Source organism: Cobetia crustatorum (assembly GCF_000591415.1).
In the GTDB taxonomy this organism is placed as follows: Bacteria; Pseudomonadota; Gammaproteobacteria; order Pseudomonadales; family Halomonadaceae; genus Cobetia; species Cobetia crustatorum.
Window position 1 is genome coordinate 115344 of the sequence record NZ_JEMF01000019.1, and the last position, 54181, is coordinate 169524.

General features: G+C 58.0%; 37 protein-coding genes, 2 tRNA genes and 8 pseudogenes (1 of these 47 running past the window's edge). 28 read left to right on the plus strand and 19 right to left on the minus strand.

All coding sequences use genetic code 11. From position 1 onward, the window contains the following. The 3 genes from BF12_RS0105360 to BF12_RS0105370 all read right to left on the minus strand — a co-directional run. Positions 1-3, minus strand: a tRNA-Asn gene (locus BF12_RS0105360) (it extends 73 nt beyond the left edge of the window). Between the two features lie 174 nt (positions 4-177). Beyond that, positions 178-254, minus strand: a tRNA-Met gene (locus BF12_RS0105365). A 122-nt stretch (positions 255-376) separates the two neighbouring features. Next, positions 377-1330: a choline ABC transporter substrate-binding protein gene (locus BF12_RS0105370; protein ID WP_024951382.1), complete on the minus strand. Its 954-nt coding sequence runs from the start codon at positions 1328-1330 to the stop codon at positions 377-379. Between the two features lie 498 nt (positions 1331-1828). Here BF12_RS0105370 and betI point away from each other — a divergent pair. From betI to BF12_RS0105390, 4 genes and pseudogenes are all read left to right on the plus strand, one after another. Then, a pseudogene (gene betI / locus BF12_RS18795) lies at positions 1829-2430 on the plus strand (transcriptional regulator BetI). A gap of 81 nt (positions 2431-2511) precedes the next feature. Next, positions 2512-3993 (plus strand): betaine-aldehyde dehydrogenase, encoded by a 1482-nt coding sequence (gene betB, locus BF12_RS0105380; protein ID WP_024951383.1) that lies wholly within the window; start codon positions 2512-2514, stop codon positions 3991-3993. Between the two features lie 478 nt (positions 3994-4471). Further along, complete coding sequence (gene betA / locus BF12_RS0105385) at positions 4472-6187, plus strand: choline dehydrogenase (RefSeq protein ID WP_024951384.1); 1716 nt, start codon at positions 4472-4474, stop codon at positions 6185-6187. Positions 6188-6431: 244 nt separating this feature from the next. Beyond that, positions 6432-8900, plus strand: a complete 2469-nt coding sequence (locus BF12_RS0105390) for an acyl-CoA dehydrogenase (RefSeq protein WP_024951385.1) — start codon at positions 6432-6434, stop codon at positions 8898-8900. A gap of 143 nt (positions 8901-9043) precedes the next feature. Here the strand turns inward: BF12_RS0105390 and BF12_RS0105395 are convergent, their stop codons facing one another. Then, positions 9044-9631: a hypothetical protein gene (locus BF12_RS0105395; RefSeq protein WP_024951386.1), complete on the minus strand. Its 588-nt coding sequence runs from the start codon at positions 9629-9631 to the stop codon at positions 9044-9046. Between the two features lie 353 nt (positions 9632-9984). Between BF12_RS0105395 and ugpB the strand changes: the two are divergent. The 7 genes and pseudogenes from ugpB (at position 9985) to BF12_RS0105430 (ending at position 17238) form a co-directional block, all read left to right on the plus strand. Beyond that, positions 9985-11348 (plus strand): annotated as a pseudogene (gene ugpB, locus BF12_RS18800) (sn-glycerol-3-phosphate ABC transporter substrate-binding protein UgpB). A 242-nt stretch (positions 11349-11590) separates the two neighbouring features. After that, on the plus strand, positions 11591-12466 hold the full coding sequence (gene ugpA, locus BF12_RS0105405; RefSeq protein ID WP_024951387.1) for a sn-glycerol-3-phosphate ABC transporter permease UgpA: 876 nt from the start codon (positions 11591-11593) through the stop codon (positions 12464-12466). Beyond that, positions 12466-13311, plus strand: coding sequence for a sn-glycerol-3-phosphate ABC transporter permease UgpE (gene ugpE / locus BF12_RS0105410; RefSeq protein ID WP_024951388.1), 846 nt, complete (start codon positions 12466-12468; stop codon positions 13309-13311). The genes ugpA and ugpE overlap by 1 nt, the downstream gene beginning before the upstream one ends. Before the next feature lie 138 nt (positions 13312-13449). Next, positions 13450-14580, plus strand: a complete 1131-nt coding sequence (locus tag BF12_RS0105415; protein ID WP_024951389.1) for a sn-glycerol-3-phosphate import ATP-binding protein UgpC — start codon at positions 13450-13452, stop codon at positions 14578-14580. 150 nt (positions 14581-14730) lie between these two features. Further along, positions 14731-15525, plus strand: a complete 795-nt coding sequence (locus tag BF12_RS0105420) for a glycerophosphodiester phosphodiesterase family protein (protein ID WP_024951390.1) — start codon at positions 14731-14733, stop codon at positions 15523-15525. Positions 15526-15532: 7 nt separating this feature from the next. Continuing rightward, positions 15533-16369 (plus strand): DeoR/GlpR family DNA-binding transcription regulator, encoded by an 837-nt coding sequence (locus BF12_RS0105425; RefSeq protein ID WP_051510750.1) that lies wholly within the window; start codon positions 15533-15535, stop codon positions 16367-16369. Between the two features lie 71 nt (positions 16370-16440). Further along, the gene (locus BF12_RS0105430; RefSeq protein ID WP_024951392.1) at positions 16441-17238 is read left to right on the plus strand and encodes an HAD-IIB family hydrolase; all 798 of its coding nucleotides are present in this window, start codon (positions 16441-16443) and stop codon (positions 17236-17238) included. Positions 17239-17354: 116 nt separating this feature from the next. Here BF12_RS0105430 and trpC read toward each other — a convergent pair whose 3' ends face one another. From trpC to BF12_RS0105455, 5 genes are all read right to left on the minus strand, one after another. Beyond that, positions 17355-18182 carry an indole-3-glycerol phosphate synthase TrpC gene (trpC, locus tag BF12_RS0105435; RefSeq protein ID WP_035159148.1) on the minus strand — a complete coding sequence of 276 codons (828 nt, stop codon included), beginning with the start codon at positions 18180-18182 and terminating at the stop codon, positions 17355-17357. Further along, entirely contained in the window at positions 18182-19228 is a 1047-nt protein-coding gene (gene trpD / locus BF12_RS0105440) for an anthranilate phosphoribosyltransferase (RefSeq protein WP_024951394.1), read from the minus strand. Before trpD ends, trpC begins: the two co-directional genes overlap by 1 nt. An 87-nt stretch (positions 19229-19315) precedes the next feature. Next, complete coding sequence (locus BF12_RS0105445) at positions 19316-19951, minus strand: anthranilate synthase component II (protein ID WP_051510752.1); 636 nt, start codon at positions 19949-19951, stop codon at positions 19316-19318. Between the two features lie 312 nt (positions 19952-20263). Next, positions 20264-21751: an anthranilate synthase component I gene (gene trpE / locus BF12_RS0105450; RefSeq protein ID WP_024951396.1), complete on the minus strand. Its 1488-nt coding sequence runs from the start codon at positions 21749-21751 to the stop codon at positions 20264-20266. 126 nt (positions 21752-21877) lie between these two features. Then, positions 21878-22609 carry a phosphoglycolate phosphatase gene (locus tag BF12_RS0105455; protein ID WP_024951397.1) on the minus strand — a complete coding sequence of 244 codons (732 nt, stop codon included), beginning with the start codon at positions 22607-22609 and terminating at the stop codon, positions 21878-21880. A gap of 281 nt (positions 22610-22890) precedes the next feature. Between BF12_RS0105455 and BF12_RS18805 the strand changes: the two are divergent. After that, positions 22891-24191: pseudogene (locus tag BF12_RS18805) on the plus strand (NAD(P)/FAD-dependent oxidoreductase). A gap of 295 nt (positions 24192-24486) precedes the next feature. Here BF12_RS18805 and BF12_RS23345 read toward each other — a convergent pair. Together BF12_RS23345 and rpe are read right to left on the minus strand one after the other, a co-directional pair. After that, positions 24487-24639, minus strand: a complete 153-nt coding sequence (locus BF12_RS23345; RefSeq protein WP_345917365.1) for a GIY-YIG nuclease family protein — start codon at positions 24637-24639, stop codon at positions 24487-24489. 7 nt (positions 24640-24646) lie between these two features. Further along, positions 24647-25354 carry a ribulose-phosphate 3-epimerase gene (gene rpe, locus BF12_RS0105470; RefSeq protein ID WP_024951398.1) on the minus strand — a complete coding sequence of 236 codons (708 nt, stop codon included), beginning with the start codon at positions 25352-25354 and terminating at the stop codon, positions 24647-24649. A 366-nt stretch (positions 25355-25720) separates the two neighbouring features. Here rpe and ggt point away from each other — a divergent pair. From ggt to BF12_RS0105485, 3 genes and pseudogenes are all read left to right on the plus strand, one after another. Beyond that, positions 25721-27480: pseudogene (gene ggt, locus BF12_RS18815) on the plus strand (gamma-glutamyltransferase). Positions 27481-27647: 167 nt separating this feature from the next. Further along, positions 27648-28961, plus strand: coding sequence for an MFS transporter (locus BF12_RS0105480; RefSeq protein ID WP_246116625.1), 1314 nt, complete (start codon positions 27648-27650; stop codon positions 28959-28961). Between the two features lie 149 nt (positions 28962-29110). Beyond that, positions 29111-29713, plus strand: coding sequence for a YajG family lipoprotein (locus tag BF12_RS0105485; protein WP_024951400.1), 603 nt, complete (start codon positions 29111-29113; stop codon positions 29711-29713). A 98-nt stretch (positions 29714-29811) separates the two neighbouring features. Here BF12_RS0105485 and tmpT read toward each other — a convergent pair whose 3' ends face one another. After that, positions 29812-30474, minus strand: a complete 663-nt coding sequence (gene tmpT, locus BF12_RS0105490) for a thiopurine S-methyltransferase (RefSeq protein ID WP_024951401.1) — start codon at positions 30472-30474, stop codon at positions 29812-29814. A gap of 48 nt (positions 30475-30522) precedes the next feature. Beyond that, entirely contained in the window at positions 30523-31152 is a 630-nt protein-coding gene (locus BF12_RS0105495) for a TIGR04211 family SH3 domain-containing protein (RefSeq protein ID WP_024951402.1), read from the minus strand. A gap of 827 nt (positions 31153-31979) precedes the next feature. On the opposite strand from BF12_RS0105495, the gene miaB reads away from it, so the two are divergent. The 7 genes and pseudogenes from miaB (at position 31980) to BF12_RS0105525 (ending at position 38891) form a co-directional block, all read left to right on the plus strand. Beyond that, positions 31980-33329, plus strand: a complete 1350-nt coding sequence (miaB, locus tag BF12_RS0105500; protein WP_024951403.1) for a tRNA (N6-isopentenyl adenosine(37)-C2)-methylthiotransferase MiaB — start codon at positions 31980-31982, stop codon at positions 33327-33329. A 198-nt stretch (positions 33330-33527) separates the two neighbouring features. Further along, positions 33528-34661 carry a PhoH family protein gene (locus BF12_RS0105505; RefSeq protein WP_422615155.1) on the plus strand — a complete coding sequence of 378 codons (1134 nt, stop codon included), beginning with the start codon at positions 33528-33530 and terminating at the stop codon, positions 34659-34661. After that, positions 34658-34918, plus strand: a pseudogene (locus BF12_RS23680) (rRNA maturation RNAse YbeY); the annotation flags it as partial. The gene BF12_RS0105505 and the pseudogene BF12_RS23680, both read left to right, overlap by 4 nt. Before the next feature lie 141 nt (positions 34919-35059). Beyond that, a pseudogene (ybeY, locus tag BF12_RS23685) lies at positions 35060-35386 on the plus strand (rRNA maturation RNase YbeY); the annotation flags it as partial. Between the two features lie 128 nt (positions 35387-35514). Beyond that, positions 35515-36423: a CorC family transporter gene (locus BF12_RS0105515; RefSeq protein WP_024951406.1), complete on the plus strand. Its 909-nt coding sequence runs from the start codon at positions 35515-35517 to the stop codon at positions 36421-36423. A 147-nt stretch (positions 36424-36570) separates the two neighbouring features. After that, a complete protein-coding gene (gene lnt, locus BF12_RS0105520; RefSeq protein ID WP_024951407.1) occupies positions 36571-38088 on the plus strand; it encodes an apolipoprotein N-acyltransferase in 1518 nt (505 codons plus the stop codon). Between the two features lie 50 nt (positions 38089-38138). Beyond that, positions 38139-38891 carry a YdcF family protein gene (locus BF12_RS0105525; RefSeq protein ID WP_024951408.1) on the plus strand — a complete coding sequence of 251 codons (753 nt, stop codon included), beginning with the start codon at positions 38139-38141 and terminating at the stop codon, positions 38889-38891. 99 nt (positions 38892-38990) lie between these two features. Here the strand turns inward: BF12_RS0105525 and BF12_RS0105530 are convergent, their stop codons facing one another. Next, the gene (locus BF12_RS0105530) at positions 38991-40181 is read right to left on the minus strand and encodes a tetratricopeptide repeat protein (RefSeq protein WP_024951409.1); all 1191 of its coding nucleotides are present in this window, start codon (positions 40179-40181) and stop codon (positions 38991-38993) included. 23 nt (positions 40182-40204) lie between these two features. Beyond that, complete coding sequence (locus BF12_RS23355) at positions 40205-41005, minus strand: zinc ribbon-containing protein (protein WP_024951410.1); 801 nt, start codon at positions 41003-41005, stop codon at positions 40205-40207. 312 nt (positions 41006-41317) lie between these two features. On the opposite strand from BF12_RS23355, the pseudogene leuS reads away from it, so the two are divergent. The 3 genes and pseudogenes from leuS to holA all read left to right on the plus strand — a co-directional run bounded on the left by leuS (position 41318) and on the right by holA (position 45864). Then, a pseudogene (leuS, locus tag BF12_RS18835) lies at positions 41318-43917 on the plus strand (leucine--tRNA ligase). A 192-nt stretch (positions 43918-44109) separates the two neighbouring features. Beyond that, the gene (locus BF12_RS0105545) at positions 44110-44652 is read left to right on the plus strand and encodes an LPS-assembly lipoprotein LptE (RefSeq protein ID WP_024951411.1); all 543 of its coding nucleotides are present in this window, start codon (positions 44110-44112) and stop codon (positions 44650-44652) included. Between the two features lie 153 nt (positions 44653-44805). Continuing rightward, positions 44806-45864, plus strand: a complete 1059-nt coding sequence (gene holA, locus BF12_RS0105550; RefSeq protein ID WP_024951412.1) for a DNA polymerase III subunit delta — start codon at positions 44806-44808, stop codon at positions 45862-45864. Here the strand turns inward: holA and BF12_RS18840 are convergent. The 3 genes from BF12_RS18840 to fadB form a co-directional block, all read right to left on the minus strand. Beyond that, a complete protein-coding gene (locus tag BF12_RS18840; RefSeq protein ID WP_024951413.1) occupies positions 45849-46907 on the minus strand; it encodes an amidohydrolase family protein in 1059 nt (352 codons plus the stop codon). The two genes, holA and BF12_RS18840, sit on opposite strands and share 16 nt — an antisense overlap. A 200-nt stretch (positions 46908-47107) precedes the next feature. Continuing rightward, positions 47108-48286 carry an acetyl-CoA C-acyltransferase FadA gene (gene fadA, locus BF12_RS0105560; RefSeq protein WP_024951414.1) on the minus strand — a complete coding sequence of 393 codons (1179 nt, stop codon included), beginning with the start codon at positions 48284-48286 and terminating at the stop codon, positions 47108-47110. A 126-nt stretch (positions 48287-48412) separates the two neighbouring features. Further along, a complete protein-coding gene (gene fadB, locus BF12_RS0105565) occupies positions 48413-50563 on the minus strand; it encodes a fatty acid oxidation complex subunit alpha FadB (RefSeq protein WP_024951415.1) in 2151 nt (716 codons plus the stop codon). Positions 50564-50977: 414 nt separating this feature from the next. Between fadB and BF12_RS0105570 the strand changes: the two genes are divergently transcribed. Then, positions 50978-52090, plus strand: coding sequence for a DUF5924 family protein (locus BF12_RS0105570; protein WP_024951416.1), 1113 nt, complete (start codon positions 50978-50980; stop codon positions 52088-52090). A gap of 189 nt (positions 52091-52279) precedes the next feature. Next, positions 52280-52725, plus strand: a pseudogene (gene slyA, locus BF12_RS18845) (transcriptional regulator SlyA). Positions 52726-52902: 177 nt separating this feature from the next. Here slyA and BF12_RS0105580 read toward each other — a convergent pair. Then, positions 52903-53451: a hypothetical protein gene (locus BF12_RS0105580; protein WP_024951417.1), complete on the minus strand. Its 549-nt coding sequence runs from the start codon at positions 53449-53451 to the stop codon at positions 52903-52905. 213 nt (positions 53452-53664) lie between these two features. On the opposite strand from BF12_RS0105580, the gene BF12_RS0105585 reads away from it, so the two are divergent. Beyond that, entirely contained in the window at positions 53665-54117 is a 453-nt protein-coding gene (locus BF12_RS0105585) for a universal stress protein (RefSeq protein WP_024951418.1), read from the plus strand. Positions 54118-54181: the final 64 nt, after the last annotated feature.

Sequence of the window (54181 nt, forward strand, 5' to 3'; positions counted from 1 at the left end):
GGAACAACCTTAAGCACGCGACGAATTATACGGAAATACTCAATGGCGTCAACCACCTTCAGCCATTCAGACGACCGTAAAACCCGCTTGATCCCTCCTTTCGGATTCACTTCTGAAAGCATACAAAGCGACTTTCGGATGTGACAAGGCCCGCACGGATGCAGGCCTTGGAATCACTGGTGGCTACACCCTGATTCGAACAGGGGACCCCATCATTATGAGTGATGTGCTCTAACCAGCTGAGCTATGTAGCCACACGACGGAGCGTATATTGCAGGTCAGGCTGCTGAATTGCAAGCAGTTTTTATAAAAGACCTGACATACATTCCCGCCGCTGCTCTTCTCTCCTGACACGCTCGCCGCGCGTCAGGATGACTCAAAGCCCCAGAGAAGATTTTACTGCAGCAAGGCCCTGCTCGCCATCAACAGTCTTCACGCCTTTCAGCCAAGCATCCAATACCTGCGAATGATCCTTGAGCCAGCTTACGGCAGCCTCATCAGGATCAGCACCCTCATCCATGATGTCGCTCATGACCTGGTTTTCCATCTCAAGCGTGAACTCCAGATTGGCCAACAGGGTGCCTACGTTACCGCATTCGGCACTGTAGCCCGCACGGGTATTGGTATAGACAGTCGCCCCACCAAAGTTCGGACCGAAGTAGTCATCGGCGCCTTTCAGATAGCCCATGTCAAAACGCGTATTCATGGGGTGCGGTTCCCAGCCTAGGAAGACGATCCATTCCTTGGCAGAAATCTTTGATTTCACTTCAGCCAGCATGCCGGCCTCGGAAGAATCAATCATCTCGAATTCTCCCAAGCCGAAGGCATCATCATCAATCATGTCGGAAATGATCATGTTGCCATCATTGCCAGCTTCGATGCCGTAGATACGTCCATCGAACTTGTCGATGTTCTTGGCAAGGTCAGCCACTGACGTGACGCCTGCATCGAGCACATACTGCGGCACGGCCAAGGTATATTTGGCACCTTCGAGATTGGCACGCGGGCGTTCGACCTGCCCCTTGTCGATGTACGGATCACTGATCGATGCCATCGACGGCATCCAGTTACCCAGGAAGACATCGAAGTCGTTATTCTTCATCCCGGCATAGGCAATCGGCACGGAGATGGTGTCAGAAGTGGTCTTGTAGCCCAGCCCATCAAGCACACTGCGTGTTAATGCCGTGGTCGCCGTGATATCTGACCAGCCAACCTCAGCGAAACGCACCGTGCGGCACTCCTTCGATACCTCTGCTTGTGCCTGCGGCACCAATAGTAGTCCCATCGCCAGACCTACCGGCAACACTGCAATACCCAATAATGGTTTCATGCCTACCCCTTGTCTTGTTGTTCGATTTTCATTCGGCATCCATACACCGTAATACGCAATGTTCTTGCATAAGTCACCGCCTTGCACAGAGCACCATGGCGCATATATCAAGATACCCTGACAGTGTTACCCAGTGTTCTACCTGACATCCTGCGTTTTACCAAGCCCCACTTTCAATAAGTATCTATTATGCAACTTGACGCACATCCCGGTAGCCACTACAATTTTTGTTAATTGAACGTTCAATAAAATATTTTGGGTGATGCACTTCCTCATGCTTCCCTGTGTCATGAAGGGTCAGCCGATCAAGGGCATCATACCTGCCCCAACAATAACGGGGCGCCGGAGCAGAATACATGTGGCTTTCAGCAAAACGGTAACAAACACGTACCCTAGCATCATTACGTGATTCCCCCGATATGCCACTCGACAAGGAGCAAGCTGATGCCGAAAGTGGGAATGGAGCCCATCCGTCGCCGCCAATTGATCCTGGCCACCATGCAGGCTATCGATGAGGCAGGTTTGGCCGATGCGACTGTGGCGCGCATTGCACGCCACGCAGGCGTTTCCGCCGGCATCATCAGCCATTACTTCGGCGGCAAGGATGGCTTGATGGAAGCCACCATGCGTCAGATCTTGACTGATCTACGCAGTGCTGTCAGTGAACGCCGTGCCAACCTGGCCAACGATGATGTGCGCAGTCATCTTCATGCCGTGATCGACGGTAATTTCGATCGTAGCCAAGTCAGTCAGACCGTCTCCAAGACATGGCTGGCGTTCTGGGCCTCCAGCATGCACCGCATACCGCTTGAACGCCTGCAGAGGGTCAACGATCGCCGGCTGGTGTCCAATCTGTCAGCACGGTTCCGACGCGCCATGCCACGTGACGAGGCGCGCGATGCTGCAACAGGCTCGCCGCATTGATTGATGGTCTTTGGCTGCGTGGCGCATTGGCACCGGATGGCCTTGATATTGAGCGGGCACGTCGTTTGGCCTATGAGTATGTCGAGTATCAGCTAGCGCTTCACGCAAGCACCTCGATGATCGCCGAACCGGAAAGCACGCCTGACCTTTGCGCCTGCTGCCAGGCTGAAAACTAACGTTTTATCAGTGACGGCAGCCTTTAACGTTCCGTCATGAACACCCATCCCCATTTCCCTGAATCCTTTAGGAGCGCAAGCATGGCTAACGACAATACTAGCTTTCCGATCCAGACCCTTTATATCGGTGGCCGTCGAGTGGAAGCCACTTCCGGCGAAACCTTCGAGACCGTCAACCCTGCGACAGGCGAAGTCATCGCCGAGATTCAGCAGGCCAACGGCGCTGATGTCGATGCCGCTGTCGAAAGCGCTCTGAAGGGGCAGAAAGTGTGGGCTGCGATGACCGGCATGGAGCGTTCGCGCATCCTGCGTCGTACCGTCGACCTGCTACGTGAGCGCAACGATGAGCTGGCACTAATCGAGACTCTCGACACCGGAAAGCCGCTGTCCGAAACCGAAGTGGCCGACGTCGTGACCGGCGCCGATGCTCTCGAATATTACGCAGGCCTCGCGCCGGCTATCGAAGGCACCCAAGTCCCGCTGCGCCAGGAAGCCTTCGTCTACACCCGCAAGGAACCGCTAGGTGTCATTGGCGCCATTGGTGCCTGGAACTACCCGATACAGATCGCTTGCTGGAAGTCTGCCCCGGCACTCGCTGCTGGCAACTCCATGGTCTTCAAGCCCAGCGAAGTCACTCCGCTGACTGCACTGAAGCTGGCCGAGATATTCACCGAAGCCGGCCTACCAGACGGTGTGTTCAACGTCGTACAGGGTGACGCTCGCGTCGGTGTGATGCTGACCGAACATCCGGACATCGCCAAGATTTCCTTCACTGGAGAAGCCGGTACCGGCAAGAAGGTCATGTCCGCGTCCGCTTCCTCGAGCCTGAAAGAAGTCACCATGGAGCTGGGCGGCAAGTCCCCGCTGCTGGTGTTCGCGGACTCCAATCTCGATCGTGCTGCCGACGGTGCCATGATGGCCAACTTCTACAGCTCCGGTCAGGTCTGCACCAACGGTACTCGCGTGTTCGTCGAGTCCAGCGTCAAGGATGCCTTCGAAGCCAAGATTCTCGAGCGTGTCGCTCGTATCAAGGCAGGCGATCCGCAGGATCACTCCACCACCTTTGGCCCGATGGTCAGCTTTGAGCACCTCGACAAGGTCATCTCCTACCTGGAGATCGGCCGTCAGGATGGAGCGCGTCTGATTGCCGGTGGCGAGCGCATGACCGAAGGCGAATTCGCCAAGGGCGCCTGGGTAGCACCGACCGTCTTCACCGATTGCAGCGATGACATGCGCATCGTCAAGGAAGAGATCTTCGGTCCGGTGATGGCCATTCTGTCTTTCGATAGCGAAGAAGAAGTTATCCGTCGCGCCAACGACACTACCTACGGCCTGGCTGCTGGCCTGTTCACCGAGAGTCTGAACCGCGCGCATCGCGTGATTCATCAGCTCGAAGCCGGTATCTGCTGGGTCAACACCTGGGGTGAATCTCCGTCTGAAATGCCGGTCGGTGGCTACAAGCAGTCCGGTATCGGCCGTGAGAACGGCGTAGAAACGCTGGCGCATTACACCCAGACCAAGTCTATTCTGATCGAGATGGGGCCGTTCGAGTCCGCTTTCTAAGGCCTCAGAACACAAAGCTCGCAAGTCCTTGGCCAGCAGCGACCTGAGCGCGCTGGCCTGCTTGAAGGGTTTATCCGGCGGGTGCCGGACAGCAAAGCACCCGATGTCCTACCTGCCGGCATGGCGATCACTCGTCATGCCGGACTGCACTGAGCGTCCGCTTTCATCTCAATGGGTTCACCATCGGATGACAGCCATGCGGTGCGGTCAGTGCCCTGATTCCCATGTCTCGTCGTACCCTCCGTTGACTGCTCTTCACGTCACGCAAGGCACTGACGATGCCATGTCATCGATGCATATCAATCAATGATAGCTCGATGATAGTTATGACCCTGACCATTTGACGCTTCTGCCCTGCGGGGCCAGCTCGATCACTCGGGTCTTGCCACGAGACCAGATGATTCCGACAAGACCCACGAGTCAATCGCCAGCCCTGTGATGTCTCATGACAGAGACGCAGAATGCCTGAGGAGAATGCATGAGCCATTTCGATCGTGAATACGACTACGTCATCATCGGTGCGGGTAGCGCCGGTAACGTGCTGGCCACCCGCCTGAGCGAAGATGCTGATATCAGCGTGCTGCTGCTGGAAGCCGGTGGTCCCGATTATCGCTTCGATTTCCGCACCCAGATGCCGGCGGCACTGGCCTTCCCGCTTCAGGGCCAGCGCTACAACTGGGATTTCCGTACCGATCCCGAGCCGCACATGAATGACCGCCGTATGGAATGTGGTCGTGGCAAGGGCCTGGGTGGCTCTTCACTGATCAATGGCATGTGCTACATCCGTGGCAATGCGCTGGATTACGATAACTGGGCCAAGGATCCGATCCTCGCCGACTGGAACTACCGTCAGTGCCTGCCCTACTTCCGCAAGTGCGAAACACGTGACATCGGCGCGAACGACTATCACGGTGGCGATGGTCCGGTCTCCGTGACCACGCCAAAGGAAGGTAACAACGAGCTGTACCACGCCTTCATCGCCGCAGGTATCGAGGCTGGCTACCCGGCCACCGAAGACGTCAATGGCTACCAGCAGGAAGGTTTCGGCCCGATGGACCGCTTCGTGACCAAGAATGGGCGTCGCGCCTCCACCGCCCGCGGGTACCTGGATACTGCAAAGAAGCGCCCTAACGTCACCATCGAGACGCGCGCCACTACTGATGTCATCCTCTTCGAAGGCAAGACAGCCGTTGGCGTGAAATACGAGCGTAAAGGGCAGGATCATCGCGTTCGCGCACGCAAGGAAGTGCTGCTGTGTGGAGGTGCCATCGCTTCACCGCAGATTCTGCAGCGCTCTGGTGTCGGCAACCGTGAAAACCTCGAGCCGCTGGGCGTGACGATGGTGCATCACCTGCCGGGCGTGGGTGAAAACCTGCAGGATCACCTGGAACTCTACATCCAGTATGAGTGCACCAAGCCGATCTCACTGTACCCGTCACTCAAGTGGTACAACCAGCCGCCGATCGGGCTGGAATGGATGCTCAAGGGCACCGGTATTGGCGCCAGCAATCAATTCGAAGCTGCCGGCTTCATTCGCAGCGATACCAACGAAGAATGGCCGAACCTGCAGTACCATTTCCTGCCGATCGCGATCAGTTACAACGGCAAGAGCGCCGTACAAGGTCATGGTTTCCAGGCACACGTCGGTTCCATGCGCTCCCAAAGCAAGGGTCGCGTTCGCCTGACCTCGCTGGATCCCAAGGCGGCACCGTCGATCTTCTTCAACTACATGGCTGAAGAACGTGATTGGCAGGAATTCCGTGCCGCCATTCGCCTGACGCGCGAAATCATCGCGCAGCCGGCAATGGACGACTATCGCGGACAGGAATTGGCACCAGGCGCGCAAGCACAGACCGACGCAGAGCTCGACGAGTACGTACGTAACCACGCCGAGACCGCCTACCACCCATGTGGCAGCTGCCGAATGGGCAGTGATGCGACCTCTGTCGTCGACGGCGCAGGTCGCGTACATGGGCTCGAGAACCTGCGTGTCGTGGATGCATCGCTATTCCCGATCATCCCGACGGGCAATCTCAATGCGCCGACGATCATGCTGGCCGAAAAAATGGCCGACAAGATTCGTGGCCGCGAGGCACTACCTGCCTCCAAGGCTGACTACTTCGTGGTCGAGCCTGGCACTCCGGCCAAGCAGCCATCCAAGCGTCAGATCGATTCAGTCCCGATCAACGACTGATATAGGGAAGCCCTCAGTGCTTCCCGCCAGCGAAAGGCTCCGCATCGCGGGGCCTTTTTTGTGTCTATCGCTCACACAGCGGACCTGATACTGGAAGGCATTCGACCTTGGGTGAACTGGCAGAGAGTGAGAACATGGGATACTCTGAACATAATTCAAACAACTGTTCTAAACGCATGGCTGCTATGCTGGTGAAGAAGGCCATTCTCTAGAGCTCATCCCCTCGCTACCCGGAGGTCCTGCCATGACGCAGATCATCCTTATCCTTGTCGCCCTTGCCGGTCTATTGACCGTCATGGCGCGTGAAGCCGGCGCACTCGCCGCCATTGGTGTGCTGGCCGTCACCGGCTTGATCGGCCTTGGTGTTGATGCGCCAATACTGGGCAGCCTGTTGCTGATCGCAGCAGCATTGGTAGCCATCTGCGGCCTACCGGCACTGCGCACCAAGTGGCTTAGCCCGCGTCTGTTCGACATGTTCAAGAAGGTCTCACCGAAGGTTTCCGCGACCGAAAAAGTCGCCCTGGAAGCCGGTACCGTGTTCTGGGACGCCGAACTGTTCTCTGGCAAGCCGCAGTGGGACACTCTCACCGCACAGCGAAATGACGGCATTTCCAGCGAAGAACAGGCCTTCATTGACCAGCAATGTTCCATCGCCTGTGGCATGACCAACAGCTGGGAGATCGCCCGCGAGCGCGCGGATCTTCCCGCTGAGTTGTGGGAATTTCTCAAGCGCGAGAAGTTCTTCGGCATGATCATTCCCAAGCAGTACGGCGGCCTCGGCTTCTCGGCCAAGGCACAGTCACTGGTGCTGCAGAAGCTTGCGGTCAACGAGACGCTGATGGTCACCGTCGGTGTGCCCAACTCCCTCGGCCCGGGTGAGCTGCTGCTCAAGTATGGATCTGAAGAACAGAAAGACTTCTATCTGCCGCGCCTGGCGGATGGCCGCGAGATCCCCTGCTTCGGTCTGACCGGGCCGCGTGCCGGTAGTGACGCGACCTCAATCCCTGACACCGGTATCGTGTGTCGTGACATGCATGAAGGCGAAGAAGTCGTCGGTATTCGCCTCAACTTCGAGAAGCGTTGGATCACACTGGCACCAGTCGCCACCGTAGTGGGTCTGGCATTCCGCATGTTTGACCCGGAGCACCTGCTGGGCGATGTGGAAGATATCGGCATCAGTTGTGCTCTGATTCCACGAGACACCGATGGCATGGATATCGGCCGTCGTCACCACCCGATCGGCGCCCCCTTCATGAATGGCCCCATCTTCGGCAAGGATGTCTTCATTCCGCTCAGCTACCTGATCGGTGGCCAGGAGATGGCAGGTCAAGGCTGGAAGATGTTGGTCGAATGTCTGTCCGTGGGTCGCTGCATCACGCTACCGTCAGGCTCTGCCGGTATCTCGCGCTATGCACTGGGCTGGAGCGCTGGCTTTGCGCGTGTCCGTCGTCAGTTCAACCTGCCTGTCGCCGAGATGGAAGGCGTACAGGAGCCGTTGGCTCGCATGGCCGCGATGAACTACATCAGCCAGGCCGCGGTGCTGCATACCGCCAACATGATCGACAATGGCCACAAGCCGGCCGTGCCCTCCGCCATCCTCAAGAGCCAGCTGACCGAAATGGCCCGCTCGCTGCTGGCGGACGGCATGGACATCCACGGCGGCCGTGGCGTGACACTGGGCCCGCGCAACTATATCGGCGTGGCTTATGCGGGCACCCCTGTCTCCATCACGGTGGAAGGCGCCAACATCATGACTCGCAACCTGATGATCTTCGGTCAGGGGGCAATTCGCTGCCACCCATATGTACTCGATGAACTGGCAGCCAAGGATGCTGATGACCTCAACGCTTTCGATAGCGCCTTCTTCAGCCACGCAGGCCTGATCTTCGGCAACGCGGCCCGCGCTTTCACCCAAAGCTTCGGCATCGGTGGCAAGGCTAGTGGCTTCGATGCGATCGCTACCCCTTACGCACGCCACATCAATCGCGTCAGCGCCGCCTTCTCGCTGTCTGCCGATGCGGCCATGGCGAGCCTTGGGGCCAGCCTCAAGGCACGCGAGATGCTCTCTGCGCGTCTGGGTGATGTGCTATCCAATCTGTATCTGGCATCACTGACGCTAAAGCAGTGGCACGAGACAGAGGCTACCGAGCACGAAGAGGCGCTGTTCCACTACAGCATGCAGTGGTTGCTGCATCGTGCAGAGACGGCATTGGATGAGCTATTCGCCAATCTGCCCAACCGAGCACTCGGTACCATCCTGCGTGTCATTGCCCTACCGCGTGGCCGTCAGTTCGCGATGCCGAAGGATACGCTGACGCGTGAAATCGCCCGCGCCGTCTCCACCGACAGTGCCTTACGCACCAAGCTGACCGCCAATACCTGGGATGTGCAGGACGAAGGCCAGCAGGACAATGCCCTCGCGCGCTACAACGCGCTGCTCAAGGACTATCCGCGCGCAGAGCCTATCTACAAGACGTTGGCCAAGGCATATCACAAGGGCGAGATTCCCGCTGACGCCCTGTCCCCGGAAGAGCGCATCGAAGCAGCAGTCGAGGCAGGTATTCTGTCCGGCGAAGATGGCGACTTCATGCGCACCTTTGAAGCCGAGGTCCTCGACATGCTGACCGTCGATCACTTCGAGTTCGATGCTTTCGTGCGCCAGACAATGAGTACCGAAGGTACCTCCTCCAACGATCAGCAGAATGCTGCCTGATAGCAGCGCATCACTCTGCTGTTGCTGGTAGAAAGTGAATGGTAGTCAGCTGAAAACGTAAAAGCCCCGCTCTATGAGCGGGGCTTTTTTCGTCAATAGTGCACAATTTTCGTATCGAGAAAAGGCCGATGGAATGACGAGTATCAGACGTGGCGGGAGAAGTGTTCGAGATCACGCACGAAGGCGTTCTTATAGGTCTCGAAGTCCTTCGGACGTGCCTTGAAGGTACGTTTGATTCGCTCACGATCCAGACGCAGCGGCTCATCGAGCGCCGCCAAGGAGCCAACGCGCGCCGCTGGATTCATGCCAACCAGTTCACGCGGACGATCGCCTTCCGCCTCTGCCTCCAGCCAGTCATTGATACCGGTGCGGCGTAGCACACTGACCAGTGCACTATCGGTGAGGCGAACCTGCAGTCGGCCGTGTTCCGACAACTGAGACACCAGCGCGATGCCGTGGTCGTGACCGCGATGTACCGGCGGCGTTGCCCACAGCGCCAGATTGAGGCCACGGGCATTCTCGTCGAGCACCAACAGCGCGACCGAGTGGATACGTTCACCGCTATCCACCAACGCGAACAGCCGCGCGCTCTCGTTCTCGAACCAGACACCGCGAACACCGGCATAACTCACCAGCGCATCCAGACCACCTTCACGGCCATGCACTTCAGCACACAGCATCGCGAGACACGCATCACGCCGAGCACCGGCACTCACTTCAACCACTTTCATCGGATTCTCCGCCACAGGCATTTTCAGCGCGCAAGCCTAGCACACTCGTCTAGCGATGGCTTACAAGGCCACTTATCGACTGATTATCCGTTACACATCGGTGACCGGAAACCATCTCGATGAACACAGGAAAACCCTTGCATCAGATACACACTTCAACAACGACACATCCTCGAATGAACATCAACCTGTCACAAAGTTGTAAGGATAGCGCTTTAAAGTCGTCTACGCTTTTCGGACGATCATGAAAAGAACAAAAAAATGTTCACTTGATCGCTCTCGCCATTGATCGTCAGCGGCCAGCACCCGTTCCATTGCGAACACTGGCCAGGGAACCTTTCAGGAGTTCGACCATGCGCCGCCCGACTCATCAAGCAACCCTTAGTACTCGCGCCACTCGTCGCCTCATCAGCCTGGCCATAGCGGCCGGATTTGCTGCTGCATCGACCAGCGCACTCGCCGCCACCGAAGTGGAATGGTGGCATGCCATGGGTGGTGGACTAGGCAAGAAAGTTGACGAGATCGCTGCCGATTTCAACAAGAGCCAAGATGAATTCATCGTCAAGCCGGTCTTCAAGGGCAATTACTCCGAGACCATGACGTCTGCCATCGCCGCCTTCCGTGCGGGCAAGGGCCCGGATATCGTACAGATCTTCGAAGTCGGCACCGCCACCATGATGAGCGCAAAGGGCGCGATCATGCCGGTCTACCAGCTGATGGACAAGTATGCTCCTGAAGAAGGTGCAGCTTTCGATCCGAAAGCTTATCTATCCGCCGTGACCGGCTACTACACCGATACTGATGGCCAGATGTTGTCAATGCCGTTCAACTCCTCCACGCCGGTCACCTATTACAACAAGGATATGCTGGCCAAGGCTGGCGTCGAGTCCGTGCCCGACACATGGCAAGAGCTTGGCGAAGCACTGAAGAAGGTGGTTGATTCCGGCGCAGGCAGCTGTGGTCTGACCACGACCTGGCCGTCTTGGGTGATGCTGGAAAACTTCTCCGCGCGCAATAACGTGCCCTTCGCCAGCCAGGCCAATGGCTTTGCCGGCAGCGACGCACGTCTGGAATTCAACAAGACTGCAGTCGTTGATCAGATTCAGCGTCTTGATGACTGGCAAGCCGACAAGCGCTTCGTGTTCGGCGGTCGCTTCGATGATGCCGCGCCCAAGTTCTACTCTGGCGAATGCGCCATGCTGATGGCCTCCTCCGCCAGCTACGCCGGCGTCAAGGAAAGTACCAAAGACTTCGAGTTCGGCGTTGCGCCACTGCCTTACGACAGCGACGTGATCGATAGCCCGCAGAACTCCATCATCGGCGGCGCCTCCCTGTGGGTGCTGTCCGGTCACAGCGATGAGGAATACAAGGCGTCGCCAAGTTCTTCCAGTACCTCTCCAAGCCGGAAGTCCAGGCAGATTGGCACCAATTCACTGGCTACCTGCCGATCACCACCGCTGCTGCTGAGCTGACTCGCGAGCAAGGCTTCTACGACAAGAATCCGGGCACGGATGTCGCCATCACCCAGATGACCAGCGCCACGCCGACAGAACACTCCAAAGGCCTGCGTCTGGGCAACATGGTGCAGATCCGCGACATCATCAATGAAGAACTCGAAAAGATCTTCGCAGGCAAAGAAGGCGTGCAGGACGGCCTCGATAATGCTGTCGAGCGCGGCAACAAGCTGCTCGAGAAATTCGAGCGTGCCAACGGCTGATCATTCACGCGCATGAACCATGGGCGGACTGCCTCGCAGCCCGCCCATGATCTATCTGACATGCGACACCTCACGCACAGTGACAGAGAACGGAAAGTGCATACGAGAAACAGGTGCACTTTCCCGTCTCTTTCTTCCTTTCTAGAGTGAACGCCGGGTGGTGGCATTGCCCAGGGGCTCGCTGAATGTTCCAAGCGCAACGGCTTCCGTCAGTGCCTCACCTCTTGCGAGATACCTCCTGCATGGCCCACTTCAACCGACATCCCATCACGCCGTGGTTACTGATGGCGCCCCAGCTGATCATCGTTGGCGTGTTCTTCTTCTGGCCGGCTTTTCAAGCCATCGAGCAGGCCTTCTATATTGAGGATGCCTTCGGGTTGTCGCGTGAATTCACGGGCCTCACCAACTTCATCAGCGTACTGAGCGAGCCGGAATACCTCGAGACACTCTGGACGACGATGGTCTTTTCTTTCTCGGTCGCGCTGGGTGCGATGGCACTGGCGCTGGGAATGGCCGTGCTCGCTGATCGTGTGATTCGCGGCGCCAACACCTACAAGACCTTCCTGATCTGGCCCTATGCGGTCGCGCCTGCCGTGGCCGGTGTGCTGTGGCTGTTCCTGTTCGACCCAACGCTGGGCATCCTGCCGGAGCTGCTGTCTGCCATCGGCATCGACTGGAATCACAACCTCAATGGCAACCAAGCGCTGTTGCTGGTGGTACTGGCCTCCATCTGGAAGCAGATGAGCTACAACTTCGTCTTCTTCCTCGCTGGCCTACAGGCAATCCCCAAGAGTCTGCTGGAGGCTGCCGCAATGGACCGCGCCGGCCCGTGGCGTCGCTTCTGGACCATCACCTTCCCGCTACTCTCGCCGACCAGCTTCTTCCTGCTGGTAATGAACGTCGTCTACGCCTTCTTCGAGACCTTCGGCACCATCGATGCCACCACGTCCGGTGGCCCGGGCGGCTCGACGCGCACCCTGGTCTACAAGGTCTATGAGGATGGTTTCGTCGGGCAGGACCTGGGCTCAAGTGCCGCCCAGTCGGTGTTGTTGATGGTCATCGTCGGCGTGCTGACGCTGATCCAGTTCAAGTATGTCGAGAAGAAGGTGCAGTACTGATGCGCTACAACCGCCCCGGGCTTGATATCGCAAGCCACCTCCTACTGATTGTCGGCTGCGCCCTGTTCTTCCTGCCGGTGTGGATCGCCTTCAGCGCCAGTACCCACGAAATGGGCGATCTTTACTCCAACGTCGCCCCCGTATGGATAGGCGAGGCAGGACTCGACAACTACCGCCATCTGCTCGAAGACCCCGTCAGCAGTCTGGGCGCCGATGTCATGACACTGCTGTTCAACTCGATGATCATGGCGCTGGGCATCGCACTCGGCAAGATCATCATCTCGGTGCTTGCCGCCTATGCCATCGTGTTTTTCGAGTTCCGCTTCCGCAAGCTGTGTTTCTGGCTGATTTTCATCACGCTGATGCTGCCGGTGGAGGTACGCATCCTGCCGACCTTCAAGGTGGTGGCTGACCTCAACATGCTGGATAGCTACGCGGGGCTGATTCTGCCACTGATCGCCAGTGCTACCGCGACCTTCCTGCTGCGTCAGTTCTACATGACCATTCCTGCCGAGCTGGTCGAGGCGGCGCGTATCGACGGCGCTGGCCCGTGGCGCTTCCTGAAGGATATTTTACTGCCACTGTCGAAGACCAACATCGCTGCCCTGTTCGTCATCATGTTCATCTACGGCTGGAACCAGTATCTGTGGCCGCTGCTGATCACCACCGATGCCGATTATCTGACCATCGTCGTCAGCCTCAAGCGCATGCTGACTACCGGCGATGGCCTGGTGCCCTGGCAGGACGTCACCGCTACCACCTTGTTGGCCATGGGTCCGCCGGTACTGGTGATCCTGTTCATGCAGCGCTACTTCATCAAGGGGCTGGTGGACAGCGAGAAGTGACCTCCTCTCGCCCCGGCACCTCGTGATTCGCGCTCCTTTTATCTTTTACCTGATGCCTTGCGCCCGGCCACCTGATTCCGTTCCGCCGTGATGGGCCGCTCTCATGCCTGTCACGGCACCGCTTTGGATATTCATCTCATGGCAACACTGACACTCAAGCAGCTCAAGAAGCAGTATCCCAATGGCTACAAGGCCCTGCACGGCATCGACTTGGATTTCGGTGAGGGCGAGCTAATCGTCATCGTCGGCCCGTCCGGATGCGGCAAGTCCACTCTTTTGCGTACGCTGGCCGGTCTCGAGGATATCTCCGAGGGCGATCTCGAGATCAACGGCAAGCGCGTCAATGACCTCGAACCCGCCGAGCGCGACATCGCGATGGTGTTTCAGAATTACGCGCTCTATCCGCACATGAGCGTGTTCGACAACATGGCGTATGGCCTACGCAATCGCCGCACGCCCAAGGACGAGATACAGCAACGCGTCAGTGAGGCCGCCGAGCTGCTGGGACTGACCGAGCTGCTCGATCGTCGCCCAAAGCAACTCTCCGGCGGCCAGCGCCAGCGCGTTGCCATGGGCCGCGCCATCGTTCGAAAGCCGCAGGTCTTCCTGTTCGATGAGCCGCTCTCGAATCTCGATGCCAAGCTGCGCGTGCAGATGCGCCTGGAAATTCGCCGCCTGCAGAAGCGCCTCAAGGTCACTTCGGTCTATGTAACGCACGACCAGACTGAAGCCATGACCCTGGCGGACAGGCTCGTAGTGATGAATGAGGGGCATGTCGAGCAGTTCGGGACGCCGATGGCGCTATATGACAAGCCAGCCAGCAAGTTTGTCGCTGGCTTCATCGGCTCTCCAGCCATGAACTTTCTTGATGCCACGCTCGAAGATGCTTCAGAAGGCAGCGGCCAGGATGCCACGCTTGCCCTTCCCTGCGGAGCACGTCTAGCGCTGAGACCGGAAACTACTGTCATCGATACTGTCATCAACAACACATTGACCCTCGGTATCCGCCCTGAGCATCTCGATGTATTGGAAACCGATAGCCCGTTGCCAAAAGGCGCTGCTGAACTGAACGTGCAAGTAGAGTTGGTCGAGCCGCTAGGTGCTGACACCCTCGCTTACTGCCGCCTGGCCGGCCAGACCGAACCATTGGTGGTACGCCTGGATGGCGAGCATGTCGTGGCGGAAGATCAGCAGCTTCGGCTGGCGATAACCCCCGCCCGTGCACATCTGTTTGGCGCTGATGGCCGGCGACTGACGACATGTAGCTGAATAGGCTGGCATGAGCAGCCCCAACATTTAACATCTCATCATTTGTCATCGAAATCGATTGCTCCCATAGCGTCATCATTAGATGGTAATGCTGCAGAAGGGTTCGTGTAGTCGACGCGAGCCCACGCCACGAATACGCGAGGATCACAGATGTCATCATCGTCATTGCCTTCTTCTGACGCGCTCTCTTTACCGCTGGCGATCGCTCATCGCGGCCTGTCCGCCTATGCACCTGAAAATACTCTCGCGGCAGTCCGTGCAGCGCATGAGGCCGGCTTGAGCTGGGTCGAGCTGGATGTCCAGCTACTTGGTGATGGCACCCCGGTCATCTGGCACGATGCCAGCGTCAATCGCTGCTCAGATGGCCGTGGTCGCCTCAAGAATCTTGATCTAGCCACTGCACAGGCACTGGATACCGGTAGCTGGTTCAATGCCTGCTTCGCCAATGAGCGCATGGCCACACTCGAAGACATGCTCACACTGCTGTCCAGTCTCGGCATGGGTCTCAATCTGGAACTCAAGCTCAGCCCCGGCCATGACGTGCAAGCGCTGATTGATGCCGTCATCCCCATGGCTGTTACTCATCTCCCCGCAGAATGCTTGATCATCTCCTCCTTCGACCCGCAAGCATTGCGTCTGACGCGCCAACAGAATGCCGTCGTCAATATCGGTTTGCTCTACGACGACATCCCAAAGGATTGGCTGGTACTGGCCGATGAGCTTTCCGCCGTCTCAGTGCATGCCGACTGGCGCGCACTCACCCGCGTTGCCGCCAGCGATGTCGCAGCTAGCGGTCGTAAGCTGCTCTGCTATACACCCAACGATGCAGCCGCCTTTGCACCACGTTGGGCTTGGGGAGTTGATGCTGTGATCAGTGATGATCCGAGTATCTTCAGTGAGGAGAGTCCGTCAGTAATCAGCACTACCGAGCAGTCCTCATGTTGAGGTCGTCATGAACAAGAATGTTGAAATCGATAGCCAAAGCGTCGAGAACAAGGGGGCAGGAAGCCAAAGGCCTGATGTCCTGACCACACGCCAGCAGCAAATTCTCGAACGGCTGGCGCGCGAAGGCCAGTTGGCGGTTGAACCGCTGGCGGCGCATTTTTCTGTCACACCACAGACCATCAGGCGTGATCTCGGCGCGTTATGTGAACGCGGATTGGCACGCCGGCGCCATGGTGGCATCGAGCGTCCACCTGGCGGTCACAATCTCGTCCACTCTCAGCGCAGCGTCATGGCACGCTCTGCCAAGCAGAAGATGGCGGCTAGAGTGGTCGATGAAATCCCCGATGGTGCCTCACTTGCACTCGGCATTGGCACCAGTGTGGTCGCGGTCGCAGAAGCGCTGATCGCTCGGCGCGGCCTCCGTGTCATCACCAACAATCTGCAAGTCGCGCAAGTGTTATCCAACCACCCCGATATCGGCGTACAGCTGGCCGAAGGACGACTACGACCGCAGGACCTTGACGTAGTCGGCAGTGCCACTGTGGCGTTCTTTACACGTCATCAAGTGGATATTGCCGTGCTGGGCTGTGGAGGTTTGGATGCCAAGGGGTTGCTGGATTTCGACCCTGAAGAAGCAGCGGTCAGCCGCGCTCTGCTCGATCATGCGCAACGACGAATCCTGGTCGTGGATGCCAGCAAATGGGGGCGTGCCGCCATGTGCCGTATTGGCACGCTCAACGCTGTCGACTTGCTGGTCACCGACGAACCGCCGCATCGCGCAGACTATCGCACAGCACTGAATGCAGCAGGCAAGCACTCACTACAGGTCAGATTTACCACCTGAGTCGTAATTGAACAGATATTACTCGCAGCGTATTTCGCGCCTCGTCGCCCATAAGGATGGTCGGATTCACCATGCAAGCCTTTGCCCATTGTCCCACCAGCACGCTGTCAGGCATTCGCTATCTGCTGACTGATATTGACGACACTCTCACGCGAGAAGGCCGTCTGAATGCCTCGACGCTAGCAGCACTGGAGCGTCTGGCCGCAGCTGGCATCCAGGTCATTCCAGTCACTGGGGGCTGTGCTGGCTGGTGTGATCACATTGCGCGCACCTGGCCCGTCGCCGCTGTGATTGGCGAGAACGGCGCCTTTGCTTTTCGCTTGCAAGGCCAACGATTACTGACCACCTGGTGGGAAGATGAGGCGCGTCTACGGGCACGTCAGCGGCATGTGATGACAGTCACGCGTCAGCTGCTGCTCAATCATCCGCAAGCGGCACTCGCACAAGATCAACCCTTCCGCTTCGCCGATGTCGCGGTAGACCACTGCCAAGCCGTGACTCCCCTATCCCAACAGGAGATCCAAGCCATCATTACCGGGTTCACCGCGGCCGGTATTCAGGCGCGCGCCAGCTCCATTCACATCAATGCCTGGCAGGGTGAATTCGACAAGGCACGCATGGCTGTACGTCTGCTGACCGAAACCTTTGGGCTCGACCGCATGCAGCTGGAAAACGAGGTGATGTATGTCGGTGATGCCCCGAATGATGCGCCGATGTTTGCCACCTTCCGGCACACCGTTGGCGTAGCCAATATTATCAAGCATCGTGCCTCACTCGGCTGGGAGCCCACTTGGCTAACCCGCCATAGCCACGGTGCAGGGGTTGAGGAAATTGCTGATGCGCTGATCGTAGCGCGCAAAATCTCTTGAGGATCAACGCCATTAAAAGCTAATACAGGCACATAAAAAAGCCCGCAACAGACTAACGATGCGGGCTTTTATTATCTCAAGGATAATTAATCAGTATTTTATCATGCCATTAATAATCAAAAGAACAGCCCTTTCAGGCCTACCCCTGGGTCAGCAAAGCGCATGAAGGCTTCACCGACCAGGAATCCATGTACGCCGCCATCACGCATTTTCGCCACATCGTCACGAGTGTGAATACCAGACTCAGTCACGACACGCACACCCTCTGGCATGTTTGCCAACAGGTCGAGCGTGGTCTCCAGCGATGTCTCAAACGTACGCAGGTCACGATTGTTGATACCAACCAACTCGATGCCCAACGCCAATGCACGCTTGAGCTCTTCCGCGTCATGCACCTCAACCAGCACGTCCATGCCCAGTTCGCGCGCTTGTGCATATAGCGCACTCAACTGGACATCATCCAGTGCCGCGACGATCAGCAGGATGCAATCAGCGCCAATGGCACGTGCTTCCAACACCTGGTACGGATGAATGATGAAGTCCTTGCGGATCACCGGGATCGAGACGGCGTCGCGCGCCTCGATCATGAAGTCTTCATGCCCCTGAAAGAAATCGGCATCGGTCAGCACGGACAGACAGGCGGCACCCGCCTGCTCATAGGCCACGGCAATTTCGGTTGGCACGAAGTCTTCACGAATCACACCCTTTGACGGCGAGGCCTTCTTGACCTCGGCAATGATCGCGGGCTCACCGCGGTCAATCCGTGACGTCAATGCTGCAATGAAGCCACGCGGTGCGCTCTGCTTTTCGATAAGGGCATGCAGGTCAGCCTCACTCACCGCAGCACTACGCTCGGAAATCTCTTCTTCCTTACGCGCCAGAATCTTGGCCAGAATGGTCGGCAGTACCTTGTCACTGGCACCGCTCAGGCTATCAGTATTCATCAGCGAGACGCTCCTTCGCTATTGACCTGGGCAAACACGCGTGTGAAGTCCGCTAGCTCTTTCATCTTTTCAAACGGCAGCTTGCTGGCCTGCACATCTTCGGCAATGTTGACGCCTTCCTTGAGACTATCGGCAATACCCGCGACGTAAAGTGCAGCACCAGCATTCAGCGCGACGATATCACCAGCGGGCCCCTCTTCCCCTTTCAAGGCGCATTGCACCAGCTTGAGGCTGTCGTCAGAGGTTTCTACCGCCAGTGAATCGAGCGACTGACGCGCGATCCCGAAGTCTTCCGGCGCGATACGATACTCGAGAATCTCACCATCCTTCAGCTCATTGACCAGCGTCGGTGCCGCCAGTGAAATCTCATCCAATCCATCATCGCTATGTACGACTAGCGCATGTTCAGCCCCGAGTCGCTTGAGCGCTTCGGCCATCAATGGCACTAGTGCGGCGTCATAAACGCCTAGCACCTGGCGAGTAGCACCAGCAGGATTGGTCAACGGACCAAGAATATTGAATACCGTGCGCACACCCAACTCACGGCGCGGACCAATGACGTGGCGCATCGCAGCATGGTGGTTCGGCGCGAACATGAAGCCGACTCCGATATCATCGATACAACGCCCCACCTGCACAGCATTCAGCGCAAGATTGATACCGGCGGCTTCGAGCAGGTCCGCACTGCCAGAGGAGGAAGAAACACTGCGATTGCCATGCTTGGCGACATGACCACCCGCTGCCGCCACCACAAAGCTGGCTGCAGTGGAGACATTGAATAGATTAGCGCCGTCACCGCCGGTACCGACGATATCAACCGCATCCGTGGCACGCACACTGACGCGCGTCATCAACTCACGCATGACTTGAGCAGCAGCGGCCACTTCATCAACCGTCTCGCCCTTCATGGATAGCGCCATCAACAGTGCGCCTATCTGCGCCTGGGTCGCTTCGCCCGTCATGATCGCCATCATCACTGCATGGGTATCGTCGTAGCTCAGGTGCTGGCGGCGCATCACTGCGCCGATCGCCTCTCGCATCTGCATGTTCAATCTCTCCGTGAGCGCTAAACAGTCATCACTGGCGCATGACAATAAAAAGGAGCAGGGAAATTCTGCAACAACATCAACCAATCAAGTGCTCTTGGAAACCGCACTTCTTTTTAGATAATTAGCTAAAAGCTCATGACCCTGCAAAGTAAGGATTGACTCAGGGTGGAATTGAACACCCTCTACATCAAGCTCTCGATGACGCAGACCCATGATCAGCTGCGGAGTCACATCGTCATCACCTGTCCAGCTGGTCACTTCAAGCGTTGCTGGCAAGCTATCACGATCCACGACTAGCGAATGGTAGCGGGTCACCTCCAATGGCTCAGCCAGTCCAGCGAAAACACCACTATTGTTGTGACGCACGGCTGATGTCTTGCCGTGCATCACCTGCGATGCACGCACCACCTTGCCACCGTACACCTGACCGATGGCCTGGTGGCCAAGGCAGACGCCCAGAATCGGTAGCTTACCGGCAAAGTGACGAATGACATCCATCGTGATGCCCGCTTCATTAGGCGTACACGGGCCTGGCCCCAACACCAGATGTGACGGCGCAAGCGTCTCGATATCGTCAAGCGTCAAGGCGTCATTGCGTATCGTGATCACCTCAGCCCCCAGCTCACTCAGGTACTGGACGATGTTGTAGGTAAAGCTATCGAAGTTATCGATCATCAGCACGCGAGGAGTGCTGGCATCCCGGGAAGTAAATGCTTGCATGGTTCGTGTCCATTATCGGGAGCGGGTCATGAGGCAAATGAATGCGTCGCTGCCTGCTCTCCTGTGATTCCGCGCCTGCCATCCAGTAACGAAAATGCCGCCCTGGTCGGCGGCATTTTCGTGGTCGTACGTCCTCAAACTTCAGACATGCGAAAGCCGCCCCCTTGTCAGGAGCGCCACCACTGCAGGCTGAATTCGTACTGGGAGCGTATTGTCATGTCATCAATAGTGCGTTGAGCTGACGAGGGTGTCAATCGCAGGAACGGCTTAACGGTACACCCGTTCCTGTGATCACTTCGCCGCGCGCGCAACTCAGTCCAGATTATCCAGGCCGCGTTCGGCCATCGCGACGGCGCGGAACAGCGCCCGCCCCTTGTTGAGCGTTTCATCCCACTCAGACTGCGGCACAGAATCGGCAACGATACCGGCACCGGCCTGTACGTGCAGCACCTTGTCCTTGAGCACTGCGGTACGAATCGCGATCGCGGTGTCCATATTGCCGTGCCAGGAGAGATAGCCCACCGCGCCCGAGTAGATACCGCGCTTGACCGGCTCCAGCTCGTCGATGATTTCCATCGCGCGAATCTTCGGTGCGCCGGACAGCGTACCTGCCGGGAAGGTCGCACGCAGCACATCCATCGGGCCAAGGCCTTCTTTCAGCTTGCCAGTGACATTGGACACGATGTGCATGACATGAGAATAACGCTCAACCGCCATCTGATCGGTCACCTTGACGGTACCTGTCTGGCTGATACGACCTGCATCGTTACGCCCCAGATCGATCAACATCAGATGCTCGGCGATTTCCTTCGGGTCAGACAGCAGGTCTTTCTCGAGCGCGAGATCTTCTTCTTCCGTCGCGCCACGCACACGCGTTCCCGCGATGGGGCGAACAGAGACTTCACCATCTTCAAGGCGCGAGAGAATCTCCGGCGACGAGCCGATGACGTGGTGATCATCCAAATTGAAGAAGAACATGTACGGTGACGGATTCAAGCTACGCAGCGCACGATAAAGGTCCAACGGTGCGGCGCGATAAGGAATCGACATCCGTTGAGACGGCACGCATTGCATCACGTCACCGGCCAGCACGTATTCCTTGATCTTCTCGACGGCACCCTTGAAACCTTCCTCGGTGAAGCCGGAAGTGAAATCGGTCTCCTTGACCGGATCTCCCCCCGTACCGGGGCTTACAGTATTCAGCGTGGCACTGCGCAGCTGAATCTCGAGTCGCTCAAGGCGTTCACAGGCAGCGGTGTAGGCATTGTCGTTGGCAGGGTCAGCATGCGTCAGCAGCGTCAGACGGCCCGACAGATTATCGAAGATGACCAACTCATCGGCGACCATCAATAGAATGTCCGGCACACCCAGCGGGTCCGGCTTCACGACGCCACGCAGCTTCGGTTCGATATAACGCACGGTGTCATACCCGAAGTAACCCACCAGACCACCATTGAATCGCGGTGCACCTTCTATTACCGGCACGCGGAAGCGAGTCTGAAATGTCTCGATCCAGTCCAGCGGGTCTTCCACCTCAGCCACCCCCGTCTGTTCGCCATTGACCAGATGCGAGACAACCTGTCCACGCACTTCTATACGCTCTCGGCACGGCAGACCAATGATGGAGTAACGCCCCCATTTCTCGCCGCCTTGCACGGACTCCAACAGGAAGGTCCACGGCATGTCGGCGAGCTTGAGATACGTCGATAGCGGTGTATCGAGGTCTGCCAGCACGTCACGGGTAACAGGAATGCGGTTATAGCCGGCATCGGCCAATTCAGCGAAGCGTTGTGGGGTCATCATGACCTGCTGTTCCTTGCACGGGGGATGCTCTGCCAGCACGTGGCCGACGTGTATTGCAGAGTCTATCACTGCCGACGAGTGGCAGCAGTGCTCTCGACAGGCAAGATCACGCCGTATGGCATATCAATAAGTGGCCACCAGCGCAGCGAGTGATTCCACTAGATAATCCGGCTGACTGGCAGAGATCGGGTCACCATGGTTATAACCGTAAGGCACGGCTAACGTACGGAAGCCTGCCGCCTTGCCGGCCGCGATGTCATGACGAGAATCACCGACCATCAACGCCTGGTTCGGCGTCACGCCCAAACGCTCAGCAACGAACAGTAACGGTGCAGGGTCTGGCTTGCGTGTCGGTAGAGTGTCACCACCTAGCGCCAGCACGAAATGCTCCGCCAGTGAGAAATGTTCCAGCAGTGGCGCAATGAAGTCTTCTGGCTTATTGGTAATCAACGCCAGCGACAGACCTGCTCGATGCAAACCATCCAGGCACTCACGCGCGCCAGAGTACAATCGCGTACGACTACTGGGATCTGCCGCATAATGCGTCATGAATGCATGGTGCGCGCGCTCGACCATATCGATGTCATCGATTTGCCGTCCATGTGCCTGTAATGCACGCTCGACCAGCACACGCGAGCCATTGCCAACGAAATCACGCACACGTGTCTCGCCCAATGCCGACAGCCCTTCATCCTCAAGCATCAGATCAACGGCGTGAGCCAGGTCCGGCACGGAGTCGATCAAGGTACCGTCGAGATCAAAGGCGACCAACGCAATGCCCTGCAGTGCCGGGTGGCTGAGTTCAGAGGCTCTCTGAGAAGTCGCTGCGAGGCCATCTACAATGGTATCGGGCATAAAATTTCCTGTCATGTCATCAGCCTGAAAACACTCGTTGCGAGTGAGTCTATTCATGCAACTCGACGTTTCTCAACTTTCGTTGGAAAATATCGTATAAAAACTACATTACTTGCCTCAACCACTATTAGCATGCCATCCAGAGCGTTACCATAGCGCCATTCAGTCGACCGTCCCTCCGGGTGTGGCGCCAGTGACATCGAGAAACCGCGCAGCCCGACGCTCCGGCGACAGCCAGATTTGTCTGTCCTTTTCGATCTTGTCACTTTCAGGAGCTACACATGGCTATTCCTCGCATCGTTGTTGTCGGCGGTGGCGCTGGCGGGCTAGAACTTGTCACCAAGCTTGGCCACAAGCTGGGTCGCAAGAAGAAAGCCGAAATCATCCTCATTGATCGCAATTCCACGCACATCTGGAAGCCACTGTTGCATGAAGTGGCCACTGGCGTGCTGGATTCCGGCCTCGATGAAGTGTCCTATCAGGGTCACTCCAAGACCCACGGCTACAAGTTTCAGCGCGGTACGCTTGAAAGCCTCAAGCGCGAAGAGAAGCAGCTGACACTGGCAGCCATTCACGATACCAAGGGCACCGTACTGCTGCCTGCTCGTCAGCTCAGCTATGATTATCTGGTGCTGTCACTGGGCAGTGTCTCCAATGACTTCGGTACCGAAGGCGTGGCCGAGTATTGCCACTTCCTAGATAGCCCGCAGCAGGCCGAGAAATTCCGTCGCGACATGCTCGATACCTTCCTGCGTTTCAGCGCCAATGGTGATAAATGTGAGCGCCAGCAGCTCAACGTTGCCATCATTGCGCGGGTGCCACGGGCGTGGAGCTATCCGCAGAGCTGTTTGATGCCTCCAAGATGCTGCACAGCTATGGCTTCTCCTCTCTGGAAGACCGCCAGGTAAAGGTACACCTGATCGAAGCCGCGCCACGTATCCTGCCCGCCCTGCCAGAACGTATCGGCAAACCAGTCGCCAAGGAACTGAGCAAGCTGGGCGTCGATATTCATGTCGATACTCGCGTGACCTGCGCTGACTCACGTGGCATCACTACCGCCGATGGCACGCTGATCGAGGCTGATCTGAGCGTGTGGGCCGCCGGCATTCGTGCGCCTTCGTTCCTCTCGGAACTGGGCCTGTCCACCGAACGCAATCATCAGGTCAAGGTTCATCAGACCATGCAGAGCATTGATGATGAGTTCATCTTCGCGCTGGGCGATTGTGCCAGTTGCCCGCAACCGGACGACAAGCGCGTTCCGCCCCGTGCCCAGGCCGCTCACCAGCAAGCCAGCTTGATGGTCAAGAATCTGCGCGCTGCGTTGGCCGGCAAGCCACTGAAAGAGTTCCTCTTCAAGGACTACGGTTCATTGATCTCGCTGGCACACTTCGACGCGGTCGGCTCACTGATGCGTGGCGCCTCCGCTCGCTCACTGTTCATCGAGGGTCGCCTGGCCAAGTTCTTCTATGCCTCGCTGTATCGCATGCACCAGATGGCGATACACGGTGTGGTCAAGACGGGAATGACAGTTATCGTCGACGGACTCAATCGCTATCTGCGCCCGAAGATGAAGCTGCATTGATCAATCGCTGAACCCTGCTCTCCTGCTACATCACGATGCATAACGTAAAACGCCCCCAGCGAACTCCGCTGGGGCGTTTTACGTTCAAGGTCTCGCCATGGCTACTGATGGCGCTCAATCCTGATAACAATCAACCTTGATGCTTACTCGAGCAAGCTATCCAACTTCAACTCGCCGGCAATCAACTGCCGCTTGGCGGCTACGCTGAGCTGCTTGACGCGATACTCAAGCTTGAGTGCACGCGAACGATCACCCACCGCCTGTTGATAACACAGTGTCAGCGGCCCCTTCCCTCTTAGGCACGTGCACCGCGCTTGCCACACTCATGCTCGCCTAACCGTCGCATCACGTCCGTGCTGATGCCGGTATATAGACGCCCCTGCGCGGTCAACAGCAGATATAGAAACCACTCACTGCCTGACGGCTTGGCAGCTTCTGGCTCGTCCATGTCCCTGTCAGCCACGCACACTGGCCAGCTCAGCACGTAGCTTGGCCAGCACGCTGTCATAACGATTGGCATCGCTATCGCGACGGGCATTGAAGATGGCAGAGCCCGCAACAAAGGTATCCGCACCAGCACGTGCGATCTCGGCGATATTATCCACCTTCACGCCACCGTCGATCTCAAGGCGGATGTTGTAGCCGGAGGCATCGATACGACGACGTGCTTCACGCAGCTTGTCGAGCGTACCCGGGATGAAGGACTGGCCGCCGAAGCCCGGGTTGACACTCATCAGCAAGATCATGTCGACCTTATCCATCACGTAATCAAGGTAAGACAGCGGTGTGGCCGGATTGAAGACCAGGCCCGACTTGCAGCCTGCGCCACGAATCAACTGCAAGGAGCGATCAACGTGGCCAGAGGCTTCTGGGTGGAAGGTGATGTAGCTGGCGCCCGCCTCGGCGAAATCCCCGATCATGCGGTCCACCGGCGTCACCATCAGATGCGCATCAATTTCGGCCGTAATGCCGTAATCACGCAGCGCCTTGCACACCATCGGCCCAATGGTGAGGTTGGGCACATAGTGGTTATCCATCACGTCGAAGTGAACGATGTCAGCACCAGAGGCGAGTACATCATCGACTTCTTGCCCTAGACGGGCGAAGTCAGCTGACAAGATCGACGGAGCAATCTTGAAGTCGTTCGGCAATAGATCAGACATGTCATCAAGGGCCATCAGGAAGTGGAGATACCATTTTACGTCACCCTCTCACAAAAAACAGGCGACGTGTGAAGGCAATACAAGCATAAAGATGGGCAGTGTATACAGCGCTTAACTGCCAATAAAAAAAGGCCAACATGGCGGCGTGCGCATCCGAGAATACAGATCGGTGTTGAAATTCATGTATTAGCATCTGATAGTTAACAGATCCGTCGTGTGCAAAGGGACAAAGCATATGGGCCTCCGGGGTCATATCAACACAACTGCCACACCGGCTGACGGATGCTTGTGCCGTCACGCGCATGGCTCTCGCATCATCTGCTGACCATGCAGCACTCCAATAATGATAAATGGAACATACCACTCATGCTTGATACCTCTCTTGCAGGCCGCAAGCGCCTGAAAATACTGGCCGCATCTGTACTGTTACCGCTGGCAGGTCTCGTTCCGATCACAGCACCGGTCGCCTTCGCTGATAGCTCCGCCATTTTGGAAGGCGAGCGTTTCCATCCGGTGGAAGGCCACAAGGGCATGGTCGCTACCAGCCATTATCTGGCTTCTCAGGTCGCACGTGATGTGCTGGCCGAAGGCGGTAATGCAGTGGATGCCGCAGTGGTCGCTGGCTTCGCGCTCGCCGTGACCCAACCACGTTCGGGCAATATTGGTGGCGGTGGCTTCATGCTGGTCTCCGACGAGAAAACCGGCAAGGTGGTCGCCATCGATTATCGCGAGAAGGCACCGGCCGCCGCCAGCGAGACCATGTTCCAGGACGAGAATGGAGAGGCAGTCTCTGAGTGGTCGCGCTATACGCACCGCGCCGCTGGCGTGCCCGGTACCGTGGCAGGGCTTGCCAAGGCGCTGGAAGATTACGGCACACTGACGCTTGAGCAGGCACTCGCTCCGGCGATCAAGCTGGCGGAAGATGGCTTTGTCATTCCTTCTCGCTTCGCCAAGGGTCTGAGCGATGCCAAGGACCGTCTCGCAAAATGGGACAGCACCGCCAAGGTGTTCTACAAGCCGGATGGCAGCAACTATGCGGCAGGCGAGCTGTTCAAACAGCCCGAACTGGCTGCCACGCTGAAACGGATCGCCACAGAAGGGCCGCGCGAATTCTATGAAGGCGAAACCGCCAAGCTGATCGTCGCCGAGATGGACCGCCACGATGGCATCATGACACTGGATGACCTCAAGGCGTACGAGCCGGAAGTCCGTGAGCCAGTTCACGGCACCTACCGCGGTTATGACATCTTCTCGATGAGTCCGCCCTCTTCTGGTGGCGCGCACATCGTCGAGATTCTCAACATGCTGGAAGGCGATGATATCAAGGCGATGGGCTTCAACTCCGCCGCTACCATTCATGTGATGGCCGAGGCCATGCGCCGCGCCTATGCGGATCGTTCCGAATATCTGGGCGATACCGACTTCGTCGATGTGCCGCTGACCGGCATCATCTCCAAGGACTACGCCAAGGAGCTGCGCGCCCAGTTCGACATGAACAAGGCCACGCCGTCCAGCGAGATCAAGCCCGGTAAACCACAGCCCTATGAGTCCAACCAGACCACCCACTTCTCGATCGCCGATGGAAACGGTCTGGCGGTCTCCAACACCTATACCATCAACTTCAGCTACGGCTCCGGCATCGTCGTGGATGGCGCAGGCTTCCTGCTCAACAATGAGATGGATGACTTCTCCGCCAAGCCGGGCGTGCCGAATGCCTATGGGTTGATCGGCGGCGTCGCCAACAAGATCGAGCCAGGCAAGCGCATGCTGTCCTCAATGAGCCCGACCATCGTGATGAAGGACGGCAAAAACTTCCTCGTCACCGGTAGCCCCGGCGGTTCACGCATCATCACCACCACACTGCAGGTGATCATGAACGTGATCGATCACGGCATGAACATCCAGTCGGCCGTCAGCGCGCCGCGCATTCACCATCAGTGGCTACCGGACGAGATCCGCATCGAGGCGGGCATCAGTCAGGACACCATCCGCCTGCTCGAGGCGATGGGCCACAAGGTCGTCACCAAGGACGCCATGGGGGCCATCCAGTCCGTGATGATCCAGGACGGCACCTTCTATGGCGGTGCGACCCGCGCCGCTCAACCTCCTCGGCCATGGGGCTGTAAGCGAGCCACATGACGTGATGGTGAATATTGATCGGCCATGACTGGTCAGGTCATCTCTCTCGGGCGACACTTCATGTGTCGCCCGTTTTCGTTTCATGACCTCGTCACTCTGCTTGTCTGATCCGAGACTACATTCATCTGCACCACGTATTTTACAAGGTGGTTTCTTGTCCTCTTCCCTCCGGCCTCTCATGTCTTACGGCTGCTGTTGGCGGCGAATAGCCAATCGTTATCCCGTCGCATTGATTGCACTAGCCCAGCTATTTGGCACCAGTCTATGGTTCACGCCCAACGCGGTATTGATGCCAATGCTGAGCGACTGGCAAATCACAGGGACTGGTGCTGCTGCGCTCAGCCAACTGACAGCCGCCGTACAGGGTGGTTTTATACTGGGCACGCTGGTATTGGGGCTGGCAGGGCTGGCGGACCGCTTTGCAGCGCGCCGCCTATTCATGGCTTCTTGCCTGCTGGGTGCGCTCACCAATCTGGCGCTGCTCGTCGCACCGGGGCTAGTCAGTGCGACCGGATTACGTGTACTGACGGGCTTGGCACTGGCAGGTATCTATCCCATCGGACTCAAGCTGATGGTACAGATCGCTCCACAGCGGGCAGGTGCGGCACTGGGATGGCTGGTCGGCATGTTGGTACTGGGCACTTCGCTACCTCATGGACTGGCGGCACTACAGAATTCCGGTGATCTTGAGCTACCTTGGGGCACGGCTGTCGGTGCGGCATCACTGCTGGCGGTGATCGGGGCCGGATTGGTGGCGACATTGAAGACTCCGGCACCGGCTTCAATCTCGCCGCCCATGGCGACTCATGCTGCAACATCCGCTTCGTCATATTCCTCATCGCCATTGCCCGCCCCGCCCCCCAGTATCATCTCGCGTGCCACACGTGGGCTGGCAGCGTGGCAGCATCCGGGCTTTGTACGTGGTGCGCTGGGCTATTTCGGCCACATGTGGGAGCTCTACACGCTATGGGCACTAGTGCCACTGTTGCTTGCGCAAATGGCGAGCCTGACCGGCGAGACGTTATCGTCGGTACAGCTGGCGCTGCATAGCTTTGTGGTCATTGCGGTGGGAGCACCCGGCTGTGTCATGGGGGGCTGGTTATCACGTAGCTGGGGGAGCCTGTGGGTCGCACGTCTTGGCCTTGCGGGATCCGTCGTCCTGACTCTGATTTTCGTGGCCGCCATGGAGATGGAAGCCAGCTACGCCATATTGCTGGGCCTATTGGCGCTATGGAGCTTGCTGGCAGTGATCGACTCACCGCAGTTCTCTGCCTTGGCCGCCAGCGGTACGCCGATTGAACTGCAAGCCAGCGCGCTAGCCATGATGAACGCATTCGGTTTCAGTCTCTCGCTGGTCTCGATTGCACTCCTGGCACCGTGGGTCGCCAGCCATGGCAGTCTTGTTCTACTCGCACTGCTGCCTGGCCCGTTACTTGGCCTGCTGGCACTGGCACGCACGGTAAAATGATGGAGAATAACAGGAGGTGTAGCTGAAAAGGGACAACGCTGAGCGTAAATTTCCACTACGCTCGATAACCTGACTGCCCCTATACTCGCGCCATTCAGCACATCACTTACCTCTCATGACGAGCGGTCCTTGCTTTGGAGCCCCCCATAATGATGCGTACATTGCGCAAAACCTGCATAACCGTGGCAATGATTGCCATTACCTCTCTACTGAGCGCCTGCGGCACCAGCCCTCAGCGACTTTACGTCAATCCTCAAGTCGGTGAGATGGGCGTGGTCGGTCACGGTCAGCAAATCGTGGTTGAGGTGATCGACAAGCGCCCCTCCGAGCGGATCGGCTCACGCGATGGCGCGACCAACGCCTCAAGCTACCTTGTCGTGCCGACTGGCGATCTGACACCGAAGCTTGAAGCACAGACCATCAGCGCGCTACGCCGCATGGGCTTCGTGCCAGTCTCGGCCGAGCAGGCAAATCCAGGTGCCTCCCAGCTGACCATCTCACTGACCGAGCTGGCCTATGGCGTGAAGCGTGGCGGACTGATCACCGATACCGCAGCGCTCAATGGCGTCATTCAAGCCGTAGCAGTGTCCGGCCAGCAGCGCTATACCGGCAGCTATACTGCAACGCGTGACCAGGGCTATGCCCTCAAGCCGAGCCAAAAAAAGAATACTGAGCTGGTCTCCAAGGTGATTGGCGATGCGCTGACGCGCGCTTTCCAGGACACCACACTGATCCGCCAGCTGGACCAGTAGCACTCAGACACTGCTTCAGATATGAAAACGCCCCCGCTGCCAATGGCCAGCGGGCGTTTTACATTCTTCATGAGGCAGATTCGATATCGCAGGATGTGTCAGGTGCGCGGTCCTTTACGTACCAGCCCCCATACGGTTTCGCGCAACCCACGTTCATCGGCCGCACGACGCTCCAATACCTCAAGCGTGAAGTTGGAGCTCAGCAGTTGACGCACCTCGTCCTCCGCCACGTGAAACGGTGGCCCCTGCTGCACATCCTGCTCACGCTCTAGGCTGATCAACAACCCTCGCGCGCCCGGCGGCAACAGCTGGGCCAGATGGAAGGCATAGCGCTGACGCGTGGCAGGCGGCAGTGCAATCAGTGCAGCACGATCATAGAAAGCATCAAGATGGTCTACGTGATCAATATGGAAGTGGAAGAAATCACCACACCATAACTCCACCGGTCCCTGACGGAAGCAATCGAAATACTCGAGACGATAGCGCGAAACATCCCCTACCCCTTCAGCCACAAACTGCTCACACGCCTGACGCGCCAGCTCGATACCCAACACTGGATGACCTTGAGCTGCCAACCAGCGCATGTCCAGGCTCTTGCCGCACAGCGGCACCAGCACCTTGGCGCTGGCAGCCACCTCCAGATGTGGCCACCAACGCTCGAGAGCCGCATGTGTCGCCGGGAGATGGAATCCAATCCGTCCTTCCTGCCAGCGAGACAACCAGGGGTCACTGGCGGATCTATCAGAGGCACCTGCTGACATCGTCACTCCCGTTTGTCACATACGATCTGGCTCGACATTGTCAAAGCCTTACAGGAAGCCGTGACGCTTCTTCTTGCGCCTCGGAAGATGCGGCACAATCAGGCCGACCAACAAGCCAGCGCCAGCGACACCGCCGCCATACATGAAGTAACGCACCAGCAAGTCTTGCTTCTGGGTATCCAGCAATGCCTGCATTCTGCCCATCTTGTCGCGCGCCTCTGCAAGCTCGGATGACTGGCTGTTACTGGCCTGCTCCAGCTCCTCGATGCGCGCCTGACGGGTTTCAAGCCCTACCTTCATGTCCGCGACACGGGTTTCCCACTCTTGATCGATACCGTCGAGTCGCGACGTCAGGCTCTTGACCTTGGCACTCAGCGTCGGCACTCGAGCATTGACGCTTTGCGTCTTCTGCAGCTCAGAGGAAGGCAACCACACCACATCACCACTATCCGTGCGAATCTTGCTGTAGTCGTTTTGCACCTCGAGCAACTCAACGGGCTGGCCGGCCTCAACCGTGCCCACGATACGATAGCCATCGGTCGGCCCGCTGCGCACGAAAGTGGTCAAGGCATCCGAGACCCAGTGATCTTCAGCGGCACTGGCAGTCGGGGCAGACACACCCAGCATCAGGCTGCCGGTAATGCCAAGTCCCATCAGTACACGGCGTAATGAACGCAACGTTGCCTCACGGAGTGAACGAGATGAAAAGTTATCAAGAGATGAAAAGCTGCTGAAAGAGAGTAATCGCATCATGTCACGTTCTTCATGGCTGTCTGAGGGCGATGGCCGTCATGCTCATAAGGCTATAGTGATAAGCCCATGGGACTCACTTGCTGAACATGATCAACCGCGAATCGGTGCGCCGAAGCACGCCTTGTCTGCCCATGCGTTGTCTACCAGGTTGTGTAATGCAAGGCTTCCTGCCTGGCATCACTATAGTGCTTGGACGTACCACACATTTCAGTGTCTTCAGACATCCACACTTTCTGTGGATAAGTCTTGGGACAACGTTGGAAGGGAGGACGCGCACGCGGCGAAATGCCTGCCCCGCCAACACATTGTTCATTTTTTAACCAGCTCAGACATGCACGCTATCGGCATGAAAACCTTAACAAATCAAGCCATTGACAGTTCCATGTTCTCGTTACTGCCTATGTCTCGCGGGGACAAAACCGGAAAGAAACATGCAGCCTCAGCCAAGCTGCTCGTGAGGATACCACAGCCATCGGCAAGCGGGAGCGCTCGCCATACCCCACCTTTTGAGGAGCTACGCCGACAAGACTGGCCGCATGGACAGCAGCCTCCTATACTGTGCCGTCCTGATTTAGGCCTCGGCAACATGCCGCGCCCCAGACTCCCGATTAGCGTCAACGTCTCGGGACTCATTCATTACAAAGTCGCGCCCCTTCTCCTGACCGCTTCATTCGTCGCCCGTCACCTTGATGTGTCACGGACCGTAGGCGTACGAAGGTTCGGCGCGCAGCTCAGAGCGTTCACACAAGGCAATGGCGAAGAAACTCTTCATCAAGACCCACGGCTGCCAGATGAACGAGTACGACTCCGCTCGCATGGCGGATCTGCTCGGTGAATCCCATCAGATGGAAGTCACGAATGACGAATCCGAAGCGGACGTCATCCTTCTCAACACCTGCTCCATCCGCGAGAAGGCGCAGGAGAAGGTCTTCCATCAGCTGGGACGTTGGAAGAAGCTCAAGGAGAAGAATCCGGCGCTAGTGATCGGTGTTGGCGGCTGCGTGGCCAGCCAGGAAGGCGACAATCTCCGCAAGCGCGCCCCTCACGTCGACATGATCTTCGGCCCTCAGACACTGCACCGCGTGCCAAAGATGCTCGACACTCGTCGTGACAGCCTGAAGCAGATCTCGGTAGTAGATGTGACCTTCCCCGAGATCGAGAAGTTCGACAATCTTCCCGCCCCCACCAGTGATGGCGCCAGTGCCTTCGTTTCGGTGATGGAAGGCTGCTCCAAGTACTGCACCTTCTGCGTGGTGCCGTACACGCGAGGCGAAGAAGTCTCGCGCCCATTCGAGAAGGTGATGGACGAAGTGATTCACCTCGCCGACCAAGGCGTGCGCGAGATAAATCTGCTCGGCCAGAACGTCAACGCCTACGCAGGACTCAATCTACTGGGTGAGGAAATAGATCTCGCCGAGCTGATCAGTTGCGTGGCGCAGGTCGAGGGCATCGATCGCATTCGCTTCACTACCTCACATCCGGTGGAGTTCAAGGACTCGCTGATCGAGGCCTTTGGCGAAATCCCGGAACTGGTCAGCCACCTGCATTTACCAGTGCAGTCAGGCTCCAACCGTATTTTGGCAGCGATGAAGCGTGGCCATGAGCGTGACATGTACATCGACAAGCTCGAGCGTATCCGCACCTTGCGTCCGGACATGAGCTTCTCTTCCGACTTCATCATCGGCTTCCCCGGTGAAACAGATCAGGATTTTGCGGACACCATGGACCTGATCGGCCAGATTGGCTTCGATCACTCGTTCAGCTTCATCTACTCGTCACGCCCCGGCACACCGGCGGCAAATCTCGAGGACGATACTCCCGAGGACGTGAAGAAAGAGCGTCTATTGATCCTGCAAGAGCGCATCAATCAGCAATCAATGCAGATCGGTCGCAAGATGGTGGGCACTACTCAGCGTATCTTGGTATCAGGCTTCTCGCCGCGCGACCCGGGCATGCTGTCCGGACGTACCGAGAACAATCGCGTGGTCAACTTCCGCGCCGCCAACCCGACCGAGCTGATCGGCTACCTGGTGGATGTCGAAATTACCGAGGCCTATCCCAACTCGCTGCGCGGTGAGCTCAGCTCTCCTTATCGTTATTGAGCCAAACCCTCACGAGCCAATAACGCTCAACCCCATCATTATCAAGCAGATAGCCATGGTGGCCGTACAGGACAATTGCCCTCTACGGCCATCGCGCATTAAGCTCGTTGCATCTACGTGTCGCATGCTCATTCCTCGATGGCGAAACGCATGCCCACGCCGACTTCCGCATTCATCTTCACCAGGATATTCGACGCCTTGAGCCACCAGCCCCAGCAAGCCAATCGCATTCTCAACATGACGCTTGAGCCGGCAGACCCGCAACGTCTTGCCAGCCTGACCGGTCAGCGCGACGAGCATCTCAAGCTGATTGAATCCCGACTCGGCGTCACCCTGCGCAACCGTGGTAACGACTTCCAGATTGCCGGCCCCTCAAGTGCCGTCAAGGCCGCCGGCAATGTGCTGGAGCATCTGTACCGCGAGACAGGTGCCGGTGAGGTTGAAGCCGAAACCGTACACCTCTTCTTGCAGGAATCCGGTGTTGAGGCACTGGTAGAAGCTGCTGAAGATAAAGCCATCAGCTACGGTGATGTGGTGGTTCGTACGCCCAAGGTACTGGTTCGCCCGCGCGGTTTTAACCAGCAGGGCTATGTCACCGAGATGCGTAACCACGACATCAATTTTGGCATTGGTCCGGCGGGCACAGGGAAAACCTATCTCGCCGTGGCTGCGGCGGTGGAAGCACTCAACAATCAGGAAGTTCGTCGTATTTTGCTGGTACGTCCTGCGGTCGAAGCCGGCGAGAAGCTGGGCTTTTTGCCGGGTGATCTAGCCCAGAAGATCGACCCATACCTGCGTCCGCTCTACGACGCGCTCTATGAGATGCTCGGCTTCGAGCACGTCAACAAGATGATCGAGCGTCAGATCATCGAGATTGCACCGCTGGCCTACATGCGCGGACGTACGCTCAACAATGCCTACATCATTCTCGATGAAGCCCAGAACACGACACGTGAGCAGATGAAGATGTTTCTGACGCGTATCGGCTTCGGCTCCACCGCCGTGATTACCGGTGATGTCTCGCAGGTCGATCTGCCGCGGGGCACTCTGTCGGGTCTCGCGCACGTGATGGTAGTGCTCAAGGAAACTCCTGGCATCAGTATCACGCACTTCCTGGCCAAGGATGTCGTACGTCATCCGCTGGTACAGCGTATTGTCGAAGCCTATGACAGCTTCGAGGCAGAGGAAGAAAAGCAGGAAGGCGAGCGCCGCGAACAGCGTCAGGCCGAACGCGAAGCCCGCATGGCCACGCTGAATGCTCAGGGCAATGTTTCTGCAAGCAATGCTCCTCAGAACAACACAAACCCCACGACTTCCGGAGGCCAGCAGTGAGCGAAGCGCCTGCCGTCGTCGTTGACCTGCAACTGGCCGTTGACGAGCGTGAATTCGACGGTCAGCCTCTGCCGGAAAGCCATCAGCTGGAAGCGTGGGTCGCCGCGGCGCTCATCGGTGCAGCAGAAGATGGTGCGCTGGATTCCGGCAGCACGCTCTGCGAGCTGACCGTACGTCTGGTGGAGGAAGAAGAGAGCCAGGGCCTGAATCGCGATTATCGCGGCAAGGACTATCCCACCAATGTGCTCTCCTTCCCACATGAGCCGCTGGATCTGGACGACTTCGCCTTGCCGCCGGAGCTGGCCGCTCGCTTTGCCGAAGAAGGTGAGGATGAAAGCGACGAATCATGGCTGGCGGTCGGTGAGGAGGATGCTGATGCTGACCCTGCCCTTGACGCTGATGCCCTGGAGGCACCTTCTTCCGAGGCTGTCAGCTTGGCGTCAGGTGATCTCGACGATACTGATGTGTCATTTGAGCAGACCGAAGACAATGAACAACGCTTTCTGGGTGATCTGATCATCAGCGTCCATGTCGTGGCCCGCGAAGCCCGCGAGCAAGGCAAGACGCTGGAGGCACATTTCGCTCATATGCTGGTTCATGGCACCTTGCACTTGCTCAGCTATGACCATATCGAGGACGATGAAGCCGAGCGGATGGAAGCGCTCGAACGCCATATACTCGCCGGATTGGGATTTTCCGATCCGTACCGGGAAGAGAATCACTGATGCGGATGCATTCCTGCATCCGCATCGACCGCCGCCGAGCACGACAGAGCATGATCCTGTCGTGCTCGACTGCCCCGATACCACCACGACAATGGGGTATCGCCACCGAGGAAAAGAGAAACTAACGCATGAGCGAAGACCGATCGGGAAGCCAATCGAAATCCTGGCTCGATAAGCTGTTCGGCGCCTTCTCAAGCGACACCGACGAACCCAGCTCCCGTAGCGAGCTGCTCCAGTTCCTGTCAGAGGTAGGCCCACGCCTGAATCTCGATCAGGATGCGATTGCCATCATCGAGGGTGCGCTGGAAATCAGCGACCAGCAGGTCCGCGAGGTCATGATCCCCCGCTCTCAGGTGCAGGCCATTCAGGTCGACCAGCGCCCTGAAGAATATCTGCCGCTGATCCTCGAATCGGCTCACTCCCGCTATCCCGTGATTGACGAGAATCTCGATGAGGTACTCGGCATTCTGCTGGCCAAGGATCTGCTGCCGCTGATCTTGCAAAACGACAGCGAGCGCAAGCGCTTCGATCTGCGCGAAGCCATCCGTCCGGCCATGTTCATCCCCGAATCCAAGCGCCTCAACAGCCTGCTCAAGGAATTCCGCGAAACGCGTAATCACATGGCGGTAGTCATTGATGAATACGGCGGTACCGCTGGGCTGGTGACGATCGAGGACATTCTCGAGCAGATTGTCGGTGATATCGAGGACGAGCATGACACCGATGAAGACGAGGATATCCGTGAGCTGGGCGATGGCCAGTACGCCGTCAGTGCACTGACCACCATCGATGACTTCAACGAGCACTTCTCCACCGACTTCTCCGATGAAGAATTCGATACGGTGGGCGGGTTGATGATTCAGCGCTTTGGTCACATGCCACGTCGTCAGGAATCGACCGACTTCACCGGCTGGCGCTTCACGGTACTCAACGCCGACAACCGACGCATTCGCCAGGTTCAGGTCTGCCGACTGGAGGATGCCACCGGTGATGCACCGCCCTCGGAAGAACACCGTGCGCACATCAGCGGTGAATGATGGTGTGAGTCACTGAATGACAGTCTTCACAAGACACTGTATGACACCATCACGCATATCAGACGGGCTAGCGATGTCGCCTGTCATGATGACGGACAATGCCAGACACATCTTTCGGTGTGTCTGGCATTTTACAAGGAGAGCGGTATGTCCGATTCCCCCCGCCCAGCCGCCTTCACCGGCATCTCAATACTGGGTCACGTACTGGCAATCATTGCCGGCGGTCTTGTCACGCTGAGCTTTGCCCCTTTTGATCAATGGTGGCTAGGACCGCTCGGCGCCGGCTTGCTTTACGGCACCTTGCGCATGGAAGGTGGCGGCTTCATGCGCGCCTGGTGGTATGGCGTAGGGCTATTCGGGAGCGGTGCCAGCTGGGTCTATGTCTCGATTCACGACTACGGCTACACCGGAATGCCACTGGCAGTGCTACTCACCATGCTCTTCGTGGCCTGCATGGCACTATTCCCTGCACTCTGGATGGGGTTGTGGCAGCGTTTCTGCTCACGTCGCTTCGATGTGCTGTCTTTCGCGGCCATGTTCGTCATCAGTGAGTTATTTCGTACCTGGGCCTTTACCGGCTTCCCGTGGTTGCTGCTGGGTAACAGCGCTGCCGATTCCCCGCTGGCACATTGGGTGCCAATACTCGGCGTCTACGGCATCTCGCTGATCATCGCGCTCTCCGGCGCGCTATTGTGGAATCTGGCGCTACGCCGCCGCTGGCTGGCCATTGCGCCGCTGGTGGTGCTGTGGGGCGCAGGTCTGCTACTGCCCGCTAACTGGACACAGCCCGGCGGCCAACCTGCACGCGTTGCGCTGCTACAGGGCAACCTGCCACAGCTGATCAAGTGGAGTGCTGAAGGCCAACGTCGCGCTGCCAATACCTACGCCGCGATGACCCGCGCCGTGCAGGACGACGCCGACCTTATCGTCTGGCCAGAAACGGCGCTACCGATGCTGCGCGATCAGGCCGAGCCTTTTCTTGAACGCATTCAGGCAACTCTGCCACCTAAAACCGGTCTTATTACCGGAATAGTGGAACGTGATGCCGATGGTCGCTTCTATAACAGCGTGATTCCCATCGATGCGCCCGGCACTCAGTATCGCAAGGAGCACCTCGTGCCCTTCGGAGAGTATGTGCCGCTGGAGAACGTGCTGCGCGGTGTGATCAGTTTCCTCGATCTGCCGATGTCGAGCATGGCAGCGGGAGGAAGTGACCAGCCGCCACTCAGCGTCAGTGGCCTGCGCATTGGCGTGGCGATCTGTTATGAAATCGTCTACCCGGAACTGGTACGCCAACGCGCACTCAGCTCTACCGTACTACTGACGGTTTCCAACGACACCTGGTTCGGGCACTCCATCGGCCCACTGCAGCATCTGCAGATGGCTCAGATGCGGGCACTGGAGAATGGTCGTTATCTGCTACGTGCAACCAGCAACGGTGTCACTGCGATCATATCGCCGCAGGGTGAAATTCTTGAGCAGGCCCCGCAATTCGAGGAAGCCACCGTCACCGGCGACATTCGTCTGCAACTGGGCATGACGCCCTGGATGCGCTTCGGGATGCTGCCAGTGTGGATATTGATCGCCTTGCTGCTAGCACCGGGGTTGGTTCTAGGTATTACCGAACGTATCGGAGCACGCCGTCAGGTACGTCGTTCATCATAATCATCTGCCGGGCAGACGCCCGGCATAGCATCTGACCAAGCGAGAATGTCATGGACTTCACCGAGTTACTCGGCATCATCAAGGATCTGATACTGCCGCCCGGCGGGCCACTACTGCTGCTTATTCTGGCTATGCTGATTCTCAAGCGCTGGCCAAGCACAGCACGCGCGTTCATGGCACTGGCCATTCTTACCCTATGGTTGCTGTCATCGCCCGTTGTCTCTACTCGCTTGATGGCTGGCCTGGAGCGCATTCAGCCTAGTGAGCCAGCCGAGTGGATCCAAGCCCAGGCCGTCGTCGTGCTGTCTGGAGGACGCTACTATGATGCCCCGGAGCTACAGGGACGTGATCGCATCAATGGCGAAACACTAAGCCGACTGGATGAGGGAGTCCGTGTCGCGCGTAATGCAGAGCTACCAATTCTGCTCACGGGCGGCAGGGTGTCCTCTTCGGATAGCGGCACACTGGCGGATCTCATGCAGCGCTCGCTCATCGACGAGTTCGACTATCCCGCCCGCTGGCTGGAAAATCGCAGCGAGAATACTCAGCAGAACGCTCTGTACACTCGCGAGGCGCTCAAGAAGGACGACATCAACAAGATCGTGCTGGTGACCAGCGCATGGCATATGCCACGCGCCATGCGTAATTTCCAGAACCAGGGTTTCCGTACCATCATCCCTGCTCCCGTCGGCTATACCTCGGTTTCAAGCCTGGGAATGGATGCATGGATACCCAACAGCTCCGCACTGACCCAGTCCCGCTGGGCCCTGCATGAGTGGATAGGCTGGCTGGTCGGTCGTTGAACTCTGCTTGATCTCATTACTGCATCACAAGAAAGGGCTGCCATTTGGCAGCCCTTTCTTGTGTCACGGCTCGCGCGCGGCCTTTCGCTACTTCGCACCTCACTGTTCGTTCTGCATCCAGCTGGCATCCTTGAGCCACGGCCCCAGCTGACGACGCTGAAAGGCGCGGTCTCGCGTCCATTCATCGCTGCCCACGTGGGCATTGCCGAGCGGAAATTCGCCCAGTGCATCATCGGGGAAGCACAAGCTGTCGCGTCCGTTGATCGATAGCGAGTAGCAGCGGTCATGACTGATGACGCTGGTACGCATATAACGCCAGACACACTCCTTCATGAACCATTGATCGACATTCAGCGTCTCGACCTGCTGCAGCTGCCATTCGCTCAACATGCCTTCAAGCGATGGCAATACGCCAGCAACGCCACCCCACAGCCCTGCCAACACCAGATCAGTATGGCTCCACCAGTCACGCATCACGTGAAAGAAGCGTCCGGAGGTCAGCCACATCTGTACTGCGCGCACCTCACGCAGACTGATCACGCTGTCACAGTCACGCACCACGAAGTAGCCCACCGTGGGGTCATCCGCGACTGCGAATCGCCAACACAGCCGTTGGCGGAGGCTGTCACTGGCAGGCCGCTCCATCAGCTCGGCCCCTAGCTGGCGTGCCAGCGCCAGAAAGTCGTCAGGCACGCTAGCATCATGATGGAGGCGTACCCGCCAGCCCGGATACAGCACCGGCGCCAACAGCAGATTATGCAGCATGCCATTCAGATAGCGGGGCTCGCCACCCCACACGCCGAAGGACAACACACGCGTCTTGCCTGCCGTCAATGCACTCGGCGAGTCAGTCGGCAGCTGCCAGCCAGCTGCCAATGGCAAGCTGCCATGCTTGGCATCCTTGAGTGCAAGAGCACGGCTACCGTACTGGCGCGCCTTGTCATGACGTTTGAGCGATGCACAGCTACTGGCCAGCGAATCAAACAGCACAGGATTCGTGCACTGCTGCTCTACCAACACTTCTCCCGCCGCGCAGGATGCCACGCGCTCACCGGCCCGCGAAAGACACACCACATGATTGAGCGCGATCTCTTCATCCTGTGGGCATTCCGTGCGGCCATGCTCAAGAATCTGGCTGGCAGCGCGATAATCTCCCAACATGAACAGGTAGTAGGAAATCTGCTTGAAGAGCCCCGCGACACGCGGACGTGGCTGCCGATTGAAGTGCTCAATCAGCAGCTGTACAGCCTGAGGTCTGCGATCCGCTTGCCATGCCTGCTGGGCAGGCACGAACCACTCCCTCGGCACCGCCATCAGTCGTCGTCGCCACTGTGTCCTGCATTGCCAGCATGATCATTGCCACCCTCGGCACTATTGCCGCGTGCATAACGTGGGTCGGCCTGCTGATCAGCCTTCGACGGGCTAGAGAGGGTACGTGCATCATCCGGATCATGCGGATCACGTGATGCACGCCCAGGCGTGGCAGCCACTTTCGGAGCACCGCGCGCGAAGAAACGATGTCCGCAGGCATGGCAGGGTTCAAGCACGCATGGATGCGTCAGCGTGGTGGTCGCATCACAGTGCACGCAGTGCAGCAGGCCCGGTGCGATGACTTCACCACTGGTGTAGTCAGCGCGCGCAGCTTCTAGATCTTCCTCGAAATGCGCTTGATCAACGACGGTACGATCGGCAATCGACAGCAATGCGGAGCTGACACTGCGTGACAGCACGGAGAGGTCGATCCCCAGCCAGCTGGCAATACCTTCTCCGCCAGCCGCCAGGTGACGACGGAATTCGTGCATGTCGCGTTCGACCCAAGCACGTAGCAGCGCCAGCTCGTCGAGCGTGAACTCCTCGACCTCAGACTCGAAGCGCACTGCCTCGTCCAGTTCAGCCTTGAGGCCATCCCAGGACAGTTCACCGCTACTCTCTTCCAGGCGCGTCAGAATGCGGCCGTAGGCCTCTCCCAGTCGCCCTTCGCTCTCATTGTGCTGTTCCGTGGCCGGCATCGGCGTATCTTCAAAGCCGCTATCATGCGAGGAACCGCCACTCGCATCATGGCGCGCAGGGCTGATCGGGTCATGCGGATCACGGGATTCACGTTGCTGGCTCATGGACTCTCCTTGTGTCTTCACCTCCTCCCTAGGTGCAGGAGGGCGTGGCGCTCTACCTTCAGCATGGCGGCGTTGGCGTCGCTTCACAAGCCACACCCGAACACTCCCTGATGCACATCAGTCATGCAGCGCTTTTTCATGATGCTCACTCGCTACGCCCAGCAACAGCCTCCCCTACCTGAGGCTTGGCGTCTGGGGTAGACTTGGCGGTATCTCTGACAGTAATGGCACCTCGTCGTGCCTGCTCATTTCTTCACGCCCTGCCTGTCTCCCCGACAGGTATAGGCCAATGCCAAGGTAGTAACGGAACCGATGGACTCACAGGACGCTTCTCAACAGTACGCTCCCGATCAGATCGAACAGGCTGCACAGCAGTTCTGGGAGAAAAATCAGTGCTTCAAGGCGGTGGAAGATGCCAACCGCGAGAAGTTTTACTGCCTGTCGATGTTCCCCTACCCCAGCGGCAAGCTACATATGGGGCACGTACGCAACTACACCATCGGTGACGTGATCTCCCGTTTCCAACGCATGCAGGGCAAGAACGTGATGCAGCCGATGGGCTGGGATGCGTTTGGCCTGCCGGCAGAAAATGCTGCCATGAAGAACAACGTCCCGCCGGGCAAGTGGACGCATGAGAACATCGCCTACATGCGCGATCAGCTCAAGGCGCTGGGCTTTGCCTACGACTGGAGCCGTGAGTTCGCGACCTGCGATCTCGAATACTATCGCTGGGAGCAGTGGTTCTTCGCCAAGCTGGTCGAGAAGGGGGTCGTCTACAAGAAGAGCTCCATCGTCAACTGGGATCCGGCAGACCAGACCGTACTGGCCAACGAGCAAGTCATCGATGGCCGTGGCTGGCGTTCCGGCGCGCTGATCGAGCGCAAGGAAATCCCGCAGTGTTCCTGCGCATCACCGACTATGCCGAAGAACTGCTGGCTGATCTCGACAAGGTCGAATGGCCGGAACAGGTCAAGACCATGCAGCGCAACTGGATAGGCAAGTCGCGCGGGGTTGAGCTGAGCTTCGGTCTCGATACCGCAGCAAGCCAGGTGCAGGAATCGCTGACCGTCTTCACCACCCGTCCGGATACCCTGATGGGCGTCACCTACGTCGGCGTCGCCGCTGCTCACCCGCTGGCCAAGGCCGCGGCAGAGCACAACCCGGCACTGGCCGAGTTCAACGCCGAGTGCGCGCGTGGTGGTACCAGCGAAGCCGACATGGCGACCATGGAAAAACGCGGCATGGACACAGGCTACAAGGCCATCCACCCGCTGACCGGCCGTGAAGTGCCGGTATTCGTCGCCAACTTCGTGCTGATGGAATACGGCACGGGTGCCGTGATGGCCGTGCCGGCACACGATGAGCGTGACCACGAATTCGCCACCAAGTACGAGCTGCCCATCGAAGCCGTGATCGCCGATGCTGAAGGCAACACGCCGGACATCAGCGAAGCCGCCTTCACCGAGCGCGGCGTACTGATCAACTCTGGCGAGTTCAATGGCCTCGACTTCGAGAGCGCCTTCGATGCCATTGCCAACCGCCTTGTCGAGCAGAACCGTGGCGAGATCAAGACCAACTTCCGTCTACGCGACTGGGGCGTATCCCGCCAGCGTTACTGGGGCGCGCCGATTCCGGTCAAGAACGGCCCGAACGGCGAATCCATCCCGCTGACCGACGCCGAGCTGCCGGTGGCGCTGCCGCTGGATGTCGAATTCGATGCCTCCGGCGGCTCACCGATCAAGAAGATGCCGTCCTTCAGTGACCTGGGCGATGGCTGGCAGCGCGAGACAGATACCTTCGATACCTTCATGGAATCTTCCTGGTACTACGCGCGTTTCTGCTGCGCGGACAACCACGATGCCATGCTGGACGAGCGCGCCAACTACTGGCTGCCGGTCGATTACTACATCGGCGGTATCGAGCACGCCATCCTGCACCTGCTCTACGCGCGCTTCTTCCACAAGCTGATGCGTGACTTCGGCCTGGTCGAAAGCAACGAGCCGTTCAAGCAGCTGCTGACCCAGGGCATGGTGATCGCGGATACCTTCTACCGCATCAACGAGAAAGGTGGCCGCGACTGGTTCAACCCGCTCGACGTTGAAGTGAAGACAGACGACAAGGGGCGTGCTCTCAGCGCCACATTGCTCTCGGATGGCCTGCCGGTGGTCATCGGAGGCACCGAGAAGATGTCCAAGTCCAAGAACAATGGCGTTGATCCGCAGTCGATGATCGACCGCTTCGGTGCTGATACCGTGCGCCTGTTCATGATGTTCGCCGCGCCGCCCGAACAGTCTCTGGAATGGTCTGACTCCGGTGTCGAAGGCGCGCACCGCTTCGTCAAGCGCGTCTGGCGTTTGGTCCACGAACACGTGGCAGCAGGTACTCCAGTCGCGCTCGACATGACCACCTTGAATGACGATCAGAAAGCACTGCGTCGCAAGACACACGAGACCATCGCCAAGTGCAGCGATGACATTGGCCGTCGCACCACCTTCAACACCGCAATTGCTGCCGTGATGGAGCTGGTCAATGCCATCAGCCGCTTCGAAGATACAAGCCCGCAAGGGTTGGCAGTCGCACGTGAAGCCGTCGAGGCTTGTGTGCTGCTGCTGTCGCCGATCATCCCGCACGCCACGCATACGCTGTGGGCCACGCTGGGGCACGCAGAAGCCGTGATCGATGCTCCGTGGCCGGCCACTGATGCTGATGCCATGAAGAAGGACAGCATCGAGCTGGTCGTGCAGGTCAATGGCAAGCTGCGCGCGCGTCTGTCCTTCCCGGCCGACGCTGATCGCGACACCATCGAAGCGGCAGCGCTGGCAGATGCCAATGTCGTCAAGTTCGTCGATGGAAAAACGGTTCGCAAGGTGATCGTGGTACCGGGAAAGTTGGTCAATATCGTTGCCAACTGATCCACGATACGACTAGATGCCCCGATGGCTTGAGCGATCAGGGCTCCGCTATCGGCTCAGAGGTTTCGCAAAATGCTCTGAGCCGATAGCAACCAAATTCTCGTGCATGGCCTGATGTTGTCCATTGTGACTCGCCATCAAGCCATGCCCTCGCAAGACATTCATGACACCCGCTCATGACAGGAGGTCACGGTGACGCAAGCGAATCATTCCATTGCATCTGTACGCGAATCAACGCGTATATCCCGCCGCGCTGGCCGCCGATTGCTAGCAGCATTCGGTGTTGGCATGGCGCTGACACTGAGCGGGTGCGGCTTTCAACTGCGCGGCCAGAACGATGCGCCAATGGCTATCACTCAGCTCGATGTCAAGGCACCGATCAGTGAGACCCACAGCGCGCTGCGTGACGCACTCAAACGTGCTGATATCAGTCTGAGTGACAGCGCTCCGCTCACGCTCAATCTGGGCAAGGTCAATGAAAACGTCCAGCAGGTGACCTTCGGTGACGCTGGCAGCATCAAGCGTGAGTTGACCTATAACATCGTCTACTCCATACAGCGCAAGTCCGACGGTGCCTATCTGGCCAACCAGCAAGTACTTGAGGCCAGCAGCAACTATTACACCAACGACGACAACCTGCTCAATACCGATGATGTCCGTGAGCGTGCTGGCCGGCAGATCAATCGTGACTTGAGTCGTCAGCTGCTGGAGCGCCTGCGCGTGATCACCCCCTGATTCAGAGGGCTCACTATTTCCGCTGACTGACAGGCACGGCTTCGCGATACCGGGCAACCGACTATCACGGAGCCGTGCCTGTCTGGGCCATCTTTTCGACCGAATGCAATGCGGCAGCCGCCGTTACGACATGTGCATGACCGAAGGACATTCATGAAGGTCTATCCCGACAAACTGGACGAGCAGCTCAGCAAACGCCTGTATCCCGTCTACATCGTGGCCGGTGACGAACCGCTCATTCATCAGGAGAGCTGCGATGCCATCCGCAAGGCAGCACGTGCTGCTGGTGTCGAAGAACGCGAAGTACTGCACGTCGAGAACGGCTTTCAGTGGGGGCGTCTGACCGAGTCGGCGGCGAGCATGTCACTGTTTGCCTCACGCAAGTTGATCGAGTTGCGTCTTGGTAGTCAGAGTGCAGGTCAGGAAGGTAGCAAGGTACTCAAAGCCTACGCCGAGCGAATCGAGAAGAATGGCGATATCCTGCTGATCACTGCTGCGCGACTTGATCGCAAGGTACAGCAGACAGCGTGGTTCAAGATTCTGGAAAAGGTAGGGGTCTTCGTCGCGGTATGGCCCGTTGATCACTCACGTCTGGGCTTCTGGATACGAGATCGCGCCCGGCTGCATGGACTGGAGTTGAATCAGGATGCCTCACGCCTGCTGGCCGAGCGTATTGAAGGCAACCTGCTGGCAGCGGATCAAGAGCTGCAGAAGCTCGCGTTGCTGCATCCGCCTGGCGCGCGACTGGATGGCAATGCCATTGCCCAGGGGGTCGAGGACAACGCTCGCTATGATGTCTTCACGCTGGCGGATGCCTGCCTGAAGGGTGAGATCGAACGCAGCGGACGTATCGTACTGGGCCTGCGCGGTGAAGGCGTCGAGCCCCCCGTCATTCTGTGGGCACTGACACGAGAGCTACGCACCCTGCTTTCGTTGCGCCAGCATCTTGATCAAGGCCAGAGTTTCGAGCACGCCTGCAAGGCCCAGAAGCCGATGATCTTCGACAAGCGTCGTCCCTTCTATCAGCAAGCGATCAATCGACTACCGCACAAACGCCTGCACAAGCTTCTGCTGTTCTCCCAGCGTCTTGACATGGCGGTCAAGGGTGGCATGGCATTGCCGGTATGGGATGGCATGGTCGATCTGGCGCTGACACTGGCCGGTGGCCGTGGGCCGCTGGCGGAACTGCCGCACGCCTACAAGGTGGTGTAACACCCGACGCTGTCATCGAGACATCCGGTCAGGTGCATGGATGCATAGATAGAACCCAAGAGACCCACTGGCATCATTGCCAGTGGGTCTCTTGGGTTCTTGGATCGAGACTCAGTGCGCTGCGTCGCCTTCGACTTCACGAAGGCCGGATAGCCATAGAGCTTGCGCGGATTATCGCGGAAGATCTTCTCGCGCACCTCGCGCTCCGGCAACCAGTGTTGCATCAACTCGGCGAGCATATCTTCTTCCGGCATCTCGATACCGATATACGGATGCGGCCAATCACTGCCCCATATCACGCGTTCCGGATTGGCATTCACCAGCGCACGCGCCAGCGCGGTGACATCGGAATACGGCAGCCGCCCTCGCGTGGTCAGTCGATAAGGTGCCGACAGCTTGACCCAGGTCCGCCCCTGCTTGAGCATTCGACATAGTGCTGCAAAGCCTGTGCAATCCGGGCCACGCGTCGCGGCCAAGTGTCCCATATGATCAATCACCACAGGCACCGGCAGACTACCGAGGCGCGCTTCCATATCACGGAAGGTGGAAACATCAATCAGGCACTCAAGATGCCATTTGAAGCGCACCAGACGGTCCGCCAGCACCACGACATCCCGCCAGCGCAGGCCACCAGAGAAGATAAGATTAAGGCGTACCCCACACACACCCAGTGCCGAAAGGCGTTCCAGCTCCTCGTCACTGATATCGGGGCTGACGACCGCTATGCCCCGATAATCCAGCCCGCGCTCACGGCAGGCCACCAGGCTATCGCACAACAGTCGATTATCGTAACCATAGACACTGGGTTGAATGAACACACCATGACTGGTGCCCATCGCTTGATGCATTTCGAGCGCATCCTTGAGGCCGAATTCGGCAGGATTGTAGGTCCTATCCTCTGACAGCGGGTAACGTACCGAGTCGCCAAACAGGTGCAGGTGGCAATCAATACTGCCTGCCGGCAGTCGAAACGTCAGCGGATATGGCAAGGGCCGTGGCGGCACGGCGCTCGGCAGGTCCTGCTCGACATGATTCCAGTCCATCGATGCGGCTCCCTCGCGTAACCCCAATTCATCAAGTGTCAGACGGTCTTTGATAGCTATCGCCCCCTTCACGATACTGCGCTGACCGCCCTGATTCCAGACAAGAGAGTCTGGGCAAGCATTTCTAGACAATAAAAAAGCGGCATGTCCGAAGACATGCCGCTTTCTGTGTGGCTACCGCTGCGTTAGCGAGTGGCCGCTCAGTCAAGACGCTCGAAAATAGTCGCCACGCCCTGCCCCATGCCAATGCACATGGTTGCCAGACCAATGCGGGTATTCTGCTGTTTCATGACATTGAGCAACGTGGTGCAGATACGCGAGCCAGAGCAACCCAGCGGATGTCCCAGCGCGATGGCGCCACCGTTGAGATTGACCACCGCATCAGCACGCTCCAGTAGCCCGAGGTCCTTGAGCACCGGAATCGACTGCGCCGCAAAAGCTTCATTGAGCTCGACGGTCTGGATGTCGTCGATGGTCAGACCGGCTGCCTTGAGCGCCAACTTGGTCGCAGGCACCGGACCATAGCCCATGATGGAAGCATCACAACCTGCCACACCGGTCGCTAGTACACGAGCGATAGGCTTTAGGCCCAGCGCTTCAGCGCGCTCGGCGCTCATCACTGCCATGCCAGAGGCACCAACTGATAGCGCAGAGGACGTCCCTGCCGTCACGGTGCCACCTTTGGGATCAAACACCGGCTTCAGGTTGCCCATGGATTCCATGCTGGCATCGCCACGGATGACCTCATCACGCGTCACCAGCACACGGCGACCTTCAGCATCATGTCCTTCAACGCCGATGATCTCATTGTCGAAGCGGCCTTCATCCGCGGCTGACTGAGCACGCTGGTGAGAACGCACCCCGAATTCGTCCTGCTTCTCACGGCTGACACCGTGCATCTTGCCCAGCAACTCGGCTGTCAGACCCATCATCATTGCGGCCTTGGCAGCATACTTGCTGGCGCCCGGATTGATGTCGATGCCGTGTGCCATCGGCACGTGTTCCATGTGCTCGACGCCACCGATGATATAGAAGTCCCCCATACCGGCCTTGATATTGGCGGTCGCGATATGCAGCGCGCTCATCGAGGAACCACACAGACGGTTTACCGTCTGGGCCGGCACGCTACGCGGAATTCCAGTCATGATGGCGGCGTTACGCGCGATGTTCATGGCTTGCTCAAGGGTCTGGTTGACGCACCCCCAGATAATGTCGTCGACCTCAGCCGGTACGAGAGCTGGATTACGGTCAAACAGTGCCTGCATTACAGCGGCGGAGAGGTTCTCGGCCCGCACGTGGCGGAAGGCGCCGTTCTTGGTCTTGGCCATGGCGGTACGCACGCCATCGACGATTACCACATCTCTCGGGTTCAGGTTCATGGTCTGGCTCCCTCATGGCCCCCGCTCTCGCGTGAGCCTGAATTCTGGTCGGATGGTGCTAGCAGGCGCCCCCGTGGACAATGCCGTAACGGGAGCGCATCAGGGCCGTTGGCCCGCACGACAGGATCAGCCGTAGAAGGCTTCACCACGGGTAGCGCGCTCGCGCAGTGCGTCGGTCGGGCGATACAACGGACCCAGCTCTTCCGCGAGGCTATCAGCCAACGCCACAAACTCGGCGACACCCATCGCGTCCACATAACGCAATGCGCCACCACGGAACGGCGGGAAACCGATGCCGTAGATCAGCGCCATGTCGGCCTCTGCCGGCGAACCCACGATGTTGTCTTCCAAGCAGCGAATGGTTTCCATGCACAGAGGCACCATCATGCGCGCGATGATGTCTTCATCGGAGAACTCACGAGTCTCGGTGACGACCTCAGCCACCAGTGCCTGAGCGGCTTCATCCGACAATTTCTTCGGCTTGCCCTTGCGATCTTCCTCGTAACGATAGAAGCCAAGATCATTCTTCTGGCCAAGACGCTTGTTGTCGTACATCACCTGGATGGCAGTCTTTCCTTCGCGCGCCATGCGCTCCGGGAAACCTTCCGCCATCACGGCATTGGCGTGCACCGCAGTATCCATACCGACCACGTCGAGCAGATAGGCCGGACCCATCGGCCAGCCGAACTTCTCCATCACCTTGTCGACGCGCTGATAATCGGCGCCCTTCTCGACTAGCAGACTGAAGCCGCCGAAGTAAGGGAACAGTACGCGATTGACGAGGAAGCCTGGGCAGTCGTTGACCACAATCGGCGTCTTGCCTATCTGACGGGCATAAGCGACGGTCGCGGCGATGGCGGCATCACTGGATTTCTCGCCACGGATGACCTCCACCAACGGCATGCGGTGCACCGGGTTAAAGAAGTGCATGCCGCAGAAGTTCTCGGGACGTTTGAGCGATTCGGCCAGACGCGTGATGGAAATGGTCGAGGTATTGGATGTCAGGATGGTGTCATCGCCGACGTTGTCTTCAAGCTCCGCCAGCACGCCGGCCTTGACCTTGGGATTCTCGACCACGGCCTCGACGACCAGATCCACATTGCCGAAATCACCATAGCTGAGTGTCGGACGAATGTTGGACAGGCCCTGCGCCATCTTGTCAGTAGTCAGCTTGCCGCGCTCAAGCCCCTTGCCGAACAGCTTACGTGCTTCCTTGAGACCCAGCTCAATCGCATCACCATTGATGTCCTTCATCAGGATCGGCGTGCCCTTGCTGGCGCTCTGATAGGCAATGCCGCCGCCCATGATGCCGGCCCCCAACACCGCCGCCTGCTTGATCTCACGCGCCTGCTTTTCATGACCTTTAGCCTTCTTCTTGACCACCTGGTCGTTCATGAACAGGCCGACCAGATTGAACGCCACGTCTGTCAATGCCATGCGTGCGAAGGTCTTGGCTTCAATCGCCTGAGCCCGCTCACGAGATTCACCAGCGCCTTTCTGAATGACCTTGATCGCTTCGACCGGCGCGGGATAGTGCGGACCCGCCTTGCCAGCCACGAAGCCTTTGGCTGTCTCGAAGGCCATCATCTGTTCGATGGCATTGAGCTTGAGCGGTGACGTCTTCTCGAGACGACGCGCCTGCCAGTCCAGCTCGCCGCTATTGGCCCGCGCCAGAATGTCGAGTGCCGCAGCGTCCAGTTCAGCGACGGGCAGCACTGCATCCACGGCACCTGCTGCCAGCGCCTTGTCAGCACGATTCTCGGTACCACCACAGATCCACTCGATGGCGTTATCCGCCCCGATCAGACGCGGCAGGCGCACGCAGCCCGCCCAGCCCGGAATGATCCCGAGCTTGGTTTCCGGCAGGCCAATCTTGGCGCTGTCGGCCATGACACGAAAATCGGTGGTCAGGGTAATCTCACAACCACCGCCCAGTGCCAGGCCATTGATGGCCGTGACGGTGGGGAACGGCAGGTCTTCAATGGCATTGAAGATACCGTGGATGGTCATGTTCATGTCGATCAGGAAGGCTTCATCCTTCTCGAACATCTGATGGAATTCGGTGATGTCGGCGCCGACAATGAACGCCTCCTTGCCGGAGCGAATGACGAGCCCCTTCAGATCGGCAGTGGCCTTGATCGCCTCGACCGCCTCACCCAGCTCCTTGATCACATAGCTGGCCAGCTTGTTGACCGACTCGCCTTCGAGGTCGATGGTCAACAGGGCGATGGCATCCTGATTGGCCTCGACCGAAAGCGTTTTGCCTGAATAGATCATCCACGGATCTCCACAAGAGAAAGAGGTGGAGGCGGTCGCAACGGTGCTTGGCACTCGTGCAGCCGGCCTCGCCGGACTCGCCGCTGGCAGAGGTACCAAGAGAAATTTCAGACATTCCCCTCAGCGCTTCATACAAGCGTTTGAATAGAGTCAGCTTGGGCCAGCAGCCAACAAAGATCAAGCCTGCTGATATTAGCGAAAGGTCGTGGGTCGTGAATGTACACAAGGCAAGGAGAGTCTCAGTCGCTCTAAAATGACCGCAAGAGGGGTGACGCAGAATTTCGACAGCTCGCGTGACTGATAATCGACGCTACACCCAAGTGATGTCTCGCGTTACCCTGACATGCTTTTCCAATTTCTGCGTGAGGGCACTGGCCGTCACGCTTTCAAAGGCTTCACCGATACCATGCTTTCATGAGCACGACTCTCTCAGCCCTCTACCTGCGTCTGACAAACGTGGTCGAACACACCAAACGCTGGCACTGGCTCTGGCCACCTATCGGCTTTGCCGCGGGTATCGGCAGCTTCTTTCTCGTCAATCGCCAACAATGGTTAGGTGCCATGCTGGCAATTGGCATGCTACTGGCCTGGCTGATATTGATTACTGAAGGTCTGTGGAGTCGCTTTCGTCGCCATCGTGGCAAGAATGCCCTGCCGCGCAAGCTGGCTACCTTTGTGGCACAGCTGATTCAGCAGGAAACGCTGTGCTTTACGCTGCCCTTCTTCTTGGCCACCACCGACTGGGCCAGTGGCCAAGCCGGCTTTACACTGCTGATGTGTGGCGCGACTCTGTTGTCGATTCTTGACCCGTTCTATTACCGCCTGGCAGAGCGCCATCGCTGGCTGTATTTCGGTTTCCATGCGTTATGCGTGTTTGTCGTGGTGCTGGTCACTCTGCCGTTGATGCTGGAGCTGACGACCGGAGAGAGCCTGCTGGCCGCCTGTGGTGCCATGAGTCTATTTGCACTGCCCAGCGTGGCCAATCTACGGATTGCGCGCGGATTGACAGGCGGGCTTGCGATGATCGGGATCAGCGTGATGCTGGGTGTCGGTGCCTGGAGTGCACGAGCATGGATTCCCCCCGCCACCCTGTGGATCAATGAAAGCAGTCTATCGCCTGCGTTTGATACTGCCGCCCGCGCTCCGCAGGGCGAGATGCGTCTGACACCCGCTCAACTATCGGCCAATGGCCTGTATGCCTTCACTGCCATTCGTGCGCCACGTGGCCTGTCAGAGAAGGTCTATCACGTCTGGCGTCACGATGGCGAAGTCGTGGACCGCATCGCGCTCAACATCAATGGTGGGCGGGGCGAGGGGTATCGCGCATGGACTCACAAGACTGCCTTCCCGAGCGACAGTGACGGTGAGTGGCGTATTGATGTCGAAACCCTGAATGGCCAACGAATTGGTAGCCTGCGTTTTACGGTAAGTGATGATCCGTCACTCGCGACACTTGCCGACAGTAGTCTTAGCCATCCACCCGGCATTCCCGGCTGGAGAATCACCAACCTTATCCCGGGGTTATGAGGTGAACTTCTTGTCTGGAAGGCGTGATGAAATACCAGGATGAAACGGTCGGTTACCCGACCTTGGGCGTAAAATTCGTTCGCAGGCTTGTAATTACACTAGCTGCCTAGCATTCTGATAAGAAGGGCTGCGCAGATGCGCCATCGATAAAATGCCTATTCATTATTTGCACTCAGCGGACGACCTATCATGCATGAAGATATCGGACTCAAGCTTTCCCGCCTGCCGCGCCTATGGCGTGCCATCCTGGACCAGCGACTGTCCCCGCTGGGCCTCACCCAAACACGCTGGATGACGCTGGTTCATCTCTGGCGCATGGGCGATGGTCAGCCACAATGCGACTTGGCACGTTCCATCGGCATCGAGGCACCTCACTGGTGCGCACGCTCGATCAACTCAGCGAGCAGGGGCTGGTCGAACGTCGCGCCTGCGAAGAAGACCGCCGTACCAAGCGCATATTCCTGACGCGTAAAGCGTTACCCCTGATAGAGAAGATTGACGCCATCGCCGAGCAGACGCGCGTCGAAATGCTCGAAGGACTCAGTGCCGAGCAGGTTGACCAGTTCTGCGAGTGTCTGATGGTGATGGAGAAAAATGGACTGGAGATTGCTGAGAAGGTGCCTGAAAACGCCTGATACCTGTCGAGTGTCCCGGCGTTTTCAGGCTCAAGATCATGCAGAGTTGCCTGATACCAGCGCTGAAAAGCGAGCACTGGAAAAGAGACACAGTCTCTGCAAGACAATAAAAAGCCCCTGTCGATCATGTCGACAGGGGCTTTTTATTGAATTTCGAGTCGAACTAGGAAGGCAGCGCTAGGCGTCAGGCATCTTCGGCTCAGTACCCACCAATGGCCGCCGCTTATGTGAGATTGGTGCCTTGTGGATCAACAACGCATGCAATGCCTCGAACTCGCGTCGCCACTCGGCACACCCTTCGACACTCAGACTCTCGCCCCACCACAGCGTCAGGCCGGAGAGTGATGCTTCCAACATCAATGCATCGTCTGGCAGCGTACGTGTGAGCTGTAGAATCGCCGCTGAGACGTCAGCGTCATCGGCGAGACGACTCTCTTCACGCCAGCGATAACCTGGCACCGCTTCACGCAGCGCCTCGCTGGCCCAGTCCTCGTGTACCAGAATAAACGGCGTCACATCGCGCTCAGTCGGCCAAGGGCGTCGATATCCCACGATGCCATTGGGAGCATCCGAGAGCACTGGGCGCTTGAGGTCCACCCGCATGCCATCCGCGATAACTGCCTTGCGCACCGACGCCGTTCGCGTCTCGCGCTTGCTGGGCCGTAACCAGGTCAGCGGCGACAGCATTGCCAGCATAATAAAGATAATGATCAGAGCAGTGGTCATGAAGTGTCCCGCTGGAGTATCAAAAAATTCCCGCGCTCATGTGCATATGAATGCGCCACAACGCTGGTTTCGGCATTTTTTCAGCGCTGTTGCGTATCACGCACTCTAAATACGTTGATGTACGTCATTGTCTTCAGGGGGGCGGCAAGCCTAGCATGGAAGCAGGTGTACGATGTCACTCGAATGGCCAACCCTCTGCAGGAGGATCTCAGGATGAGCAACGAATACAAACATGTACTGGTCGCTGTCGACCTGACCAAGGATTCCCACCTGGTACTGGAGCGCGCACTGCCCATCGCTGAGCGGAACGGTGCCAAGGTCTCTATCATCCATACGCTGGAGCCATTGGGCTTCGCCTATGGCGGCGATATTCCGATGGACCTGACCAGCATTCAGGATCAGCTGGATTCCCACGCGCGTGAGCGTCTGGGTGACATTGCCACGCCCCACGGTATCGCCAACGAAGACCAGTATGTCGTGGTCGGTATGCCAGATAGCGAAATTCATCGCTTCGCCGCCGAACATGACGTGGATCTCATCGTGGTCGGCTCCCACGGCCGTCACGGTTTTGCCCTGCTATTGGGCTCTACCTCAACGGGTGTGCTGCATGGCGCCCAGTGTGACGTACTGGCGGTACGCGTCGGGGCTGATGACAGCGAAGAATGAAGTAACCACCGTTGTTAGTGGCAGCTGCCAGGAGTCACAATCACTCACAACAAGGGCTGCCCAT

Bases quoted from the DNA above. Each gene is read 5' to 3' on its own strand.
- BF12_RS0105370 (WP_024951382.1), bottom strand. From the start codon at position 1,330: ATGAAACCATTATTGGGTATTGCAGTGTTGCCGGTAGGTCTGGCGATG.
- betB (WP_024951383.1), top strand. From the start codon at position 2,512: ATGGCTAACGACAATACTAGCTTTCCGATCCAGACCCTTTATATCGGT.
- betA (WP_024951384.1), top strand. From the start codon at position 4,472: ATGAGCCATTTCGATCGTGAATACGACTACGTCATCATCGGTGCGGGT.
- BF12_RS0105390 (WP_024951385.1), top strand. From the start codon at position 6,432: ATGACGCAGATCATCCTTATCCTTGTCGCCCTTGCCGGTCTATTGACC.
- BF12_RS0105395 (WP_024951386.1), bottom strand. From the start codon at position 9,631: ATGAAAGTGGTTGAAGTGAGTGCCGGTGCTCGGCGTGATGCGTGTCTC.
- ugpA (WP_024951387.1), top strand. From the start codon at position 11,591: ATGGCCCACTTCAACCGACATCCCATCACGCCGTGGTTACTGATGGCG.
- ugpE (WP_024951388.1), top strand. From the start codon at position 12,466: ATGCGCTACAACCGCCCCGGGCTTGATATCGCAAGCCACCTCCTACTG.
- BF12_RS0105415 (WP_024951389.1), top strand. From the start codon at position 13,450: ATGGCAACACTGACACTCAAGCAGCTCAAGAAGCAGTATCCCAATGGC.
- BF12_RS0105420 (WP_024951390.1), top strand. From the start codon at position 14,731: ATGTCATCATCGTCATTGCCTTCTTCTGACGCGCTCTCTTTACCGCTG.
- BF12_RS0105425 (WP_051510750.1), top strand. From the start codon at position 15,533: ATGAACAAGAATGTTGAAATCGATAGCCAAAGCGTCGAGAACAAGGGG.
- BF12_RS0105430 (WP_024951392.1), top strand. From the start codon at position 16,441: ATGCAAGCCTTTGCCCATTGTCCCACCAGCACGCTGTCAGGCATTCGC.
- trpC (WP_035159148.1), bottom strand. From the start codon at position 18,182: ATGAATACTGATAGCCTGAGCGGTGCCAGTGACAAGGTACTGCCGACC.
- trpD (WP_024951394.1), bottom strand. From the start codon at position 19,228: ATGCAGATGCGAGAGGCGATCGGCGCAGTGATGCGCCGCCAGCACCTG.
- BF12_RS0105445 (WP_051510752.1), bottom strand. From the start codon at position 19,951: ATGCAAGCATTTACTTCCCGGGATGCCAGCACTCCTCGCGTGCTGATG.
- trpE (WP_024951396.1), bottom strand. From the start codon at position 21,751: ATGACCCCACAACGCTTCGCTGAATTGGCCGATGCCGGCTATAACCGC.
- BF12_RS0105455 (WP_024951397.1), bottom strand. From the start codon at position 22,609: ATGCCCGATACCATTGTAGATGGCCTCGCAGCGACTTCTCAGAGAGCC.
- BF12_RS23345 (WP_345917365.1), bottom strand. From the start codon at position 24,639: ATGGACGAGCCAGAAGCTGCCAAGCCGTCAGGCAGTGAGTGGTTTCTA.
- rpe (WP_024951398.1), bottom strand. From the start codon at position 25,354: ATGTCTGATCTATTGCCGAACGACTTCAAGATTGCTCCGTCGATCTTG.
- BF12_RS0105485 (WP_024951400.1), top strand. From the start codon at position 29,111: ATGATGCGTACATTGCGCAAAACCTGCATAACCGTGGCAATGATTGCC.
- tmpT (WP_024951401.1), bottom strand. From the start codon at position 30,474: ATGTCAGCAGGTGCCTCTGATAGATCCGCCAGTGACCCCTGGTTGTCT.
- miaB (WP_024951403.1), top strand. From the start codon at position 31,980: ATGGCGAAGAAACTCTTCATCAAGACCCACGGCTGCCAGATGAACGAG.
- BF12_RS0105515 (WP_024951406.1), top strand. From the start codon at position 35,515: ATGAGCGAAGACCGATCGGGAAGCCAATCGAAATCCTGGCTCGATAAG.
- lnt (WP_024951407.1), top strand. From the start codon at position 36,571: ATGTCCGATTCCCCCCGCCCAGCCGCCTTCACCGGCATCTCAATACTG.
- BF12_RS0105525 (WP_024951408.1), top strand. From the start codon at position 38,139: ATGGACTTCACCGAGTTACTCGGCATCATCAAGGATCTGATACTGCCG.
- BF12_RS23355 (WP_024951410.1), bottom strand. From the start codon at position 41,005: ATGAGCCAGCAACGTGAATCCCGTGATCCGCATGACCCGATCAGCCCT.
- holA (WP_024951412.1), top strand. From the start codon at position 44,806: ATGAAGGTCTATCCCGACAAACTGGACGAGCAGCTCAGCAAACGCCTG.
- BF12_RS18840 (WP_024951413.1), bottom strand. From the start codon at position 46,907: ATGGACTGGAATCATGTCGAGCAGGACCTGCCGAGCGCCGTGCCGCCA.
- fadA (WP_024951414.1), bottom strand. From the start codon at position 48,286: ATGAACCTGAACCCGAGAGATGTGGTAATCGTCGATGGCGTGCGTACC.
- fadB (WP_024951415.1), bottom strand. From the start codon at position 50,563: ATGATCTATTCAGGCAAAACGCTTTCGGTCGAGGCCAATCAGGATGCC.
- BF12_RS0105570 (WP_024951416.1), top strand. From the start codon at position 50,978: ATGAGCACGACTCTCTCAGCCCTCTACCTGCGTCTGACAAACGTGGTC.
- BF12_RS0105580 (WP_024951417.1), bottom strand. From the start codon at position 53,451: ATGACCACTGCTCTGATCATTATCTTTATTATGCTGGCAATGCTGTCG.
- BF12_RS0105585 (WP_024951418.1), top strand. From the start codon at position 53,665: ATGAGCAACGAATACAAACATGTACTGGTCGCTGTCGACCTGACCAAG.